The following is a 57,671-nucleotide window of genomic DNA, read 5'->3' on the forward strand; positions in this document are numbered from 1 at the left end:
CTGCCATAAAAATATCTATATATATATCAACTACTTATTTTTTGTTTTTGGGTGGGTTTGTTTATTTTAAAATAAAAAAAGATCTTCACATTTACTTCATAATTTTTTTATTCAAAAAAATCAATAAGATGTTAATTATTATTTTTCTCACATCAGTCAGCAACACCTATTGATTGAAAAACAGTGGAGATGTATATTCTAAGTCTAATTTTTAAGTCAGTAATATTGAGGATTCAAATGAAATACTTGACCAGCTTAACAGTTTTTGCGGTGCAAACTCACATTGAGTCAGCAGAATTAAAAAAATCAAAAACCTACAAATAAAATTATGGTGATGGTTTTCAAGTTGGTTTTTTGCCAGTGTTATACACTTAGTCATTTTAAGGATGAGTCGTAATAAGTAAGCAGCTCAAAACACGTTATCGACAACATATATCACTTCTTTGTGGGAAAAATATAATGACATCTTGGGTTTTATGTTTTTTAGCCATTACTGGTTTATCCAGTTGTCATGATGACAATTCGCAGGAGAAAATTGTGCCTACTCAGGTCGGTACCGTGACATTAAAAGCCCAGCAGTTTATATACACCAGTGACCTTACTGGGCGCACTACAGCAACGATGATTTCGAGCGTAATACCTCAGGTGGGCGGAATTATTCAACGCCGTCTGTTTAAAGAAGGTGATGACATTAAAGCTGGGCAACCGTTGTACCAGATTGATGCTTCAAGTTATAAAGCCGCCTATGATCAGGCGGCGGCAACACTGCTAAGTGCTAGAGCGCTAGCCAAAGCCGACTGTCAGAAAGCCAAAAGATATTCTATTCTTATAAAGGAAAAGGGTGTTTCAAAACAGGATGCAGAAGACGCGGATGCTACCTGTAGAGAAGACAGAGCCAGTGTGGCTGAAAAAGCAGCGGCGCTGGAGTCTGACAAAATTAACCTCGACTGGACACGGGTAACGGCGCCAATTTCCGGGCGCATAGGTATATCAACGGTTACCCCGGGTGCCCTGGTTACAGCAGATCAAACAACTGCATTAACTACAATTACTGTTCTCGATAGCATGTACGTTGATCTTACGCGATCCAGCGTTGATCTTCTTCTGCTGCGTAAAAAAGCGCTTTCTAATAATGATAGTACTCTTGATGTTTCTCTGACACTTGAAGACGGATCGGTTTATGCTGAGAAAGGGAAGCTTGAATTAACTGAAGTATCTGTAGATGAATCAACGGGTTCTGTCACTCTACGGGCTTTATTCCCGAATCCTCAACATATTCTCCTCCCAGGCATGTTTGTACATGCTCGCGTCAATGAAGGCATTATTGAGAATGCTATTCTGGTACCACAGCAGGCTGTCGTGCGTGATCCGAAAGGTAATGCAACAGTTATGGTTGTCGATGCAACTAATAAAGTTGCAGTGCGTAATGTAGTGGCAACAATCACTTCAGGGGAAAATTATCTAATAAGTAGTGGGTTAAGTACAGATGAACGCATCATTGTTGAAGGTACAACTAAGGTTAAAGCAGGTGAGGTTGTTGTACCTGTAGAATCCAAGGTTGAAGTAACCGAGCCAGCGAAGACAGAAGGAGCAGCCTAATGTTTTCAGGCTTCTTTGTACATCGACCAATTTTTGCTTGGGTGATTGCTCTGCTTATAATGATGGCAGGAGCTATTGCGATTAAACTGACCGCGGTTGCGCAATATCCTGAAGTCTCCCCTCCTTCGGTGAGAATTAAAGCCACCTATACAGGGGCATCAGCACAAACTATCGAGAACAGTGTGACTCAGGTTATTGAGCAACAGCTCACTGGCCTTGATAATCTACTCTATTTCACTTCGACCAGTAGTTCCTCCGGAACAGCACAGATCACAGTAAGCTTTAAACTGGGGACTAATCCTGATACCGCTCAGGTTCAGGTTCAGGATAAACTCCAGCAGGCTGAGTCACGACTGCCAACCGAAGTGCAGGAAGCAGGCATTACGGTGACCAAGTCGCAGTCCGACTTCCTGATGATTGCGGCCCTTTATGATAAGACGGATAGAGCATCCAGTGGTGATATTGCCGACTGGCTAGTCAGTAATATTCAGGATCCACTGGCACGTATTTCTGGTGTTGGAAGCCTTAACATCTTTGGAAATGAGTACGCAATGCGTATATGGCTGAATCCAACAAAATTGGCGGCTTACGGTTTGATGCCATCTGATGTGGAGTCAGCAATTACTTCACAGAACGTCCAGCTTTCTGCAGGTAGCGTGGGTACAGCACCGACAACTTCCACACAGCAAATAGCTGCAACAGTTCAGGCTGAATCCCGTCTTCAGACTCCCGAGCAATTCCGTAATATCATCGTAAAAAGTGAGGCTGATGGTTCTGCTGTACGCATTAGAGATGTGGCTCGCGTTGAAATGGGCAGCCAAGATTACATCTCCACATCACGGCTCAATGGGCATCCGGCCGCAGGTCTTGCTGTCCAATTGGCCGCAGGAGCCAACGCGATGGATACCGCAAAAGCGGTGAAAGACATGATTGAAAAATATCGTGCCAGCATGCCCTCAGGCTATGAGATTGCATACCCTAAAGACACTACTGAATTCATTAAATTGTCAATTCAGGATGTAGTAGTAACGTTGCTCATTGCTATTCTCCTGGTTATTGGGGTCATGTACCTTTTTCTGCAAAACGTTCGCGCAACCCTGATCCCTGCGTTGTCTGTACCGGTTGTTCTGCTGGGTACATTTGGCCTGATTTCATTGTTTGGCTACACAATCAATACGCTAACACTTTTTGCTATGGTTCTAGCCATTGGCCTATTAGTTGATGATGCGATTGTGGTGGTCGAAAATGTTGAGCGAATAATGAGGAATGAGAAGCTAAATCCCCGTGAAGCCACAGAAAAATCAATGGGAGAGATTTCAAGCGCACTTATTGCTATTGCCGTCGTGCTTTCCGCAGTATTTCTTCCAATGGCCTTCTTTGGCGGGTCTACAGGCGTCATCTATCGTCAATTCTCTATAACCCTGATTTCTGCGATGGGATTGTCGGTAGTCGTAGCGCTTACCCTGACACCCGCATTGTGTGGGACATTACTCCGCCAGAGTACCCCACATAATAAAGGCTTCTTCGGTCGATTCAACCGGACCTATTCTGTAACAGAAAAGCATTATAAGCGTGGGGTTGCTAAAGGTTTTAAACACCCTGCAATCATGATGTGTGGATATGCAGTACTGGCTATAGTTATGGGATTTCTAATGGTGCATCTGCCAACCAGTTTTCTGCCTAATGAGGATCAGGGGCAGGTTATGGTTCAGTTCACCTTACCCCCGGGTGCAAGTGTTAACCGCACTAACAAGGTAAATACCGAAGTTAGTAACTGGTTCCTGAAAAATGAAAAACAAAATACTGATGCAGTCTTTTCCGTAACTGGTTTTAACTTCAGTGGCAATGGCGATAACGTTGGTATGGCTTTCATAGCGCTTAAAGACTGGAATAGCCGGCCAGGGGACGCCAACACTGCACAGTCTATTGTGAAGCGGGCCAACAAAGAGCTATCAAAAGTCACGGATGCCCAAGTGGTAGCTATGATACCGCCTGCTGTTTCAGGTATGGGCCAAAGTAATGGTTTTACGTTTGAACTGATGTCCGAAGGTAGCACTAGCCATGCTGACCTTCTCAAAATGAGAGAGCAACTTATTAATGAAGCGAATGAAAGCGATGAATTACAGTCAGTACGTGCAGCAGACCTGCCGGAAACCCCTCAGTTAAAAGTTGATATAGATAATACCAAAGCGGCCGCGCTGGGTCTGGACATGAGTGATGTTACTGCAACGCTGAGTAGCGCCTGGGGAGGAGAATACGTAGATGACTTTATGGATCGTGGCCGTGTAAAAGAAGTATATATTGAAGGCGACATTCCCTTCCGTTCACAACCAAACGACCTTAATAAATGGTTCGTGCGAGGCACAAACAGCAGCGGCGATAGCGTAATGACTCCATTTTCTGCGTTTGCCACGACTCACTGGATATATGGTCCACAAACGTTGACCCGCTATAATGGAGTGACGGCGTTTGAGATTGATGGCGAGAATACAGACGGTTACAGCTCAGGCGCTGCAATGAGCAAGATGGCAGACCTCGCATCAAAACTTCCATCCGGCGCAACTTTTGCTTGGAGTGGCCTTTCACTGCAAGAGCAGTTAGCTAGTGGTCAAACCGGCACTCTGTATGCCATCTCTATAATGGTTGTATTTTTATGTCTAGCAGCCCTCTATGAGAGCTGGTCTGTACCATTTTCAGTGATAATGGTAATTCCTTTAGGCATTTTTGGCGCATCAACCGCTACATATCTACGAGGCTTGAATAACGACATCTATTTTCAGGTTGCCCTGCTAACTACCATTGGGCTGGCTTCCAAAAACGCAATTCTTATAATTGAGTTTGCTGAAGCATCAGTAAAAAGAGGAATGTCATTATCTGCTGCGGCTCTTTCGGCTGCGAAGATTCGCCTTCGTCCCATATTAATGACGTCTTTCGCCTTTATAGCTGGCATCATGCCATTGGCATTTTCTACGGGAGCGGGCGCAAACAGCCGTATAGCGATTGGTACCGGCATTGTTGGCGGTACGTTATCAGCTACTATATTGGCTATTTTCTTTGTTCCGTTTTTCTTTGTACTGGTGAAGCATTTTTTCACTCGAAATCGTGTAGATCAGGAGTAGTTAATGCTGCATCGTAGAAAATCCCTGTTTTTTAAAACTGCTATGCTGACAATTTTTATGACAGGTTGTGTTTCACTGGATCCACATTATCAACGTCCTCCGGCTCCTATTCCCAAAACATGGCCCGGGCAGGATGAGGACGCAACTGCTGAATCAGTATTAACGGACTGGAAGCATGTACTCTTAGACCCGCGCTTGAAAGTAGTTATTGAGCGAGCTCTGATTAGTAATCGTAATTTACAGGAGTCAATTGCGGATATAGAGGCAGCACGGGCTCTTTATGGAGAAGAACGAGCCGCTCTGTTTCCCACTTTGAATGCCGGATTAAGTTATACACGCAGCCATACCGCTTCAGAGGGTGTAACCACTTCGTCTGAAGCAGATAATTCAGTAAGCAGTTTCGAGCTTGATCTGTTTGGCCGGAACCGGAGTCTGGCTCGAGCGGCTAAAGAAACCTGGTTAGCAAGTGAGGCTACTTCACAAAACACACGTATTACGCTAGTAGCTGAAACTGCGACTGCCTGGATAACAGTGGCAGCAGATAAGAGCAATCTAAAACTTAGTCGAGATACTATGGACAGTGCGTCTGAAACTCTAGGCATTACTCAGATACAACAGAGAGAGGGGAGCGCATCGGAAGGAGATGTGAGTTCTGCTATGACAACTTACCAGCAAGCTCGCGCAAGTGTAGCAGCCTATCAAACGTTAGTAACTCAGGATTCAAATGCGCTAAATCTTCTTGTAGGTGAAACAGTACCGCAAAATCTGTTGCCCGGCAGGATTGAAACCCTTTCGCCCCATGCTATAACCTTAGTACCTGCCGGGCTGTCTTCTGATGTTTTATTACGTCGTCCGGATGTTATTGAGGCAGAACATAGTCTGAAAAGTGTAAATGCTGATATTGGTGCGGCCCGAGCTAACTTCTTCCCCACTATATCACTAACAGCAAGTGCAGGTATGGGCAGCAGTTCATTGTCAAATCTATTCAGCCACGGAGGCAATGTCTGGTCATTTGCACCGAGCCTGACATTACCTCTTTTTACCGGGGGCAGTAATATGGCACAGCTGCAGTATGCCAATGCGGAGAAAAAAGGTCTAATAGCCGCTTATGAAAAGGCAATACAAACTGCATTTGAGGATGTGGCTGATGCACTGGCCCGCCGAGATACAATCAATGATCAAATGAATGCTCAGGAACTTGCTGTTATTTCTGCCCAGCACAGTTTCGATATATCTCGCCGCAGCTTTGAAGTAGGAACTGGAGATTACCTGACGGAATTAACTGCCCAGCGGACGCTGTGGTCGACCCAGATTGAATTAGTCTCCTTGCAGCAAACTGACTTTGAAAATCGGATAACGCTTTGGGAGTCCTTAGGGGGGGGATAAGATAGTAAATTAATTAACGCTCAATTTTGGAACTCATTAATCAGAATGATATAAAGGACATAATGCCATAAGAAAACCTGACTTATATCCTGAGTACAGGAGGATTCTGTGGCCATAATACAATTTTTTAAGGAGGAATCGAGCGGCCAGAGCAACGATAAAAGCTATTGTATTAACTAATTTTTCGGGAGTTTTGGCATTGTATGAAACTGATTTGTTATGTCGAAAATTAAACGGTGGCACAGTAATCAGGACTTACTTGATCCGAAGGCGGGGCCCCAAGTGACGAAAGGGTATTTCAGGAAACTCAGCTTTCCGTAAAGAACTCTGAATGTGATAATCAGTGAAGCCATCTTACCATTACAGAATTTCGCAAAGTAAATATTAAGCATGGTGTATTTACCTGTGGTAACAATATCAGTAAGTAGCAAGACGAGTGATTATCATCAAGAGCATTATGCCATAATTCATCATTATCTTTTGATATTTACACGGCAGATAAAACAGCGCGATGCGATAGATGTAACTGAAATTTTCGACAATTAAGCTCTGAATGCTCCTATAGGAGCCAGCTATCGCATGTTTATACTAACGTGGGTGGTAACATTTTATTAATGTGCTATCACTATTATTACACACAATTGTTCATATCTTAAATTGACAGGAGGGTCCTGTATAATTAAGGTTATTATGTATCTCATTTTTCTCAATCAACACTGATAGCCATTCCATAGTCTGTTCTTTTTCAGACGGAAGAGTTAAGGATGAAATTTATGAATTTTGAAAATACATATCCCCCCCCTATAGCAGACCTCAAAATTCTGTACACTTATAATCATTTTAATTCTATGCGTAAACCGCCTCAGCAAGAAGGAACAGGAGGTGTATCACCTTACAATGCTGAAAGATTTTGCGGTGGTGGATATTCATTCCATCCTGATTGGCACTTTAGAGAGGTGAGAGCAGCACGGGCTGTTAGGTCTTCGAGCTCAGGTGGTATGTCAGAAGTCTATTTTGAGACAGCCTTTATATGTAATGGTTGGAGGGAAATCACAGGTTCCAGGCTGGTTGAAGAAAAAAAGATTCTAGATTATAAGAACTTCACGCATGCGGGACTAAAGGAAAACGTTGATATACATGAAAAACTCAAGAAACTCAAAGACCCAATCGACCTTGCATTAATAAATTTCTTTTCGCAAAATATTGAAGCTCCTTTAGTTCTCCATGTTATTGAAATATTTAACCGTAATATTAAAGTTGATGGTTATGTGGTAAATGACAATGCCGAACACGATTTTATGGTTTATAAAAAAAAGTCACTGAACAGCTTCATATTCCTTACGCTTACTGTTGAACATTTTACTGCATTGGGGGTCAGAAATTAAATGAGCGCCATGATATCACGCCGAAAATTCCTGTTCACAGCAAGTGGATTAGCAACTGCCATGATACTTCCCGAGTCATCGCATTTTCGGGAAAAAACTGGAGCTGTTTTCAAAGCGGGGACTGGTCTTGCCTGGTTAAAATTCCCCACGTCAAGCTGGCCACTGGAGGGCTATACTGGGCAGCATGACCCGCTGGCAGTAAGGGTTCTGCTAATGGATGATGGCAGAATTCGAACTGGAACGGCAGTAGTTGATACCACTTCTATTTCACAAGATATGGTCACCATCATGAAAGGCATCCTCTTTGAGGTAGCTCAGGTCCATCCCCATAACTCTTTAATTTATGCCAGCCATACATTCTCTGCTCCGCATATTCTGCCCAGTGAACACTTGCCAAAAGACTTAAGCAAATCTAATCTTTCCATCATAATTCGCTCTTTTGAAGCCGCTATGCGAGAGGCAGCTACACGTGCCGCCAATACTCTTCAGCCAGCCACTATAGGTTTTAACTCGGGGATCAGCAGAATAAATGTAAATCGTGATATGCCTGGTAAGCAGGGTTGGTGGCTACAGGCTAACGATAGTGGCTATAGCGATTCCCAATTAAATGTAATCCGTATCAATAACATCAAAGGTGAAGCCCTAGCGATACTGATTAATTATGGAGTTCAGTCATCAATAACCGAAGACGTCAAGCTTAGCAACGGTAATAAATTGGTTTCTTCAGATTTAGCTGGCGCAGTTTCACGGAATGTAGAAGATCATTTTGATGGTAAAATAGTGGCTTTTTTTCTGATAGGTGCCGCTGGTGACCAGAGTCCTATTTTTCAGGGTAACCGATGTATCATCAAGGAAGATGGTACCCAACAGCGAATAGATATTCATGAACAAGCTTATACACTGCTAGCATTGTTATCAGACAGGCTGAGTGGTGATGTTGTGCGTATCTGCGATGCCATAGATGGATATTCTATGCCAGAAATCCATATTTATAGGTATAGCGTGAAAGTTCCGGCTCTTAATTTCACACCAGAAAATGCAGCAAAAGTTCCACTAAGTTATTTCAGCTATAAACCGGCTGGAGAAGCTGATGTCCCAGTTATGGTAATGAGAATTGGCAAAATTGCCTGGGTTGGACTGCAGCCTGAGTTAGCGGCCAGTATTGGAGAGTATATTCACCGTCACTCCCCTTTCGCACTTACGCTGATAACCACTATGCTGGACGGAGCGGCTAAATATATGCCGGATGCTATAAGCTATGATCGCTTTACTTATGAAGCAAGGAGTTCTCCATTTGCAAAGGGTGCTGCTGAGCAACTTGCTGTGGTGATAATAAGTAAATTAAAAAAAGTCAAATTCATTGGGAGTGATTAATTTAAGTCAATATTCAGATTAAAAAAAGTGATTTTATGCAACACATCAAATTAAACCGGAGGTGAAACATGTCTGATATTTCAAGAAGAAAATTTATGCTGAGCGGAACGGCTTTGGCCGGAGCGATTTCTGCAGGAGTCTTAAAATCCGGAAAATCATTCGCAGAAGATCAAAATGGTTTTATGGTCGCATCTTCTACTATGAACTCTGACATCAATAATATGGAATTCAAAACCCCTGGACTCCAGCGTATTTATGCCCTTAATGAAGTAACGGGAGGGGGAGAAAAAGTTTACGGCATCGCCATCGAATATGACGTTGAGATTAATCCCGACAGTCTGTTACCCGATACCTATACCGCCAGCGTCATCCCCGCCGCAGAAGGTTACTTTCCAGGAATGCCTCAGGCAGGTGACAAAAATGCCACAAGTGCCGCCGCTAAACCTCGTATTATTGAACATTCCTACACAAATAACGTTCCGGCATTGCAGATTGATCACTCAAGTATGACTGGCCGATATGTCATAGTCGAGTTTAATCATAATCCGGACCTGAGTGTGCCATCCACAGACAGTGATAAAGTTACTCTTGTCCAGAATAAAAGTATAGCGACACTCTCAGGTATAATTTATGCACCCAGCAAAAAAATCTGGACGAATACAAAATCCAACGGCTTAAATGTCGTAATACGCAATATCGATAAGTGGGAACAAAACCATTGGTGGTGGGATGACACGCGCTCAGCCTGGCTCGAGTACAGTATTTACCTTCCTAAATCTTTCCTTGAACCCGGAGGCGAGAATAAATCCTTTCCCCTTGTCTTGGCCATAACACATTCCGGCACCAGTTATGACGGAACCTGTGCTCAAACGCTTACTGAACAGTGTATCGCCAGTATTTGGGGGTTGCCTGAGGAACAGGAGCGACATGAATGTGTCGTCATTACGCCACGCTATGAGCGCACAACAATGAATGATTACTGGGAGCATACAAGTGATGTGGAAAATACTTATCGGCTAGTTGAATCGTTTCTGACAAACACCTGGAATTACGGTAATCCTAATCTTGATGATAGGCGTGATAAAATTCTCAAGATTGATCCTTCAAAAGTCTATTGTACTGGGTGGTCAATGGGCGCAATGACATCACTCTGGCTTATGGCAAAACATCCAAAAACTTTTGCGGCGGGCCTCATCATTGCCGGCCAGCAAAGGCCGACAGATGTAATAACACTTGCTGACCAAAACCTATTGATCATTACTGGAACGGAGGATGAGAAATCCACGCCATGGAATGAAAAATGTGTTCCTGTATGGCAAAAAGCTGGTGCCAGTGTAACTCGCCCCGACAAGTATCTTGACCCATCGCTGATATTTCCTGTAGTCAAACAGGAAAAGCTGACACAAGAGGTTAACGGCTATCTCAACAAGGGGGGTAACATTACTTTCCTGACTTTTGAAAACGTTGATCATATGGCATCAGCACGAAAGTTTTTCTATATCAATGCAGCGCGAGACTGGCTGTTCAGACAAGTGAGAGTATAATAAGACTTCCAGGCTTATTATTTTTTTAAAAAACAAGTATGCTGCATGATCAGGAATCGTGATCATGCCTTTAAGGGATATTGTTATACAAAATTTTCCTGTGGGGCGGCCATTCCGAAAATCATATTGTGTTTATATAAATACAATCCATTTTGATAGCTTCTACTAGGTTTGAGCCTTAGTGTGATTCAGATGATCGTGCAGCTTTTCTCTTAAAGGAAAATGATACATTATCATACTATTTTTTAGCCTTGGGTTTATTTATAATTCCAGATTGATCGCTCTTTAAAAAAACATTTCATTAGTGTCCAAACCCCATTTGAATTTCTCTGCGTTTTCTGATAAGAAATTAGTTTTTTGTGTAAGCGAGCCAGGTAGACATATCATGTTTTTTGTCTTTTTTTGGTTGTTTAATAAGTGAAGGTGACATGAATTTAATCTTCTTTTAATAATGATTAATTTTGTGACGTGTGATTTTTTCATTTGGCGGCATTTCAAAATTTGACACATATATAAAATTAATCAGAATATAAATATTTTTGGCATTAAAAATTTCCACTAAAATATTAGCTATCAATTATTATGCTAGTGTCTCCGGAAACGTCAACCTGCATTGCGGATTTTCATCATTCGGATAAAGAAGCAAACGGGATGGGGACACTTATGCGTATTGACTTAAATATTTTTATCTGCGGATGAACTATAAACCGGTTAAAACTATTTTCAAGTTGCCTTGTACCCTATTTAGCATGCAGACCAGGTGTGGCGCGTAGAGTGCCTGGTATGCCCTGCCCGCCACCGCTTTCCCGTATTACCCTTTACCGTCAGTAAGTTAACGGCATTTCTGGCAGCAATTGGCTCGTGGGCACCGCGCTTTTTAATTTGCATCGTCTAGGTTATTCTCCTTATACGGGAAAAAAGCCGGAAAACCGATCCGAAACGGATCCTCTCCGGATAGATTTATTCCCGTGGTTTTCGCTGGACCGACAGGGGAAAATAGGTGCCACCACGCCAGACAACGGAGATTGAAAGTTTGGGCATTTTACCCCGCTAACTGACGCAGATTTCACGCAGCGACTCCACTGGTCATTATCTGACCACTTCAGATGCTGCGCGCTACTTTGACTACGAAAGCGCCGTGGCGCTGCGCAACTTGGCCGCCGCCTACGGCACCGAAATGCCCCGCTACCTGCTCGCCCTTGAGGTGGCTGTGCTGCTGTCAAAAGTCCCCGACCTGAAAAAACGCCTCTTATCGATACTCTGTGGAACACCGGCGGACGGCTGAACAAAATCCTGCCGCTGACAGCGGTGGATTTTGTGCTGGACGATCCGCTGACCGGCGCCCCGCTTTCCTCCCCGTTCGTGGTGCTGCGCACGCTCAAGCAGCGGAAGCTGGAAAAGGCCGCACGTAGCCGCACCGCCGGCGCGGGCGACCGACGAAGGAAGAGCAACTGGCGGAGCGGGAAACCGAGGCTGAGATCCGGGACAACCCGCCGCGGGCGGTGCCGCTGACCGATCCGGGATTCGTTCAACGGCTCAGGGAGTGGTTTGCGACCGCGCAGCTGCCGGCAGGCAGCCGGCTCTGGGATATAAGGAGTGAAGACACGGCGCGCAGTTGGATAAGTCAGGCTGTGGCGGCGGGTGCGCGTGACGGTGTGACGTTTTCCGTCCGGCCGGTGACGCCGAAGACGTTCAGGGATTCTTTTGCGATGCACCTGGTGCAGCAGAAGGTCATTCAGACCCTGATGGGCCACAAGGACGCCAAGTCCACCGAATGGTACACGCGGGTGTTCGCGCTGGACGTCACCCGCCAGCTCGGGGTGCGGTTCTCCATGGATGCAGACGAGGCCCTTTACGGTCAGTTCTCAGCTCGCTGATCTCTCGTATATGGCAGGGGTTTATACCCCTGTTGATCGAAAGGAAAGTAATGTATCAGTTATAAAATGCGCTTAGCACCTTCCCGCCGCAGCGCCTCCGGGGTCCCATCCGGCCGCTCAGTGATGAGTTCACTATCAAACCTCTAGCGTGCTGATTCCTGATACCTTAATCTTTTTCATAAATTTAGAATCCACCATATGAACCTGTTGTAAATACACGCATTTTGTATATACATCAAAACTGAAATCAGCCAGCCCGAATGCGGCATCAGGGGGACAAATGGCGCGATAACAATATCCCGTTGCTTTCATGTAAATACGTTGTCCGGTCCGCTGTTCTGATTGTCCGCCAGGCCCCTGTTCAGTGCGTCTCCCTCTCCTGCACAAGGAGTAAAGTGGAAAACGCACTGCCTTGCAGCACGTTCGTGAAAGAGCCCGGTACCTGCTCAGGGTTCGTTTCCCTGCTTTCTGATAGGCTCGCAACACTCACCGGTATGGCCATTACCGGTACGACATGACAGGACATATCCGGTTACTGAGCAGCCCCCGTGTGATCTCTGAACCTGCTAAAGTTCACTGCGATCTCCTGGTACGTGAGTGTCAGAATTTTTTCCACTGTGCCGATATGCCCCGGCGTTATGACCAGATCAGAGCATTGGCCATATTACGGTTTCCTGAGGGACAGATAAAAGATTGTGCTTACTACTTTAAGACTCTGTCCGGGCCAGCATACAGCTTCGTCATCCGGTTAATCATTCCCTTCGATGCGCTGCATCTGGGCCCGCGCCTCGGGTTAATTGAGGTTTGGAGTATCCGAAATGGGTGTCGTTTACATGCTTCTTCTGCAGAAAACTTATATCAGGTTTCAGAAGAACAGGCATGTGTGCTGACGGGTAAAGATTACCGTTCGAGCGCATGATGTGCGCTGGCGGGTTATCGGGTGCAAGACAACATTAATCGGTGCTACCGGGTACCCAAAGGTTCAGGCCATATCAGGATGTGTCGTGAAGGTGTAAAACGGCATTTCACCCCTCCAGAATGTGTGCTGGCGGGCATAAGCAGTTCAAAAATGTGTGCTGGCGGAAAGCAGTAACCTGAAAATGTGTGCTGCCGGGATACAACTTGCATCTATCCTCACAGCGCACATTTTCATAGAGCATATACAGCAGGTTGAACGCATGGGGCATGACCACAAACGGCATCACGGCATTCAGCCCGCCAGCACACATGCCGCTGAAACTGACACCCCGTCAGCACACATTTTATAGATCCTGCGGCTTGAGCTTGGGGTTTCTCTTATGAATTATAAGGTAATTTTCGCGTTCTTTTCTCACCAGCGAAAACTCCAGATAGCCAATTTTCTGCAGCTGATCAAGGGCTTTCTTGATCGTACGGTTCTGCTCACTTATCGAGCTTGCCAGAGAAAGACGCTCACGAAGGCGTGAAAATCCTACGGGAACAGGGTTGGCAGGCAGGCTTTCTATAAAAGTATAGATAGCCTGAGCCGCTTCTTTCTTGGGAAGCGCTTTAATGGCATGTTGCTGCAGGAGTACGCGATAATCCAGCTGAAAAAGCTCCCACAGTTTTTCATCAGCCTCCAGCTGAACGATATCTTTGTCAGCATCAAAATAGCCGGTCTTGAGCAGACCCGTCTGATAGCTGCCGCGAACATCAGCGCCGCGCTTGAACGAAACTGATTTATTGCGAAGCTTTCCGAGCGATTCATGGATAGAGTTACGCAGGCGGGCATCAATGCGTTTAGAGGCGAACCCGCAGCCTTTAGCAAATTCAGTAAATTTTAGCTCGATTTTATTCGAGTTCAGACCGTACTTGCTGAAGGCATAGATGACGCCGATCCACACCTTAAAATCACAGTCCATATCGAGGCGCGGCCCGGAAATATTGATATTGTCGTACCCTTCGGCTTTAGCTATTTCCAGCTGAGAGAACAGCTCAGATGCATCCACAACATTATTTTCGCCCTGCGTTTTTGTCGGCTTTGGTACAAAGACGCCAAGCCGCATCAGTGCAACGGGCTGAACAGTATTATTGGAATTAACAGTGAGTTGTTTTTCTTTAGTAATCATATCACTGTATAGCGCATCAGCTATAAATGACTTATCCGTCATGGAGTTATCTCACTTTGTAGCCATCAATTCAGAATGTGGATTAAAAGGATCACCGTCCCGCCAGCACACACAATACATCCCGCCAGAACACATTACCATCCCGCCAGCACACATAATTTTCCCACCAGCACACATTAAACTCCCGTCAGCACACATCCGGATCAGCGTTTAAGCCAGACACAGCAAGGTCTGCGGGTTGGCGGGATCTTTCTGGTACTATAAGGATCTGTATGGATACTTAATTGGATCTATTCAGTGGATTTGTGGATAACTCTGGATGTACGCGGTTGCAGGCGCTCTGATACAGCTAACGCGCCTCCGGCTTGTTCAACGGCTCAGGGATCCACAAAAAAGCGGCTCTTTGAGCCGTTACAGGTAAACCCCGCCTGCATATAAACCTTATTGCATTCCGGAGTCACAGATGGCATTTCAGAACCCTGCACAGAACTTTGCAGAGCAGCGCCTCAATTTGGGTGATCTGGTCACATTATCTCCGCATTCAGTGTTCCTCGTATGAAGTGACAGCAGTTATCCTGAAGCGGGCATTCTGCAGGGCTCGATTCTGGCCATTGATCGTGCACTTACCCCTCAGCATCACCATATCATCGTCGCTGAAGTGGAGGGAGAGCTGGTGCTTCGCAGACTTCTCATAAAACCCGTACCGGCCCTGCAGGAGCTAAAAGGTGATGAGACCATCAGCTTGCTCGATGAAGGTCAGGATTTGCCCGTCTGGGGCGTTGTAGCTTATGCGCTGACGGATATCGCAGGGCTGGGTTTTAATCCCCTTCTCAGTGACTGACCAGAGCTCTCCGGAGATAAGCTGTCGCGTATAGACTGTAACGGATTGGGTTAAACAGGAGAAAAAGATGTTTGCGCTGGCCGATGCCAATAACTTTTATGCGTCCTGTTAAACGGTGTTCAGACCGGATCTACGCGGCAAACCCATTTGTGTCGTATCTAACAATGACGGCTGTGTGATTGCACGCTCTACGGAACCGGAGAAGCAGCAACATGAAGCAGAGATAGCAGGCTCTTTAAGCCGGCTATAAAACCGAATACACATAATATGGTAAAATGGCAACTTCATGTAAGCCGATAAGGATAAAAGCAACGTGGCGCGCGCAATAAAAGGGCTGTTTACTTTCAGGGATTTAGGGCTTCCTGACCTGCGTGAGCTGGGAAGTGAATTCAGGTTAGATCCGACTCCGGAAATTGAAGCTGGGGACAGTGTTGAAGCCGCAGTCACCCTTCTCGAAATGCACATGGGTTTCACTGAACCGGAAATGCTAATTGTCCCTAAAGAGACAATCATTGGTACGCTAAATATTCTCAGAGACAAGCTGGAACATATCGTTGAAAAGCGGCTTGATGCACGCGAACGCTACGTACTGCTCGCGCTGGATACGCTGGCGAATCCATATGAAGTGTGGGAAACCATGTATGACGATGAGCAGGTACGCTTTCTTTTTATCGGCGCATACCGGCAGAAACAGCAGATGCTTGTTGTGGTCGCACCCTGGGAAGGAAAAGTGCTCTGGAATTTTATGCACACTGACGTGAAAAGCCTCAATAAACATCGCCAGGGTACTTTGCTCTATAAAAGGCATTAAAAAAGCCGCCATTTTTCAATGGCGGCCTATATGGAATCAGGGCCTGTTTGTTTTACACCTTCAGGCGGGAGGTGAGAGGTTTCACCCTGGCACAGAATTCAGGGATTCTATGGGGTCCTTCCACCAACTATTGCACCCTGATGCAGTTGGCTTCTCGCTCTGTACCCAGATTAGTCAAATTTGACGAATACGTCAACCTAATACGCTATGAACAAGCCTTAGTGTAGCCGACACGCCTAGCTTCTTTGTTTTCCTGCTGGATTCGGTAAAACACCTGTTTTGCCGCATTGCCTGCTGCAGCGCTGAATACTATCTGTTGTGACTCTCTCAGCTGAGAGAGTCACAACAGATATAGTGGTTTTGTATGACCGGTCAGGAACATACAATTCCCTCACCCTGTCAGGACTACGCGGAGCAGGAGCTCGATCTTAATGAATATCTGATAGCCCACCGGGCAAGCACCTTTTTTCTGCGTGCACAGGGCAACAGCATGCAGGACGTCGGCCTCTATGACGGCGCCTGCTTATCGTGGAGCACTCCCTCAGGCCGGAGCTCAACGACGTGGTTGTCCAGATCCGCGATCTGGTCTCTTTTCTCACACTGATAAGTAAAGCATGTTCAGACATGCAGGCAGATTGAGTTCTGAAAGCATCCCATCACCACGAAGGTCGCGCGGCAGCGGTTGTTCTGTCACCAGCTCAATCTCAGCCTGCAGCATGAAGGTCTCTTTGCCTGACAACAGAAGGGCTTTACCATCAATCTCAGCATCAAAAGCGGGAAAGAAGCGCACAAATCAGGCATAAAGACCAGCACGCCCAAGCTTATCATAGGTTCAGCAGGCAATCTGAAAGCAAGTGCGATAACTTCACAGCCCCTCACGCACACAGCAAGCAGAATGAAAACGATAAGTAGTGAATTCAGTTCAAAGAACCTGTCCGTCAGCTTCATATCAATACCCCCTTAATTGCATTATTTCTTATATTTTGAAAGGGTGTGCTTATTTTTTTAATTTACTATCAGTGGGATGACAATAATAAAACTTAATACCGGCTAACATAATGCAGTTTAATCTGGTCTGCATTAACACTTGCCAGAGACCCGTTTTCTTGCATTCACAGGCATCCTGAGATCCCCCTGATGAGGATTTTGCGGGGCATTATTAGGAATAAGGCTGTGCATAAAACCGTCATAAAGAAGGGGGCGAAACATTAAAAACACCATCTTATAGCCGCTGGGTCCAATACCTTAGTAAAATACTCAGGTGTCCGGACCGCTCATTTCTGGATGTGAGTTCAGTAACAGGCCTGTTAACCCTGATAAATCTCTTTTTAAAGATGGAACTATTTTATACCGAAAACACTCTAACACCCTGTTAAGAATTCAGTTTTTAAGGGCCATCTAAAAGTATAAAACAGGATGTTTTTGACAGTGAATGCAGCAGTCGGGAATTGTGCTCAGAAAATCAGGCAGATAGCCGGCGTTTATCAGTCTGGCGGAAACCTGATGGACGCAAAGCGCAGTGTCGACCTCGCCCTCAGTGAGCTGGGGTACCTGAACCGGACACAGCCTGGATTGCAAATCATCAACTGGGAACAGCTGCGTTTATCGCTGCAGGCCTACCTTAACTGCTGCAGTGATATCCGCTGGTTAGCCGTCATCAAATACGCCAGAGCAAAAGCAGGTTCACGCAGGGCTGGTGCAGTTCACAATCTGAAAAAAAAGGTTGTCCGATCCTGAACGGGTGCCGCGCACGCTTACCGCCCGGCGCTGTGCCCTCCTCATTTACTTTATACTCTGCGGCCAGAGCAGACCTGAACCTGAAAGGCCCGGTCTGAAGACCTGGCCGCATTATCAGTCTTCAGTTAACAGACCTTTATTTTGCGGCTACCAGCAGACTCTGTCCTGGTCCCTTTAACCGGCGCTGCGGGGCTTATGCCTCCCGGATTGCCCATTAAAGCGCTCTTATGAAAAGGGCTGCTGACTGCGCAACTTCTCCAGGATGCCCCCGCTTTTTTCAGCGCCGGACGTTTCTGCTACAGTAGACTCACTTCATTACCGGCATAAGGGACGGCTCTATGAAGCGACACGATATAAATACCACGCTGTTCAGCAGCGCAGGATTTGATCCGACGTCCGGCGTACTGGAGCTGGAGTACCGCAACGGCAGCTGCCGCCGCTGGCTGGCCGTACCCGCACGGGTGTATCAGGCATTCTGCGCCGCCGCTGATCCGGACGCATTTTTTCGCAGCAGCATCGACGGACGCTACCTGTCGGTACGTGGCCAGAGCGGCCCGCTGTAAAACAGAATAAGGAAGCGGATGAGACCGGGTAACACATCAGTGGGTCATCTGGCTTGGTGCGGCCTGATTGCCCTGCATATGGCGCGACAGGACGGCCAGGCGGGCACACCCGCTCAGGAAACACTGTTTCTGACGCGGTGGCTCGCCGTCGCTGAAAAACAGCGACGCTTCAGTAAAGAGCTGGCTCCGGAAATCCGATGGCTGCTCCGTGAGGGGCGCGAAAAGGGAATACGTGCTGACCTGCCCGGTAAACTGGAATACCTCTGGCTGACGGGCAGCGACGCGCTGCTGACGCAGAACGACCTGTTCCGCCTGCAGCACGCCCTGCAGGCGCTGCAGATGGCCGGCTGGGTTTACAGGCTGCTCGATGAAGGCCAGTGGCAGGGCCGGAAAGCGCTGCGGCTGAACCCGTCCGTGTCGGGACTGTATCTGCATAAGGACTCCCTGCACGCCGGATTTAACCCGGCCGGTCTTCAGACGGCGCCTCTGCCTGCCCGTATCACTGGCGACCTGAGCGCCCTGGATTCCCTGCTGCAGCGTTCGGGCTGGCGGCGGGAGCCGGCTGGCAGTGACCCGCTGCTTTATTATCTCATGACACAGACTGTCCAGCATGAGGACATCATACGCAGGCTGACTCCGTAAATTTTCCGGCCCCTTATAGCTGTGTTTACTTTCCGCAAGCGGTCCTGTCATCATTATGCAGATACAGGTCCCCGCGACATAACTCCCCGGCTCCCTGCCCGTATCTGGCATCCCGGCAGACGGATATTTCCCCCTCAGGAGTCAGCCAGCATGCATGCCGGCTGCGTACACAGCTGTAACACTGCGCGTGCCTGGCGGGTGGTACCGGTTTCGGACCAGATAAAAATTAAGTGTTATGCCATCGTGCGTGTTTTCCCTGCGCTGCCAGTGCATGTCGTTTATTCAATGGCAGTATGCATGAACTATAATCACCCATGGTACCCGGTTTATAACGGGTATTTTTTTACTGGCGTGTCAACTGATAACAACTCATACGCGGGAAAATACGATGGATGACGCAGATTTAGCACATGAAGTTCAGGAGGCGCTGATTGCTTCGGCCCTGTCTGCCCGGAAGCCCGGACTGACGAGTCCTGACGGCAGATGTATCTGGTGCAGGGATGAAGCGGCCGTGGCCGGTACGGCCTTCTGTTCTGCCGGGTGCGGAGAAGACTACTTCAGAAACGAGCATCAGATGAAACAGCGTTATAACCCGTCTAAAAATCCGTCAGATAATCCCGGTAATAAATGATACAGGGCCGTGCTATCCAGACGGCCTTTTCATAGCTTCGTATTTCCTTTCAGCCTGCCCGATACCTTTACCGTCAGCAGGCATACGCCCCCGGTGCATTCTGAATCTTCAGGGATAGCCGCGATAACCTCCCGGCATCGCACGGGGCTGTGTTATCTGCCGGCCTGTGTATCCGGCGGGCAGGTGTATTTCACCGTCCTGAATCGTTATATTGTTATCTCCCGCACAGCATATGCCACGACTTAACTTTATTAAAAACCGGACCTGTTTTTTTTATGCAGGCTGCCAGAGAGGACAGCCAAAAAGGCAGGAAGGGATGGGTCATCATTTCTCATACACCCGGTGAACGGCGAACCAGAGATGTCCGGACTCAGGCACTATGCAATTTTACTTAACGAGGTCTTCGACAGCGGCCCTTCGTTGTCCCTGACTGCGATGGCTGCAAAGCTGAAGAGGCAAGTATTTAGCGCAGGATTTCGTGGTATACAGTCACGCTTCTGATGTTATCCACAAAAATGGTGGATAAGTTATGTACAAATCACTGCAGGCGGCATCAGACCTGACGTCGGGTGTGTGCCGGACGGGGAATGAGACCCGCAGCCGGTAGTGACTGCAAAAAATAAATCCCCCTGTGCGGCTGCAGCCTGTACTGGCACCTGCTGCATGCGAAAACGATTACAGCCTTTTTAGCCGGCATGCGTGCTATCCGTCGCGTCAGCGACGGATAATCAGTGCACCGCGCACCGCGCCGGTCATGCTGCTGTATTTCATCTGTCGCGTCTGAGAGGCTGAGCAGCAGTTACCCGGTTAACGGCAGGCTTCTGCCAGCGCGGGGCTCTCCCGGGTCAAAGGCAGTGTGCCTTCTGGTAAAACGTAATTATGTCAGTCAGGGGCGTTTCGGTTACAGCTCAGTCAGGAAGCCGGCAGAGATATTCAGGACCACGCTCTGACGTACCCATCACCTCAAATCCGCGGCGTTTAAGCATTCTGTTCATCTGAGATGATGCCGGATATCCGGGCGCTATTCAGGTCATTAAAAACAGCTTATCAGCAATATAAATACCGCGTAAACAGCGTGCCAGTGGCGGTGAAAGGCCAGGCTTATGGCCGTATATTAATGAGGGCTTCTCTCAGGCGCCGCCTGTCGGGCGAATAACGCACCTGCCATTCCGGAGTCATTTCCTGAACACTGCCTGTCCTGTATTCCCACAGGGAGCAGGAGAGCTGCGCAATCTCAAAAAGACGTTACCTTTCAGGCAGTCTTTTGTCACACAGGCCCTGACTGAGACCGTTCAGCAGATCAATGGCCTCTGCCGTATGGCGTTCGTAATCAGTGTAAATATTTTCGCCGTAAAGAGGCAAAAGCGGATGGGAGTCGGGCACCATGATTTCCCTTTTTTCATAACAATCATGCTGAAGATAGCAGAGTAGCGCTCAGGCATGGGTACCCGTTCCGCAGGGAAGATAACCCGTCCACGCCTGAGGGGCCGCACAACTCAGTCTGCCGTTTCTTGTAAGTGAGTAAACTAAAGTGGCACGCTTGTGCCCGCTATCCATGCCGGAAATTACACAGATGACAGGTTTACTTTCTCCCGCAGTAAGGGATATCTGCCGGTGTACGTCGCAGACGCTGTGAACATCTTTCCACTCTTCGCGAGTGCGCCAGGGGGAATAACCGGCTACGGACATCGATTACCAAAAAAGATTACGTCACCTGACGCCTGTCAGGCATCAGCCAGTGCGTCTGCGGTTATCCAATCCTCAACCCCTGTATATATTCAGGCGCCTCCACAGCAGGCGGAGCCGGTTACAGCCCCCGCTGGTCTCCTGCCCGGCTCAGGGCAAAGACATTTTCTATCAGATAAATCATGCATTTTTCTCAATGCCCTTTTTCAGAAATGCTTGTCAGAGCGGCTCTCTTTTTCTGAAGGGAACGGAATGGGGGTGCGTGTCAGACCCTTTATTCCCGGGGGGATGCGCGCATTTCAGCATTGCCGGGTGTATTTTCAGAGCGACGCTGTAGGCAGGGCTGGCACTGAGGAGTAAAATCCCCCTTTTTAACCGGAGCGGACGCTATGAAAAACGTGGTACTGAGCATGCTGGCTAAAATTTCACATATTGATGCCGGCATGAAACAGCTGACAGCGCGCGTTGAGGCACAGTCGCTGCTGATCAGCGCGCTTGTTCTGGCGGTAAGCCGGGAGGGCGGCGTAACGGAGATGATCGAAAGCGCTAACAAAGCCATCAATACCGTGATTGACTCCGCAGAGGCCGACGAACTGCTTAAATCCGATGCGGCCATTCTGTTAAGCGAGCTGCAGGCCCTGCTGAGCATTTCCGCGGCGGTCGATGGTGCGGATGAAGAAATCAATCATGAAGCGCTTGATAAATTGACCGGCGTGACGTCTCTGGAGGAGCGATAACGTTCAGTGCGGCCGTCTCCGGACGTTAAGCCTGCCTGCGGAGCCGGTACAGAGGCGTCCTGTCTTTTTTCTGAAGAGCGCGGGCATACCCGCCTTTCTTTTACCGGCTCCGGCACACCTCTGCGTGACGTGCTGCGCTGGCCGGGAAAACTCAGGCTGTTCACATGAACGTCACTGCGCCGCGCTTAAAATACAAGAAAACCCGCCATCTTGACGGGTGAACCAGTAAAAAAGTTCAGAATAACTCGTCGTGCCCCACTCATCAGAAACAGGCACACTGTCATTCTGATACAAAAAAGCGGATACGCAAGCGAACCGGCAGGGCGGGGCATGAGGCACCATTAATGAACCGGTTGCGGACCTCATCAGACAGCGCTATTGCAGGCAAAAAAAACCCGCCAGCGGCGGGGAAATTCGTTACCGGAAATATCCCGATACCAGTATGACTTCAGAAAAATAATTAAGTTCATCATAAGGTTAGTAACGCATCCTGATAGTCAGGGTCAGTAACCGGTTAGGCGGGCCCTGTACCAGGCAGTCACACGCCGGCCTCCCGCATTGTTCCCCTCCCGCCCGGCAGAACCCGCCTGAGCAGGCATCGCCGCCTTTCCGCAGATGCCGGATGCCATGTGGCTGCCTGCCGGGCAGCGCACAAATTTCCGGTTGAACATACCGTGGCAGAGGCTACCATTGATGACAGAGTTCTCCGGCAGATACCGGCACGGCCGGCTTCTGCCCTGACTGAAACCAGGAATGCGGTGCAACGTAATGTACAGAACAGAAGATGAAAAACGGGCCGACACGAAGCTCGGTGAGGCAGTGCTTTTTTTACTCAGAGAGGGGGCGACGGTTAATGAGGCAACGCTGCTTCTCCGGCTGCAGCAGATGCTGATGACGGAAAAGGATGCCGGCTGCAGAAGGGCAACCTTTTTCGCCATCCGGGAGGCTGAAGCAGCATTCATCAGGCAGAAACAGAACAGTGCCGCCGGCCGCATCCTGAACCGGTCAGATGACCCGGAACAGGCTGTCGCAGCTGTCCCGGGCGCAGCGTTCAGGCACTGATTCACCGGTCATCCGGCTGTGTGTCAGCCGGTGGCCCGCTGAGTCCGCATCATCCTTCCGTGTCACCGGCGACAAGGCGGATAGCCCGGCCGTAAAGCTTTTTACGGCCGTCCACTGACCGTGCCTCTTCCTGCTTCAGGAGAGCCAGTATCTCCTGCACGCTCACTTTTTTTCCTGACTTCAGCAGGACTGAGACGGCATGTCCTACTACTGACTGAATGCTTTCGATATTATCCTGACTGTCGCTACCCAATTCAGACTCCTGACGCATATGTATCCTGCTGTATATCACCGGGAACGACGTCATTCAGCAACCCGGCGTGGTTATGATGCCTCCCGCACACGGCGGGAAGCGGTATTATGCCCGGGCGCGCACCAGCCTTTCCCGCAGCGCGGCGACCCGCTCAGTCAGCTCAGTCAGCTCATCACAGGCCGTATCCATCACCGACACCATATCCGCCGGCACGCCGGCGGCCGCTATCTTCAGCTGACGGCCCTGCTCCGTCAGGAAGACCAGCACGCGCCGTTCATCCTGCTGCGTGTCGCGCTGCCGGCAGATAACACCGGTCTGCTCCAGCCGTTTCAGGAGCTGGCTGAGCGTGCCGGAGTCCAGCCGGACGCGCGCGCCGAGCCCGGAGACCGTCAGGCCATCCTTTTCCCACAGCACCAGCAGCACCAGGTACTGCGGATAGGTCAGCCCCAGCGGCTTCAGCCGGGGCTGATAGAGTTTCGTCATGGCAAGGGACGCCGAGTAAAGCGCAAAGCACAGAAACTGATCAATGGTTTCAGGTGCCGCTTCGGCAGGAACCGCATTACGGTTTACTGGTGTTTTATCTTTCATATCATCGCATCTTCCGGGCGGGACCGCTTTTTTTCCTGCAGTGCGGACTGCAGCGGTCCTGCGCCCCGTTAAGGGCGCACAGTATTGAGTCAGATTAAATTGATGTCAATGTGAACCGGCCGGTTCAGCGTGCGGCGGCTGTGCAGCGCAGAAAATTATTCATCACCATAATCATCCGGCCCACCGCCATCAGGTCGGCGGTCAGCAGCAGGTCCGTGCGGACCAGCCGGTCCATCAGAACCCGGTCGTTCATCTGCTCCTGAATCCTCGCGTACAGGGCCGTCAGGTGCACCCAGTTGTTGGCAAAGGTGTCCACGCTCAGGTATTCCCCCTCGCTGAGCTGCCGTAACAGCGTGTCCACATCGGCTTTAAGAGAAGTAATACGGTCCGTGCCGGCGAAAACAGCCTCACTGTGGTACGTCATACGCGGAAGGTCTCCACCATGCCGCGCAGGGCGCGGGCCTGCTCGGACAGCGACTGCGATGCCGAAGAGGACTCCTCCACCAGGGCAGCGTTATTCTGCGTCACCCCGTCCATCTGACTGACGGCGATGCTGACCTGGGAGATGCCCTGCATCTGCTCGCCGGAGGAAAGTGAAAGGCTGTCCATGGCGTCTGCCAGTTCACCCACCATGCCGACTATTCTCAGGATACTCTCTCCTGTACCGGCAGCCGCAGCCACGCCGCCTTCCACCTGGGACACGGCCTGTTCAATCAGCAGCTTGATGTCACGGGCGGCGCTGGCGCTGCGCTGGGCGAGTGACCTGACCTCCCCCGCCACGACGGCAAACCCCCGACCCTCTTCCCCGGCGCGTGCGGCTTCCACGGCCGCATTGAGCGCCAGAATGTTGGTCTGAAACGCAATGCCCTCAATGACCGAGGTGATATCCCGGACCCGGACCGCACTCAGCGAAATCTCATTCATGGTCTCCGACATGCGCTGCACGTCTGCCTCACCGGCGCGGGCCAGTGTGGCCGTCTCGCGCGCTGTGCCCGCGGTCTGATGTGCGCCGGCCGCGTTGCTTTTTACCGTGGCGGTCAGCTGCTCCATGCTGGCTGCAGTTTCCTGCAGGGCGGCGGCCTGCTGCTCGGTGCGCGAGGAGAGCTCGGTATTCCCCTGCGAAATCTCGTCGGCGGCCAGCGCCACCGAGGCGGACGCGTCCTTAATCTGCGACACCAGTCCGCGCAGGTTTGCCTGCATGCCGTCCAGCGAGGCAAGCAGGCTGGCGGTGTCGCCGCGGCGCAGCGTGACCGGCGAGGTCAGGTCGCCGGCGGCGATGGCGGCTGCCAGCGCGCGGGCCTCGGCGGGTTCACCGCCCAGCTGGCGCATCAGCATGCGGACGAGCAGATAACAGGTTGCCACCGACAGCAGAACGGACAGCAGGGCCAGGCCCGACAGGATAACGGCCGTCCGGGAGGTGCGGGCGCTGTTTTCAGACACCGTATCGCGGCTCAGCTGCATCTCAATGTCCGTCAGATCGTCCAGGGCGTTCAGCAGGATCCTCTGCGCCGGGCGGGCGGTGCTCATCAGAAAGGCGGTCGCCTCCTGCTGATGGTTATCCAGCCCCAGCTTTCCGGCCGTCATCAGCGTGGAAAGCGCGGCCCCCTCCGTTGACAGCGTCCGCTCCAGCGCGGCCTTCCCCTGCGCGGAAACGTTGACGGACATGCTTTGTGCCAGCAGCTCACGCTTCTGAATATAAATATCGCGCTGGGCAGTCAGGCGCTGCCACTCCGGCTGCATCTGCGCCGGGTCGGACAGCAGGGCCAGGTTGCGCACGGCAATCGCCATGTCACGCACGCCGTTCCGCATGTCCACCACCAGTGCAAAGCGCTTCATCTTCACGTCGACGGTGTCGTTCATCCCCTCCCGGGCCTGCCACAGGGCGTGAACGGCAATGCCCGTGCACAGGATAAAAAGCAGAATAAGCAGGCCAAAGCCTGCGCTGAGGCGCGTTGAAATCTTCATCAGTTCTCCGGGAAATATTTGTTTGATGAAAGAATATCGGCAGAAAGCGCGGATCCAGCAGGGCTGATCTCAACTGAATTGAACACAATACATTGTGCGGCAGAAGATTTGCTGCCGCACAGGACGATAAGAGGCTGCAGCCAGTGACAGACACCACGGGATGGTCTGGCTGTTCAGACAGAGCAGCAGCATTGCTTCAGATCCTTCCGGCGGGCGGTGCCAGTATTGCCGTAGTGGACGGTCCGGGCGGTTTCCGGCGTTAAGCCTTCGGGGATGGCATCGTGCATGCTGACAAGTCATTCATATCAGCGAGCATTTTCTGTTACAGGTACGTTTTCCTGCATAAAAAAACCGCCATGAAGGCGGTTCAAAGAGGAACTTACTGACCGTTGATTTTATTATAATCCGGTGGAGCCACCGGCAGACCTTAATGAAGGGTAAAAAAGATGAGCACAATAACAAGCGTAAGCGGTAAAAAACTGATTTTTTGCGATCCGAACCGGATTTTTTACCATACCTTTTAACCCCGAACCCTGCCATGCCTGCATTGTACTGATAAAAAAGCTTCATTTCCGGGCAACGCATTGCGCGGTCTGGATGTTCCGTAAAATGGACAGAATGGCGTCTGCCGTGCATGGCTGAATCAGATGCAGTCGGCCTGAGCCGTTAACTCTTTTCGCTTACCGTGCAGCGCGGGGAGGATCCTCTTTATCTGTCTGATACCGACCCGCTCTCATAAAATCAAACGGCCGGTACGATAAAAATGTCCGCAGTTCTTCACGGGCCGATCGCTGATTTATACCGCAATAAGCCGGCATCACTTTATTAATTATTTTTCATGATATTAATCCGCGAATTTTACGTCACAGCAGAACATTCTCAGGTTAAATTGCATTAAGCAGAAGGATTTGCGTCAGGCCGGTGCATCTGTACCGGCACCGCGTAATTCTTCCGCCGGACACATAAATGTCGCGCTGTTCTGCCTTTTGGCCGGCGCCGTCTGCGTTACACTCTGATGACAACTCAATCCGGGCCCATCACGCCATGCTGCTGAAAAAATTCCGCCTTCGCTCGCTGCTCATCTCGTTATCCGTGGGCGGGGTGATCATGACCGCCTGCCTGCTGCTCGGGTCGCTGCTGATTTTTCAGAAGACCAACATCGAGGACAGCCTGCTTGAGAGCAACATTGCCTACGCGCGTAAGCTTGCCGACACAACCGATCGTTATCTCGGCACGGCACAGCGTGAACTTGCCTGGAGTGCCGCGCAGATCAAGGGCCTGACCGATCCGGCGCAGCTCCGTGCCGAGACTGACCGCCTCCGGCTTCAGTCCGGCTTTTTCAATACGGTGGTGGTGGTTAACCGCGACGCCGTTATCGCCGCCACCTCGCCGGAAAGCCTGAGCCTGGTGGGCGTGAAGCTGCATTCAGACGCGAGCCGCCAGGCTATCTCTACGCAGAAGCCGTTTATTTCGGCACCCTTTACCTCGGCCTCCGGTAATTACGTCGTTTTTATCTCGCAGCCGCTGTTTACGGCTGACGGCCATTATCTGGGCTACATTGGCGGCACCATTTACCTTAAAAAGCAGAGCATACTGAGCGACATCCTGAGCCTGCATTTTTACACCCGCGGCTTCAGTGTCAGCATCGTCAGCAATGACGGCCTCATCATCTTCAGCCACGATCGGGCCCGGGTGGGAACAAAAATGTTGCTGGACTCCGCGCTGAAGAAGCGGCTGGCCTCGACGGACAGCGGCCGGTTCAGCACGGAATCGCACGGCCAGCAGGTCCTGACGGGCTACGCCAGCCTGCACAAAACGGACTGGAACATTTTTATTGCCGGGACCTCTGAAACGGTCCGGGATATTCTGGTGCGCACCGCAGAAAACGCGGTGTGGTTCCTGATGGGAATTATTGTCCTGACGGTAGCCGTGGTGACCCTGCTGGCCGGATGTATCGCCTCTCCCCTGGAGAGGCTGGCCGGCATGGTGCGAAATGAGGGCAGTGACGCGTCGCTGGCCCCGGTACAGGCCTGGTATTATGAAGCCGACCGCCTGAAGCAGGCCGTGCAAGAGTACCGCCATGTTATGGCAGGCCGGATGGCAACGCTCAGCGACGAGGCCATGACCGATCCGCTGACCGGGCTCAGCAACCGCCGTGGTTTTACCCTGCAGGCAGACAGGAGCACCGGTGACGCCGGGCAGTGCGTGATTGCGATAGATATCGACCACTTTAAAAAAATTAACGACTGGTACGGGCACGATGCAGGTGATGCGGTACTGGTGAGTCTGGCCGGGCTGCTGAAGGAGGCCTGCCGGACCGGGGACGTGGTCAGCCGCTTCGGCGGCGAGGAGTTTATTCTCCTGCTGCCGCAGACGTCATTAGAGGATGCGGCCCGGATGGCGGAGCGCATCCGCGCACTTGTCAGCACCACGACATTCCCGTTCGTTGGGGCCATGACCGTATCGGCCGGGGTCGCCGCGCTGGCAGACAGCGGCGGGAACCGGGATGGAATGCTGCGGCGGGCGGACGAAGCGCTGTATGAGGCTAAGGGTGCAGGACGCGACGCGGTGATTGTTGCAGAGCCGGAGGGGTTCAGACGCCACATGACGCCTGTCTGATGGCGGGCGCGGTCAGCACTGGCCGCGCAGCCTCCAGGACAGCCACTCGTCAAGTTCCGCCTCCGGCAGGGGGCGGGAATAGAAAAATCCCTGCGCCTGGTCGCAGCCGTACTCCGTGAGCGCACTGACCGTGGCCGCATCCTCAACGCCTTCAGCCAGCACCGTATAGTCCAGGTCCTTCAGCATGGCAATGATGCTGCGCGCGATGATGCGAGAGGCGGGGTCGGAGGATATTTCGCTGATGAGTGAGCGGTCCAGCTTGATGACGTCCAGCGGCATGCGCCGCAGGTAGCTGATGTTGCTGTAGCCTGTGCCGAAGTCGTCGAGCGAGATCCCGAATCCGCGCAGCTTCAGCATCTCCAGTCCGCGCATCGCCGCCGGGTTTTCAATAATACGCTCGGTTTCCAGGCACTCAATGCCCAGCAGCGAAGGGGGGAGTCTGGCTTTGATCATTTTCACCTCAAGCGCATCGGCAAAATCCTCGCGTGCAAAATCCCGGCTGCTGACGTTCACCGTTACGGGAAGCTGAATACCGCTGTTGCGCAGACGCGTCAGGCGGCCGATGGCGTGGTCCGTGACCCAGGCCGTCAGTTCGCTGAGCAGCGAGGTCTGCTCTGCCAGTGGCATAAACAGGGCGGGAGAGAGCTCGCCCCGCACCGGATGGCGCCAGCGGACCAGCGCCTCCAGTCCCACGGGGCGGCCACTGTGAAAACAGATTTTAGGCTGATAGGCGAGCCACAGCCCTGAGTTTTCCCGCAGCGCGGCGGCCAGGTCGTTAATCAGCGTAAAGTCCCGGGTATGGCGCGCGTCGCAGTCCAGGCTGAAGCGCATGGCGGGCACGCCCCGTCCGATGGCCTCGTGCAGCGCGCTGACCGCGCGGCGCAGCGCTTCCTGTGCCGTGATGCTGCCCGTGACAAAGGTGATTTCACCGGCGTAGGTGCTGAGCGCCACGGCAATGCCGTCGCCGAGATCGGCGCTTATCCCCTCCATACGTCCCGCGATCCAGTCCGCGCTCATATGGCTGTCTTCACGCGTCAGGATGGCAAATCGTCCGGTGGCAACGGTATAGAGCAGCTCGCCGGGCGCCGGGCGCAGTCGCAGCGGCAGCAGCGTGGCCACGTCTTTCAGAAGACTTTCTACCGGCCCCATGCCCATAGAGCGGGCGAGTTCGTAGGCGCGCGGCATGTCGATACAGTCAATCAGCACCAGGCGGCGGGAGGAGGGATCGCCGGATGCGGCCAGATACTGCAGGTCGCGGATGAGGCGCTGACGGTTGGGCAGGCCGGTGACCGGGTCGGCAAACCCGGCGGAGTGCCAGGCCTCCAGAAATGACATCACCAGCGCGGCCAGCAGCTTCAGGGTGGTGAGCTGATCGGCACTGAACGGGTGCGGCGCGGTGTCGGTGACGCACAGCGTGCCGAGCACGATCCCCTGGCGGTTTTTCAACGGCACGCCGGCATAAAAGCGGATGTAGGGCGCACCGGTGATGAGCGGATGCGTCATGAAGCGGGCGTCCAGCCAGGTGTCGGGCACCACCACCGCGCTGTCGCTGTCCACGGCGTGGCGGCAGAGCGAGTTCTCGCGTGAGGACTGTGTGAGGGCAAAGTTATGGGCGGCCTGCACGTGCTGATGCTCGTCATCAAGCACGGAGATAAAGCTGCCGGGGATGCCGAGAGCCTGGCTCGCCAGACGCACAAACCTGCGCAGCACGTCATCGCGGCTTTCATCGGGCGTGCGCAGTGCTTTCAGCGCCCGCGCGCGGCGATCTTCGTCGCCGGTAAGATTCATTACCATGTGTTCCTCCGCCCCGGCCTGATTCCGGTGCGAAATAAAAAAGAAAAAATGTACAGTACCGGAATGATATCAAAGGTAATTGCTGCGAAAGGAAACATCAGTAACAACTTTCTTATGGCGCTCATAATAGGCACAACCTGGTCCGATGTCAGCTTTATTTTCTTCAGAGAATTATTTCCTGCAGGACGATTCTTTTATTTCATCGCCGGACTGTGTGCTTTTCTTATCACTCCTGCCAGACTCTCATTCAATAAATGCAGTACGTAAATTAACAACGCACGCAATTAAAATAAACGATAACGACACTTATTATTTCATAAAAATAACAGCACCAGGGAAAGCCTTATGCAGCTACTCAGGCACTTAACCATTCGTCGCGTCGTGATCTGGATAATGATCCTCTCACTGGCCGTGGTGGCACTGGCCGGCAGCTACGGTGCGATGACGCTGCGCGAGATGTACCGTCATGCCGACCGCGCCGACGCACTGATGCAGCAGCTGACGTTTCTGACCCGCGCGGGCCTCGTTATGCAGGACGGGACCGTGGCCGATAAGGCCGCCCTGCTGACCGCCGTCCCGTCTGTTATGGCGTGGGGCGGCTATCGCGCGGCGCTGTCATCACCTGAGCGCTATCCGGCCGCGGCCCGCGAGCGGCTTGAGAACCTGACGCTGCAACTGGCGGCCGACAACGCGCCTGTTCTGGCTGCCGTCACCGGCTTGAAGTTATCCTCATCACGGCGCAGCTGGCATTCTGCGACCGCTATCTGCTGGTACATCTCGTACGCCCGGTGGCAAAAATCCGCACGCACCTGAAGACCATTGCGGACGGTGATCTCACGTGCGAGCCGGAAGACCAGGGCCGTAACTGCGTCGGGCTGCTCGTACCCCTGGTCAGGGATATGCAGAACAGTCTGCTGGATGCGGTATCGGCCATCCGCGACAATGCTGTTACCCTGCACCGCCAGGCCGCCGGGAACGCTGACCTGTCCGACCGGACCGCCACCCAGGTGCTGCACTGGAGCAGACCGCGGCCAGCATGGAAGAGATTACCGCCACCGTCAGCCATAACGCACAACACGCCCGCGAGGCACGGGAGGCACGGGAGCTGGCGGGACGCAGCGGGGCGCGGATCTGGTGCAAACAGTGGCTGACGCCATGAGCGGCATAGCAGAAGGCTCAGAGAAAACTCGTCAGTTTACCACGACCATTAATGGCATTGCCTTCCAGACCAATATCCTGGCGCTGAACGCCGCCGTCGAAGCTGCACGCGCCGGTGAGCAGGGCCGCGGCTTTGCCGTTGTGGCCGCCGAAGTGCGCTCGTTGGCGCAGCGCAGCCGCGTCGAAAGAGATTGAAGGACTGATTGCCGACACCGTGTCACGCGTCAGCGACGGGCGTCTGGCTGCCGGCAGTGCCAGTGCCACCATGGACGAGGTGCTGCGCGGCGTCGGCGGGGTCAATGAACTGATCGGCCAGATAGCCCTGGCCCCGGCAGAGCAAAGAGATCACGCAGCAGAACGCCACGCTGGTACAGCAGGTCACCGCCACCGCGGGGAGCCTGAACGGGCAGACAACCCGCTGTCACCCGCTTTATGCTGCCGTCTCTGGCAGATGGCTTCCGCATGGCCGCGCCACAGGTTCGCCCGCATCAGATGAATCCTCCGGCGGCCGCGTCACCTGAAGGCAACTGGGTGGCATTCGTTAATTAGCGCGGCAGCTGATTTTTCTGAAGCCTCGCTCGGGCGCGACCGGTTTGCGGGCCTGCTTACCTTACACCCCGGGTGGTCCCGGGGTGTGTCAGCTCAGGATTCCGGAACCTGGTCTGCCACGGTTCCCGGATATAAGTCCGGCTGAGGTCAGCAGGCCCACGCTACTGAATATAATCGTGGTTATTCATCAGGTTATTCTTTATTCATTTTCAGGTCACTGCCACATCATAAACAGGGTCCCGGAATACTCCGGCGAATATTCAGAAAGAAAGGGCCGGAATAACCTCCGGATAAGCGTTTCGTCAAAAAAGGAAAATCACCGGGGACAGAGAATAACGCTGTCGTGGAGAGTAAATAATGCGACGCGACGGGATGATTTATTTATACCGGCCAGCAGTTTATCAGTGAAGGAAGAGAGGCGCGTACACTGCATTGATGAATGAAAGTTAAGATAATATAATGATAAGACTGTCATCCGTCGCGTCCGTCGCGTTATGTTCCATCCTGCCGGCGCATTCCGGCCCGCTTCTCTTAAGGAATATTCTCTGGGAAATCAGCACTTATACAGCCCGGTAGTGGTCCGTCCCGACGTCCGGGAGCTCCGGCTTGCCGCCGGTCTTTCGCAGGAAGCCGCCGCGGAGCGGTTTGAGCTCAGCCTGCGCGTCTGGCAGATGAAGGAGGCAGCGAAAAACCCCGCCCCACTGAGCCAGGGAGAGTACGAGCTGCTGCTGCTGCTTGCCGGGCGTCATCCATTCTATACCCTTGTTCAGAAACCCAAAAAGTAGCCGGTTCTTTCCTGCCGCCCCTGAAGTGCAGACTCAGCATACCGAAAAAAGGATGGAGGCATGTGCTGAAAATAGTTTGGTGCTGTACGGCGTGCGTACTCTGCGACTGAAGAAGCCCACTGAGCGGGCTGCAGCATTTTTGTGCGTTGCATACCTGCAGAGACGATCCGCTTCCGGGAATGACCCTGACGTGACCGTTTCGTGATGCCGCCATAGCAGGGGAACTTCTGTTTCCGGCCTCAGGGGCGGCGGGAGCTGTTCACGGCCCTCTCGTCCCTCAGCGGGCAGCAGAGATTTCTGCGGCCGCGTCTGATTGAATGTGTCCCCTTTTTACTGTGTTATGCCGGCCATAGCTCATTTCAACTGAGGGGACAGACTCTGAAAAGCCCGATATCAGACCATGAGGCCGCCCGCCTCGCGGCGCTGGCACCGTATCAGCAGCCGGGCGCGCTTCCGGAAAACGCACTCGACCGTCTTACTACCCTCGCCGCCCGCCTTTTCCGGGTCCCCACGGCATTTGTTTCGCTGATTGACGGCCAGCGGCAGTTTTTCCCGTCCCGCTACGGGCTGAATATCACCGGTACTGCACGGCACGCGGCTTTCTGCGATCATACGCTGGCGCAGGAGGAAATCCTGTGTGTGTCCGATACTTTTGACGATCCGCGCTTTCGCAACAGCCCGCTGGTACACGGATATCCCCACATCCGCTTTTACGCAGGGATCCCGCTGACCACCCCGGACGGCCACCGCATCGGGACCGTGTGCCTGTCAGACACGCAGCCCCGCCCGCCGCTGACGGATGCTGACCGTCAGCACCTGGCTGACATCGCCGCGCTGGTGATGGACCGGATGGAGGTCCACCGGATCGGACAGTTGCGCCACGTCAGCCAGCAGCGGCTCGAGTCTATCTCAGCCACCTCTCCGGACGCCATTATCTGCACCGACCTGCGCCGGGGTATCATTTTCTGGAACCCGGCCGCCACCGCGATGTTCGGTTACAGCGCCCGGGAGATGACGGGCCAGTATGTGGCCGGGCTTATCCCCGAGCGCTGCCAGGCCGATTACCGCAACGAGCTTGACCGTCTCACCGGCGAAGAGGCGGTGATGTCACAGCCCCGTACGTTACAGATATGGGGGCTCAGGCGTGACGGCAGCGAGTTTCCGGCAGACGTGTCGTTCTCGGGCTGGCAGGAGGATGGCGAACGTCTGGCAGGAATGATCATTCGCGACGTCACGGCCCGGTATGAGAGCGAGGCCCGCCTCTGTGAACTCGCCTCCCTCGATATGCTGACGCGGCTGGCCAGCCGCGGTGCGTTTATGCAGCAACTGGGTCAGCTGACGGAGGCTGGTGTGCCTTACACCCTGCTGATGACAGATCTGGATGGTTTCAAGGAGGTGAATGATACACTCGGGCACGCCGCCGGCGACGCACTGCTGTGCCATGTGGCAGAGCAGATCCGTCAGGTTTGCACGGACGCGATCACCGCCGCGCGGCTTGGCGGGGACGAATTTATTATTCTGCTGCCGGGCGGAAGTACCGGTGCCGGCCTGACGGCTGAGCAGCTGATTGCCGCCGTGCAGACGCCTTTCAGCTATCATGGTTCCCCGGTGCTGGTCGGTGCCAGCACCGGCGTTGCCGCCTACCCGGAGCACGGTGAGGACGCGTCGTCCGTGATGTCGGCGGCGGACCTGGCGCTCTATCGGGCCAAGGCCTCGGGCAAGGGCTGCAGCGTCATGTTCAGGCCAGAATTTCTGGATGCGGAGCAGCGGCGGCGGCGTTTTGAGCGAGAGCTGGAAGCTGCGGTGCGTCAGCAGCAGTTCATCCTGTACTACCAGCCGCGCTATGACGCCGGCAACGGGCGCCTGCTCGGCTGCGAGGCGCTGGTGCGCTGGCAGCATCCTTCGCGTGGCCTTCTGCTGCCCTCAGAGTTTATGGATATGCTGGTAAAGAGCCCGCTGTCAGTCACGCTCGGCGACTGGATCATCCGCACTGCGCTGTTGCAGGCCCGCCAGTGGCAGATCCTCTGCCCGCAGCTGCGCATCAGCATTAATCTTTTTCCGCGTCAGCTGGCCGGCAATGGCCTGGAAAGCGTGCTTGACGAGTCGGCAGGAGGAGACGCCGCCTTTGTGGACCTCGAAGTGGACGAGCCGTTGCTGACGGGACTCATCCAGGACTCACCAGCACAGTTTGCGGCTATCCGGCACACGGGAGCCGCGTTTATTATTGATCACTACGGACGGACGCTGGGTGCCATCAGGCTGCTGCAGCACGGCTTCGTCAGCGGCTTCAAGATTGACAAGTCACTGACCCTGGAGCTGGGTACCAGCAGCCGTGTCCGGGTGATGTTCCATGCTATCGCGACACTGGGGAAAAGCCTCGGGCTTAGCGTGGCGGCAGAGGGGATAGAAAACACGGCACAGCGGATGTTTGTAACATCCGCCCGGTGCGACATTATGCAGGGGAACGCACTGTGCAGGCCCCTCACGGCGGCAGCATTTGAAGCACTGCTCATTGCAGAAGACGACAGTATGACGCTCAGGGACATCTGATGACGCCGCTCAGCCTGTGCGCTGTTTAACTTAATGATGAGCAGCACCACCCGGATGCCGGATCTCCCTTATTATTTTGTCTGAGTATCCTTTTTACCCTTTTACGTTGCCTGCAGGCCGGGCACTGCGTTGGGCGGACGTATGGCCAGTGCGTGGCAGAGAGTTGCAGGTGATTCAGTTCAGGAAGTGTCGGCGAAGTCAGCAACATAAAAAATGGCTTTCGTGAGAAAGTCATAAGCACGATCACTCGCCGTATCGTTTCTATATACTCTGAACAGGCGCGCATTATTTATCGCCTTACTGTGATGATTTATCTGGTCAGAGAGACAGTTTGCAGAAAACATTTAAGGATGAGACAGACAATTATTACCGGCTATCTGAGAAAACTGATCTGGAAATGAGGTTGTGAGCGTCAGAAGCATCAATTCTGAACGCCACTGCCATGATCAGAATTCGAACATGATCAGAATTCGAAACGAAAATGTTGCATTCCACATAAATGGAGATATGTCCGAGAGAATGATGGCCATTCTGGGAGAAATAGCTCTGGGACAGGAAATCTATTCGATAGACGAAAGTTTTCTTGATGTCAGTGGCATCGCGGCTTACATGCCGCTTGCAGATTTTGGGCAACAAATGCGCAACAGGATTACAAAAGAGATCGGTCTGACGATCGGCGTAGTATTCGGTCCTTCCAAGACACTGGCCAAGCTGGCCAATTTTGCCGCCAAAAAATGGACCCGAACGAATAGCATTGTGGATCTCTCAAGCTAGGAACGACAGCGAAAACTGCTGTGACCTGCTCCCCGTTGATTAATACACCGCGATGTTAGTAATGTCTTCATAAGCCACATGAGGACATCCCCATGAAGAAGCGTTTTTCCGACGAAATGATCATCAGTATTCTTCGCGAGGCTGAAGCCGGTGTTTCTGCCCGTGAACTATGCCGTAAGCACGCCATTTCTGACGCCACCTTTTATACCTGGCGCAAGAAGTATGGCGGTATGGAGGTGCCCGAGGTTAAGCACCTGAAGTTGCTTGAGGAAGAGAACGCCCGCCTCAAGAAGCTGCTTGCAGAAGCCATGCTGGATAAGGAGGCGCTTCAGGTGGCCCTTGGCCGAAAGTTCTGACGACAGACCAGAAGCGGGAAACCGTGGAAGTCATGTGTAAGGCCGCAGGTCTGTCGCAACGTCGAGCCTGCAGGCTGGCAGGTTTGCCCCTGTCGACTTGCCGTCTCTACGCATCACTGAGCTGGCACTTGAACGTCGCCAGTTTGGTTACCGGCGCATCTGGCAGTTATTGCGTCGGGAGGGATTTCACGTCAACCACAAGCGGGTTTACCGCATCTATCACCTTAACGGTCTGAGCGTAAAACGCAGGCGACGCCGTAAGGGTCTGGCGACTGAGCGGCTTCCGCTGCTCCGCCCGGATGCGCCGAACCTGACATGGTCGATGGATTTCGTCATGGGTGCGCTGGCTACTGGTCGCAGGATTAAGTGTCTGACCTGCGTGGATGATTTCACGAAGGAGTGCCTGACGATCACCGCTGCTTTTGGTATTTCAGGCATTCAGGTCGTGCGTATTCTGGACGGCATAGCGCTGTTTCGTGGCTATCCGGCAACGATAAGAACCGATCAGGGCCCGGAGTTTACCTACCGTGCGCTCGATCAATGGGCCTTTGAACATGGTGTTGAGTTGCGCTTAATCCAGCCGGGCAAGCCAACGCAGAACGGATTTATTGAGAGTTTCAATGGACGTTTCCGGGATGAATGCCTGAATGAGCACTGGTTCAGCGATATTCTACATGCCCGGAAAATCATTAATGACTGGCGGCAGGACTATAACGAGTCCAGACCGCATTCATCGCTGAATTACCAGACGCCGTCTGAATTTGCAGCATGCTGGCGAAACGGGAAACAAGAAGAAAAACCAACCGACATTACTAACTGAAGGTTGTATCTAATACTGGGGGCAGGTCAGCAGGTCAACTGCATGCTGCTCACGTCTTTTTCTCCTGATTCAGAAGATCCGAAAAAGACGAGAACCGGATCTTTCCTCCCCGGTGGCGGTTTTCTGCGCAGGTCACTATATGTAGTGGTTCCGTCAGCCGCTCAGGCTACCAGATGTAGGGTTATGGCTGTGGAGGACCTCTGACAAAGCGGGCTTTGCCCCGCCCCGACGCCGTGCTACCCTTCCGGTTACTGCCATATCGGGAAAAAGTCGGATCATGCCGGTAAGGGCATGCGGTAATTGCGGAAGGAAACAGTTTCAGTTGTTAATAAAGCGGAATTTCCATCAATGCATCCTGATTGACTCATAATGAATACACTGATAAATAATTGCCTTTATTTTGACGCGCGCTGTCCTTTTCGTTCAGCCTGTTGTCATTGCCTGCAAAAAGAAGAAAGGTTGAGTCATGGCGAAAATTCAGGCCCGTAATGTGGACGACGCGCTTTATGAGTGCATCGAGCAGTCAGCAATGAAAAACGAACGATCGCTGGAAGGCGAAATACGGACTGCCCTGCGGGAGTATTATCAGCCTGTGGTCAGTGAAGGACCTATGATGTCAGAACGGGAACGCTGGCAGCGCGAAACGGGCAAGCGACTCAGGTGGCTGTTTGACCGGCTGATGGCGGACAATTATTTTCGGGATTATGCCGGAGGAAGGACGCTGGATACCTTAGACCTGGTCCGGCTCGGCAGACAGCTTAATACATCCCCCGGGCTCCTGATGGATATCATGGACGGGCTGCAGGAGCTTACGTTTGAGCTTGCGGACGCGATGGCTGAAAAATTTGGCTCCTCCGCTGAATGGTTGCTGGGAGAAAGCGGGCAACCCTTTCCGTTTGTTGACATTGGCTCTGTGGGGTATCGGGAGTTTTTCTTTCCTGCCGAAAGTAAAAGCGATTACACGTTTGAGTTTCTGAGAATAGCCGGCGGTATGCACGATGGCACCCTGCTCATATTACGTCAGGATGTGCAGACAAAACGGATCACGCCCGGCGTCATCAATGATTTTCATCTGAGCAGCGGTATGGGGAGCGGCGGATACGGGAATATGAAAAGATTCCTCCTGCTTCTCAAAACAGAAGGTGCCCGGCGGTCCATCAATACTTTTGACTGGACGCCCGAGCACCCGAATTTTGGATTCTCGACTGTCATAGGCCAGCATCATCACGTTTATTTTCAGGACTCGCCTCACCGTTCATCTGCCCGCTGGCTGCAGCAGGTTTTTAACGGTGAAGATCCGGGCGACTGGTTCAGCACCGGATGGTCGTCCGTTCTCAGGGAAATCGGTGAGACGCCCTTCGGCGATGACAGCAAAGTGGCAGGCGGGGTGGTTTCAGAGTGAATTCAGCCGTAATAAGGGATTTGATGTGCGGGTTACTTTGTTCTGGACTGATACCAGCGGCTGGAGCGGCAACGAATGAGGAAATGAGCCGTCTTGATGAGGCCTATCCGCCCGGGAGTGTGGTGATCTGCCGCCAGGATCTGCCAGGAGACGGTATGGTGCGCCTGCCGACCCGGCTGGAGATCCGGGAAACTGTTATCAGCCGGAAGGCTGACCTGACCACAGGACGGGGTGTCGCCACCTGGATAACGCATGGCAGCACCGCACCCGGTCTGACGCTCACGTATATGTTCAAGCAAAGGAAAAACGGGTCGGGTTATTATTCACGAATCGATCCTGCCAGTATGGCCGTCTCAATGCCCGCTGTCGGGCCGGAAGGGGAAAAAACCGTTCTTGAGGGTTTTCGCCGGCGTCTGCCTGCAGGTGAAGAATTTGCTCCCTTCAGCCAGACAGAAATTACGGATTTCCCTTCCTATGTGGTCCGGAAACCTGACGAGCCGCCGAGTTACTGCTATAAAGAAAAGCAGGAATGACCATGACACCACTCTCCCTTTATCCGCAGGCATCTGTCTCACAGTTGCCGGTTGCCATAGACTATCCGGCCGCGCTGGCGCTGCGCCAGATGGCCGCGCAGCATGATGAATACCCGCAGTACCTGCTGGCTCCGGAGGTGAGCGCCCTTCTCCACTACGTGCCGGATCTGCACCGCAAGATGCTGTTCACCACGCTCTGGAACACCGGCGCGCGCATTAACGAGGCGCTGGCGCTGACCCGGGGGGATTTCAGTCTGGCACTGCCCTACCCTTACGTGCAGCTGGCCACGCTGAAGCAGCGCGGTGAAAAGGCGGCACGCGGCCCCGGCAGGGCGCCGTCAGGTGTGGTCCCTCACCGGCTGGTTCCGCTTTCCGATCCGCAGTATGTGGCCCAGCTGGAGATGATGGTCGCCACGCTGAAAATTCCGCTTGAGCGCCGCAACCCGGAGACAGGCCGGACCGAGAAGGTCAGGCTCTGGACGATAACCGACAGGACGGTGCGTACCTGGCTGAACGAGGCCGTCGACGTTGCTGAAGGTGATGGTGTTACGTTCTCAGTGCCGGTGACGCCGCATACTTTCCGACACAGCTACGCCATGCACATGCTCTATGCGGGGATACCGCTGAAGGCATTGCAGAGCCTGATGGGGCACAAAAGCATGAAGTCCACAGAGGTCTACACGAAGGTGTTTGCGCTGGATGTAGCGGCCCGGCACCGGGTGCAGTTTCATATGGCCGGCACGGATGCGGTGGCCATGCTTAAAAAAATATGATGCTATCAACTGCAGGTAAGCGGCGGTTTCCCAGTGATAGATGTACCGGCTTGAGGCTTAGGTATAGTTCGTGCATAAAATAACAACTTAAATGCGTATGTATGTGTATATGCTTGTGTATATACACATTCGACTTTTCCGGATTTAGAGTGCTAAGCCAGTTCAGCTCTACTTAACTTCTCACGCATACTATGCGGCGAATGCCTTTTTAAAACTGAGGTTATTTAGATGGCAAACCTCTAAAAGCATCCTCCCAGTAAGGGTCTCTCTCCGGGTCATTCACTATCTTACTCATCCAGGTTTCAGATCGATTCCATCTTTCAGCCACTTCCTTTAACGTCCAGTTTCTTTCTCTAAGCAAATTTTTGATATCAGATACGTTTAGCTTGGCTCCCACCCAGTTACGCAAAAGATTCTCATCAACCGTAAAATCGAGACCTTGATACTTTTCTTCAAGCGATTTTTGAGTTGTTGAAAACCAGGTGGGTTCGCCATTACCCTCAAATTTGATGATGGTATAGCGGTGGCCTTGATTAAGGCTAATTTCAGGGTGGTAATACTCAATCCAGACCGAATTATTATTTATGTAGTCAAATACCCATGCATCAAATTCACGACTTTTGCGCTGCGCAGATTTAAAGAGATCACTGAAATTTTTTTTGTTCGATACCTTAAACGCACCGTCTTGCATCAGTGCATTTATCGCCGAGATACGTACGCTCTCTGCTGCGTTTGTGATGGAAGTATTATGGTAGTTCAGCAGTTGAGCGCAGGTGAAAACAATCTTGCCCTGAGCAATCTGCACTCGCAGATAACAGTAGCCGTGATCGTTCCAGAAAGCCTGAAAGCGCAAAGGGTGATAAATTTTGTCAAATCCTTCGGTTAGAGTGAATCTGATTCTCATCTTCTTTCCTCGTCGTTAAGTTGTAATAATGTGAACTATGCAATATCTTTAGTCAACTTAAGCGGCTAAAAAATAATTTTTTTGTTATATGGTTGTATATATCTTTGTATATACATTTTTTTTCTTCATTTATTAGTTTATATACATAGCTGCATATACTTATGTATATACATTGACAGTGGTTTGACAATCTGTATTATGTCTATACTTTTGTATATACATGGTGGTGTGGAATGAAGAAGCCTTACATAATTTCTTTTGCAAACAGTAAAGGTGGCGTGGCTAAAACAACGAGTTGCATTGCTGTCGGTTGCGCACTGGCTGCCGCAGGCTACAGAACTTTACTGGTTGATCTGGACCATCAGGGTAATCTGAGTGATGACGTTGGTCGTGGTGATGAAGACTTCACAATCACCGATCTGTTTGAAGACCCTAAGTTCGATACCAATAAACTCGTTTATACCGCCCTCGATGGGGAAACCGTCATTCCTAACCTGGAGGTTATCCCCGCCGATATAACCCTTGCTGTTGAGGCGCGCAGCGCCGAACGTTTTCGTCACCGGCTTAATATTCTGGATGAAGGTCTGGCAAGGCTCAAAACCGTTTACGACTTTATCCTGATTGACCTGCGGCCAGCCATCGATCTCAGTATCGAAAACGCGCTGCTGATAACAGATAAAATTGTTGTGCCGGTAGACATGGATCGCAGAGCGGTAAAGGGCATTGATGACCTTTTTCAGGTTGTCCGTGAAGTAAGGCGTAATGACGATTTTGTATATACACTTGTAAAGACAAAAGTTAACGAATCTCACTCTAAAATGAAAAAAGCCATTGATGGGTACATCAGTGAAGCGGGCTATAAAGTTGCGAATACTGAAATACGCCAGAGTGAGCTATTCAAACAGGCTACTGAGGTGCATCGTCCTGTTATGATGTTCGCCAGAAATGAACGTCCTTACCGGGATTACAAAGCCTTCACGCAGGAGTTGCTGCAGCAGATTGAGGAGGCCGAAGGTGGCAAGAAGTGATCGTATAACGAAAGGGGTTACGCGCGTTACTGAACGTAGAAATATCACCACCGGTAAGCAGATGAACCTTCGCCTTACTGGTCTGGATGACGATGCGCTATCCATTCTTGTTGAAAGAATACAGGAAAGGCTGCCTAACAAAAACATCACGCGGTCGCGTGTAGTCCGGGCCGCCTGCTATATAGAAGATGATAAGTTGATCGATAAGCTGGCTCAGCTTCTCGTTGAAAATACCTGATTTGTATATACATAATACAACCCTAATGTATATACTTGTGAGTATGCATTTGTATATACATAATTAAAGAGTAATGTCTATACATTTGTATAGGCATTATTGTATTGATGGGTTATGGAGAAGCTAATGATTCTTAGGTGTTTGTATATATACTTGTATATACACTAACGCGTTGTAAGCAGCCCTGCAGCTGAATGTCAGATTAATTTTGCGACCGGTAATTCTTTCCAGTTCGTCGTCCATGCTTTACTCAGCATCTCCCGCTTCATCTTCCAGTCAGGGTCGATGCCTTTACCCGCAAAGCCAATACTGTAGCGGCCTGATCGGTTCATTGAATCCATCAGGCTCATCAGAGCGTCGCTGCCGGCACGCGGCGCTTCGGCGTCAAACAGGTTCAGCTGTGCTACACCGTTCGGCCGCAGCTCGCTCAGCATGATGCCGGCCTTCGCATAGCGATAGCCCGGGCGCCAGATCGTGTCCAGGGATTTCACCGCCGCCTCGATGATATTGCGCGTGTCCTGCGTACCAACACGCAGTTTTACGAAGGCTGTGTTGCCGTAACCAGGCTGCCCGGTATCGAAAGGGGAGGTGCGGATAAAAACGGAGATGTGGTGGCAGTACTGCTTACCCGCCCCATGCGAACAGAAGAATCAGCGACAGGAAAGCAAACAGTGAGCGCCATGCGACCATAGCCCATGTGTTCATATCGATCATTCTCACGAAAAATCCCGCTGAGCTCCACAGGATGGCCGAAAAGCACACCATAATCAGTCCCAGAGTGTGCCTGCTGACGGTCTTAATAAGTGGCATTTTTTATCCCTGCCTGTGTTAGTCTTATAAAAAAGTAGAACGGTCTAATTATTATGACGAAAAGTGATACGCGCAAACGTCTTTTGAACGCTGGTATACGGGTTTTCATGAGGGAGGGTTATGAAGGCGGGGGGATCACAACGATTCTGAACGAGGCAGGGATGCCTAAAGGGTCTTTTTATAATCTCTTTCCGAGTAAAGAAGAATTTGCCTGTGCCACGCTTGACGCTTATATCGAGACTTTTGATCAACTCCGGACAGATACGCTGCTGGACAGTACCCTGATTCCTCGCCTGCGTCTGATTAACTGGCTTAACGGGCACAGGGAATATATTGAGCGAGAACCTGAAGCAGCAGGCTGCCTGGCGGGTATTATTGGACAGACAAGTTCGGTAAACAGTGAAAAAATCCGGCACAAACTGCTGACGTTTTTTACCTGCTGGGAGCGCGATCTGATCAAGGTATTTAATGACGCTCAGCATGCTCAGACTCTTTCGCCAGCGATGTCACCGGAAAGCGCGGCACAGCTGCTCATTCATAGTTACGAAGGAGTCATGATACGTATACGCATAGAAGGGAGCACGAATCCTTATGACTTTATGACGCAGACTTTACCGGACATTCTTTTTGCAGAATCCGCCTCTGGTTCTGATTTTACACCATGTTAAAAAGATTATTTAATCCAAAGCAACAGAGTCCGCTTGTCGCTTTCAGCCGACTATTTTCCCGTGCCAGAATGCCTTGCAACAGAAGCTGAAGTGGCAAATCACACGTTACTTAACGTGTGATGGATTTATTGCTTAAACGACGTATTGGCGAAAGATATCTGTTCTGACCGCCCTTCATTCACCTGCGTGCATAGCCATGCGACCGCTCCGAAACCATCAGGGGCTTTTTTTCACTATATGGATAATGAGTGTCGGAAACGGGTCTTTCGCGTCAGAATGGTGCTGAGAGGCTCTCAGGGGGGGCGGCCAGGCACTGTTATATTAAACATGTGATGCCTGGCAGGTAAGTAGAAAAAAATACCGGCTGCCCTTATGTCCGGACGGTGTGTGCCGATAATCATAGTGTGCCTCACGAAGGGAGACATAAACTGATTATTTTCGTATCTGATTTGCTTCTGGCTCCTCCTGTCCCGGAGGAGCCATTTTTTTGCCGTCTACGGCGTATACCTGCTTGCGAAACTGTATTTTTCTTCCATGCTGAAGGGGTGTCGCTTCCCTGCTGGAGCCGGCACGTTTGCCGTAACCTGTGAACGAGAGTTGATTGTTCAGCCCGCTAAAGATGGCGGGTTTTTTACGGGCAGAACCCCGGCGAGTCAGGCCCTGGCTCAGCCGTGCCGGCAGAGGTGATCCGGTATGAGAACGCGTTTTCCCCGCTTACGCTTGTTGTCGTGGCGATCTTTTCTATGATTAAGACCGGCCGGCGGCTCCGGCTGACCGCGATAAAAGCAAGAGTCACAGTATTCCTCTTTGTACCGCCTTCTGGGCGGTTTTTTTTGCCCTGAAAACGGGCGCGCCGCTGCCGGCGTCCGCTATCTGATGCCTGAAGCGCAGGGGCGTGGTCGTGATACAGAAGGTGCGTTCCGGGGCAGCCATCCGGGACAAACATCCCGGATGGCTGAAAAAAATCCCGAAACCTGGCCAGCGGAGCCGGGAAGGAAAGTAAGGCAGTGAAATTCGCGATAAGAAAATCCGCCGCATACTGTATCACGCTTTTTCCAGCGAAGCGCAGAGGTTCATCAGGCCTGCTGCCGGTTCCGGGATTCGTGCCCGGGTTAATGTGTCCAAAATGATGAAAATATTTTTACCGGCGGGTTAAGGCCAGCCTTATACCCAATGCAATGAATGTCGCACCCACAATTCTATCAAGTAAATTTTGTAGCTTTCGATTACCTGCAACGGCTCCTGCCGTGCTGCCGGCAAATATGGCAAATGTCACATCGGTCAGAAAAGCTATAAACGCATATGTTAGTCCCAGTAACAGAAATGATGCCGCATGTTGGTCGCCTTCCGGCGTGACAAACTGAGGGAAAAATGAAATAAAGAAAAGGAGCACTTTGGGATTAGTTAAAGTAGTGATAAATCCCCTGGACAGCAGCCTGTAGGCATTTACCCTCCTGGTGTTTCGGGGTACAGCATCTCCCCGGTCCTTTTTCCTGATGAATGTTGCTAACAACATTTTTCCACCCAGGAAAATCAGGTAGCTCGCTCCAATGTATTTAATCGCGGTAAACATAACAGGAGAGGCGGTGATGAGGGCAGTCAGCCCCAAAGTGCCTGCAATCGCATGTGTGCAACTTCCTAACGCCACGCCAGATGCTGAGACAATACCGGCGCGACGGCCGTTAGCAACGCTTTGCCCAATCACGTAAGCCATATCAGGTCCGGGAGTTACAGAAAGCAAAAAAACTGAAAAGGCAAAGAGTCCAAAATTGGTAATATCCAGCATGAATACCTCAGATGTCTTTGAAATTTAATGGTAATCAAAACGTATAACACTTAATTTTCCTGCTCAAGAACTTTGTTAGCCTCTCCCTGCTGGTATAATTAATATTCTGTTTTCGGCATCCACGAACTGACTCTCAGTTGAGATGCTGCTTAACACCCGGGGTCCGCTTCTCGTTCATAGCGACCTCAGCCCCATGCCAGTCCGCTTTGTGCCGCCAGAAGCAAACGTTTTACTTACCTCATTGCATCGATATTACTTATTTAAAATAACGTTCCCTGCTTTTCTGCCGATATATATGCTGAAAGTTTTTATTATTTTCATATTTCATACAGTATCAGTCACTTACGATGGCAGGAACAACAGATGACGATTACACAGCGATTGTTGCTTACCTTTTCACTCCTCTCTGCCGCGCTGGTCGCGATGGTTATCATTGCCGTCGTTGTAGCGGGCGGATTTCAGTCCCGCTTTCAGTATGTGCAGGAAAATACCGTTCCGTCGCTTCTGGATCTGGGAAAACTGGTTGATAGCAGTAACTCCCTTATTATCTGGCTCTACCGTCACCAGAGCGCAACAGACCCCCGGCGCCAGGCTGAGGTCGAAAAAAGAATTGATGAAACTATTAACAATATCAAATCAATGAACCAGTATTACCTGAGCAACAACATTTCTGACGAGGAAGATCGGCAGCTAACTGAGGGGGCATTCTCTGCCATTAAACGCATTGAATCCTCGCTTCCGGTGTTTCTTGCCGGCTCACGCGCGCAGAATGATGCTGTTGCGCTGGGCGCGCTTCAGAGTAATGAAGGTATTGGCGAATCGGCGCGCCAGCTGATTGCAGGTTACAAGAAACAGCTGCAGCTTAATGTGAACATCAGTAAAGCCCTGAGAAAAGAAAACGACCAGAGTTACCAGGTGACACTCTGGAGCCTGATGGGTGGCTCAGCGCTGGCTATAACTATTCTGGCATTCTTTGCGCTGAAAACTGTTTTCGCTATCCGTAGTCAGCTCAACGGTATGCGTAAAACCATGGAAACTGCCAGCGAGCGGCTTGACCTGACCCTCAGGGTGGACGAGTCACGCCGGGATGAAATCGGCATGACCGCGAAGGCATTCAATCATCTGATTGAAAATGTCTCAGCCTCGCTTTCAAAAGTAGAGGCATCCGCACAGTCGGTCAGCTCTGCCTCGGCGCAGATATCTGCCGGTAACGAGGATCTCTCATCCCGGACGGAGGAGCAGGCTGCCTCACTGGAGCAAACGGCTGCCAGCATGTCTGAGTTAAGTGAGACCGTTCGTCAGACCGCAGAAAATACGCGTCTTGCCAGTCAGTTAGCAAAGAATGCTCATGAAATCTCAGAAGACAGTGCTGGTCGTGTCCGCACACTGCTATCAACAATGAGCGATATCAGGGGAAGCTCATCGAGAATCACCGATATCATTGCACTGATCGAAGGGATTGCTTTTCAGACCAATATTCTGGCTCTGAACGCCGCAGTAGAGGCTGCACGTGCCGGAGAGCAGGGCCGTGGCTTTGCCGTCGTGGCCGGCGAAGTCCGCAATCTTGCGCAGCGCTCATCGTCTTCAGCCCGTGAAATCAAGGAGCTTATCGAGTCGTCAATGGGCTTTGTTCAGGCCGGCTCCGAACAGGCAGAAGGTGTGGGAGAGAATATTTCCAGAATGAACGATGCCGTTCGTCAGGTCACTGATCTGGTCGATGAGATATCCGTGGCGGCCAGTGAGCAGTCTCAGGGAATTGGCCAGGTTCATCAAGCCGTCGACCAGATGGACGATGTAACCCAGCAAAACGCAGCGCTGGTTGAAGAGGCTTCCGCAGCCTCACGTTCGCTAATGGAGCAGGCGGCGTCACTCAACCAGCTGGTCAATACTTTTACGCTGGTTACCGCTTCAGGTCAGGCAAACACTGAGCGCGCTGAAGTAGTTCGTCCTGTGCGGACGGCAGCCGTATTACGTTCCGCTCCTGCCGTTGCGGCTGCGGGGGATGACAACTGGCAAAGCTTCTGAGCAGAAGTTACGTTTCTTAGACTCAGGCGCGGGCCTGAGTCTTCCGTCAGCGCTTTAGCTCCTCTGTATCAGAAATGTGATGCCTTTCAGTCTGGTAAAAAGATACCGGCTGCGCTTATGTGCCTGCCGGAGATGTTGATATTTATAATGTGCCTCACCGGGGATGCGCAAACTTATCCTGCTGTTATCTGCACTTCTGGCTCCCGCTGCGGGAGCCATTTTTTTGTCGGGTAAAACCAGTACAGAATCTTAAATATGCTTTTCAGGCTTATCGCTAAAATGGGGGCCACCACAGAACTCCGTGCATGTCTGGACAGTCTGATGGGAATTGAAAACTCAAAACACGCCGTCTGATTCAGTGCAGTTTCTTTATCAGTTGCCGCATCAGCTCAAGACAATCTGAACGGACTTCATCATCACTGGCATTCTCACCAGGCTGATACAGAGCCTGGATAAGCTTCTCAGGCGTGACAGCCTTTCCTGCCGAAAGCCGTCCGGTTGCGACATGCTCTATCAGGGCACGGATCTCATCTGAAATATCCTGTGCATTATTTTTCAAACCACACTCTTAATGTATATACATCCGGTTTATCATTTCTCAGTGTGGCCGTCCGGTCAGTGAGTTCCGCCACGAATATTTTCTGACTGCAGGATACCGGTAAGGATGATTTCAGTCTGGTCGAATAGCCGTCAGTGCCCTGAGGCAACTGTTCATATATCAGAAACGATCACTGTATGATGTTCATTATCAGCTGATAACCGTGGACCGGCATGCCGTCAGTAATACAGGCACCCTGACTGCTGTTCGCATGTCAGGGAAAGGACACCGACGGCCTCAATACAGAATTTCAGGATAATTACAGGTGCGTCATTCTTCAGGGTGACTACAGTCTGTGATGAGGTTATCAACAATCGTGCTAATGGAGGATGAAACGTGTTAACTCAGGACGACGGGAAAGGCCACGTTATTATTGACGAAGCAGCACTGCACCTGGCGCTGGCTGAAAAGGAGGTAAAGGTTATCTCTCATCGCTGGACTGTGTCACATGGCTACAAATGTATCCCGTGATGAAAAGCTTAGCAATATCTCAGCCTGATATCCCTGTACCGCAGAATACGCTCCGCTGATTAAACAGTCCTGCACTGCGGAAAGCGGGACTTTACACAGAGGCGCTGATCCGCGTTTATAAACCACAATGCTCCTGCCAGCTCTGGTTATGGTGCGGCTGTCAGACCGACAGCCCTGTTTCTGCCATGTGCAACCGGTCAGCATTTTTTTACCAGACCTTTCCGATAAGATGTCTGTTCAGGGTTTTTGCGGACATTTACGACATTATTTTAGTGCTTATAGCGCGCGGTTAAGAGCTGGCAGAAATATTCGCGTCATCAGTTCTGAAGCAGGTACAAAAAAGCCCGGCGACCGGGCAATGACTCAACCGCTCCTGTCTGAGCAGGCTACGGGGTGGGTTTAGTCAGGGTAGGTGAACATCAGAGACTGAGCCAGGCGGCAGGTGAAAAATATCTGCTCCGGAGGCTGGCAGCAGGGAGTAGAGCTCCTGGCCCTGACGGGCCATGGGGCTGCCATTGATACCACTACCGCTGCGGGTAAACTGGTTTTTGGTATTTTTGCGGCACTGGCTGAATTTGAGCGGGAACTGATATCGGAACGCAGCCGTGCCAGGCTGGCTTCAGTAAGAGCGAGGGGACGTAAAGGCGGCAGGCCATTCAGGATGACAACAGCCAAACTTCATCTTGCAATGGCGGCTTTCTGCCTGTGGTATCATACGACGGTTATTTTTCAGAGCCAGGGCTGATGAAGAAAAAAAGCACCACACCCACGCCTCACGATGCCACGTTCCGGCAGTTTCTGACGCAACCGGATGTTGCCCGGGACTTCATGGAAATCCACCTACCCGCAGAACTGCGCGCACTCTGCGACCTCAGTACGCTGAAGCTGGAATCCGGCTCGTTCGTTGAGGATGATTTGCGCCAGTATTTCAGCGACGTGCTCTACAGCCTGAAAACCACCGCCGGTGAGGGTTACGTTCACGTGCTTATCGAGCATCAGTCCTCGCCCGACAGACACATGGCCTTTCGCCTGCTCCGTTATGCCGTGGCCGCCATGCAGAGGCACCTTGAGGCGGGGCATAAAAAGTTGCCTCTGGTAATACCGGTGCTGTTCTATACGGGTAAACGCAGCCCGTATCCGTACTCCACCCGGTGGCTGGATGAGTTTGACGACCCGGAACTGGCAGGCAGACTCTACAGCAGCGCTTTCCCGCTGGCTGACGTTACCGTCATTCCTGATGATGAAATAGCCAGCCATCGCAGCATGGCCGCCCTGACCCTGCTGCAGAAACATATTCATCAGCGGGACCTGGCAGAACTGACTGACCGGCTGGCGCCCATTCTGCTAGCCGACTATCTGTCTTCATCACAGGTGATATCGCTGGTACACTATATTGTACAGGCAGGCGAAACAGCCGACGCCGAAGGTTTTGTACGCGAACTGGCACAGCGTGTGCCGCAACACGGAGACGCACTTATGACCATCGCACAGCAGCTCGAACAGAAGGGCATTGAAAAAGGTATTCAGCTCGGTGAACAGCGAGGAATTGAGAAGGGACGTAATGAAGGCAAGCTGGCAGGCAAGCTGGAAGTTGCCCGTACCATGCTACAGAACGGCATTGACCGCAACACCGTCATGAAAATGACCGGCCTGACCGAAGACGACCTGGCGCAGATCCGCCACTGAGTTATTCAGCGGCCTCTGCGGCCGCGCTGCTGAGTCGCCACGTGCAGCCTCCCAGAGTGTCATTCCCCCATCGTTCAGTCACGCACAGGTCACCCTGCACTTTCAGAAACATCACGGGCTTCGGCACGAGCTCGTCGGGAATAAGGCCGCCATAGTGCCTTATCAGCAGCTTCCCCCGGCGTACCCGGAACAGCCCGGGCGCCCGCGGTGAAAGGCCCGGATGCAGTTGTCCGGGTGCGCCCTGAGCACCTGCAGTATCGCTTCACGCTCTATCTTTCACTCCTTTGCGTCAGATATGCGCGAAAACAGCGGACGGATTATCCTTGCCGGTATCCCAGGCACACAACTGTTTAATGCTCTGACCGCATACATCGTCAGCACGTCTGCCAATGCTGAACAGTCGCGCAGCGTTATGTTCTGGCTACTGGGCAGCCTGAGCGGTGTTCGCTGGCCAGACGCTATGCTGGCTCATGTGGTAACAACGGCGGGCTTACTGATTATCCTCTGCTATGCGCGCTCGCTGGATACGCTGACCTTTGGAGAAGAGGTTTCCGCCACGCTGGGGACGCGTATTCTGACCGTCCGTATTGTTCTGTTACTCACCACTGCGCTGATATCAGATATTCATTAAGATCTAGCTCCTGCTCCGCGTAGTCCTGACAGGGTGAGGGAAACCCGCATGGCACGCGTTCCAGGAAAAGGGGCCTGAAGCTGGGCGGCGGATTATCTGCCGGGTGCAGCAACTCAAAGGCGTTGAACATAGCAAAATCCCTGTTAAAGCTCTGTATGTATTTACAGTAGTATTAACTGGCTTGACGGGCAGTGCAAGACAGTGAAAAACGTCTGAGCGCAGGATTAAAAGACAGTCATTGATTTATATAGGTTTATAGCAAAACGCCTGCTCAAAAATTAATCACTCGGGTGCAGGCTTAGGCTGGCAGGGCCTGCAGCTGATTATCCACAGCTTTATGCGCCGCCTGTGCAGGAAAGATGTGGATAAGGGTCCCCTTCGGCTCCCCGGCGTTGCCGGGTCGTCAAGCCTCACTGCGCTAACCGGCAGAGCCGGTAAGCTCCGCCGGACCGCGAAGCGTTCCGGGCCTGACGGCTGGAGTCTGATGACTTAAGGCAAACCGGGCTGGCGCTCCTCTAAAAAAGCCGCTGAGGGTTTTTCAAACGATACCGCAGGTGTAGGATTATGCCCGTTTTCAGGGAGCTTTCGCATAAGGACTATGTTTTGAAATCTGCACATCCTCCGTATTTATTTCATTTCTTCCTCCGGTATCGCCCTCACGTGCTGAGGACAGACTCCTGACGGCCAAATCTGGCCACCCCACAGCTTAAAAACAACGGCAGGACCACAGCCTGACATGCAGCCAGCCCGCGGGCTGGCGCGAACCGCGCCGGCATAAGCCCGCCGCCGCTCTGAGGCGCAACGCCGTTTCGCTGCCGCTCAGCCGCCGTTGCCGGTGCATCGTGCTGTACTTTTCCGCCGGGCTTCACCGGTTTAAGTCCTTTCGCCGGGGCTGAGACAAGCACAGGTGCCGTGGTCGTCCAGGGTGAAGTGAACGCCGTGAAAATTTATTTCCGGCAACTGCGTTAGACCAGAAATAAATTTCCCCGTCGCCCCGGACGCCTGCCGTCACCCGCGCTGGTTTACGCCCTCGCGGCGAAGGATCTCAAACGGGTGAAGTGAATACCGGAGGTAAAAACCAGCCGATTTCCACAAAACGTCAACACCGCGGCTCCCGAAACTCAACGGGTGACGTGGGTTAAAAACCAACTGCATGAGGAGAACGAACATGGCTTCACGGGGCGTCAACAAAGTCATCCTGGTCGGCAATCTGGGACAGGACCCGGAGGTGCGCTACATGCCGAACGGCGGCGCGGTCGCAAACATCACGCTGGCCACGTCAGAAGCCTGGCGTGATAAGCAGACTGGCGAGAACAAAGAGGTCACGGAGTGGCACCGCGTGGTGCTGTTCGGAAAACTCGCGGAGGTAGCGGGGGAGTATCTCCGCAAGGGCTCACAGGTCTACATCGAGGGCCAGCTGCGCACGCGTAAATGGCAGGGGGCGGACGGACAGGACAGGTACACCACCGAAGTCGTCGTGAACGTTGGCGGCACCATGCAGATGCTGGGCTGACGCGGCGGCATCAGCGCTGGCGGGGACGGCAGAAAAAAAGGATAAGGCATGCCCTCCGGTGCTCACGTTACTGAGCATGCCTTGCAGTATAGGGTGGCCCGCTTCTGTGGCGTCAGAACGAACCTCACTGGCGATGATGCACCAGGCTGAAGCGCAGGAAAGACTTATCTGCGAGGCTGAAACGGCGTTGGCCAGCCAGACTGTTCGCACATACCGGCAATGGTACTCGCACTGGCGTCATCGTGGTGTACGGGTAAACGACCTGCTGGATATGACGTGGGTGTGGCACCAGCGTGCCCGAACAGACTGAGCGGAGAGAGTATTCTGGAAATTAATTGTATGTGCCTGACCGGTCATGCAAAACCACTATTTCTGTTGTGCCTCTCAGCTGAGAGAGTCACAACAGATAGTATTCAGCGCTGCAGCAGGCAATGCGGCAAAACAGGTGTTTTACCGAATCTTGCAGGAAAACAAAGAAGCTACGCGTGTCGGCTGGACTAAGGCTTGTTCATAGCGTATTAGGTTGACGTATTCGTCAAATTTGACTAATCTGGGTGCAGAGCGAGAAGCCAACTGCATCAGGGTGCAATAGTTGGTGGAAGGACCCCATAGAATCCCTGAATTCTGTGCCAGGGTGAAACCTCTCACCTCCCGCCTGAAGGTGTAAAACAAACAGGCCCTGATTCCATATAGGCCGCCATTGAAAAATGGCGGCTTTTTTAATGCCTTTTATAGAGCAAAGTACCCTGGCGATGTTTATTGAGGCTTTTCGCGTCAGTGTGCATAAAATTCCAGAGCACTTTTCCTTCCCAGGGTGCGACCACAACAAGCATCTGCTGTTTCTGCCGGTATGCGCCGATAAAAAGAAAGCGTACCTGCTCATCGTCATACATGGTTTCCCACACTTCATATGGATTCGCCAGCGTATCCAGCGCGAGCAGTACGTAGCGTTCGCGTGCATCAAGCCGCTTTTCAACGATATGTTCCAGCTTGTCTCTGAGAATATTTAGCGTACCAATGATTGTCTCTTTAGGGACAATTAGCATTTCCGGTTCAGTGAAACCCATGTGCATTTCGAGAAGGGTGACTGCGGCTCCAAGACTGTCCCCAGCTTCAATTTCCGGAGTCGGATCTAACCTGAATTCACTTTCCAGTTCACGCAGGTCAGGAAGCCCTAAATCCCTGAAAGTAACCAACCCTTTTATTGCACGCGCCACGTTGCTTTTATCCTTATCAGCTTACATGAAGTTGCCATTTTACCATGTTATGCGATATTCGGTTTTATAGGCGGCTTAAAGAGCCTGCTATCCCTGCTTTATGTTGCTGCTTCTCCGGTTTCCTTTTCATGAAGGTCAAAGGCATGAACAGCCTGATGGCCTCCTCCGACTCCCCGGCATTGCCGGGTCGTCATCCTTACTGCGCTAACCGGCGGGGCCGGTAAGCTCCGCCGAATCCCTCCGGGTTTAGGGCCTGACGGCTGGGGTCTGATGGCAACGGCCGGGTTAGACTCATCAGTTTGCTCACAGTCCGCTATGAGCGAAAAGCAGACGTTTGACTCACCCCCACAGCGCTTAATATGACATCCCGGTAACAAGATCAGGCAGCGTCTGCTGCAGATGATCCCTGATGAAAACCCAAAGTCCATTGAACTCCCGCTAAATAAAAACGCCCGTTATTTGTAAATTATTTTGATGATTTACAGTTAATGCCGATAACCACTATGAGCGGGATCGGTAAAGTCTTAAGCAGAGAATTTTAATGTTTTAAAATAATAGGGTTATAAAAAATGAATCATCTGAAACTCAACAATTATTTCATGAATTTTAAGGTGGGAACCAAACTCGGTATGGGTTTTTTGGTGGTAATTGGTGCCCTTATCATTACGGCACTGGTTGCATCTGGCTGTCTTGACACCATTCAGGATAACTCGGCAAGACGAAGTCTGACTATCGAGATGAACAGCACATTCGGTACGGCCCGCCTTAATCGCACTCTGTATCAGTACACTAATGAGCAGCAGTATGCTGATAAAAATGCCGAGGCGCTTAAACAGCTGAGAAACCAGTACAATAAGTTGGCGCAATTTAACTGGGATTCAGGGGGAAAAACGTTTCTTGATGGTATTGAAGAAGCCATGAACGGTTATGGAACGCAAAGAAACATTTTAGTTAATTATATGCAGCGCATGATGGGAATGGCTGCCTCTTTGCAGCAACTTCCGTATCTTAGTCTTGCAAAAAGCATGGATTATCTTGCTGAAGGAGGAACGCTGGCTTCTGATACGTCTTCTTTACTGGAGCGGTTGTCGTCTCAGCTTAAAGAAGTCAATTTGCAGCTTTTGACTTTTATCAAAGTACCGGAAGATAACAGCAGAGCAGCGCTGAACATCGCCCTTGGCGATGCCAGAAAAACGGCGGTTATGCTTGAAGAGGCTAAAAACCCTGCGTTGTCTGAAGTCACCACATCAGCCTTTAACCTTATTGATAAGGTCTCTTCTTCAGTCTCTCCCTTTGAAACGCTCTGGTCTGCGCATCATGTGGCGGCAAAAACGCTGGTAGGCAGAGGTGAGGATTTTGACGCTACCCTGGCAAGAATGTTTGATTATCAAAAGAAAATATCTTCTGATTTTATTAAAATGGCGCAGATTAAAATTGCCTTTCTGTCGTTACTGGCCGTGATAATAAGCATTTTATTTGCCTGGCGCATAACCCTGAGTATTAAGCGGCCGTTGTCGCAAGCACTCTTTATGGCACGCAGGATCTCAGAGGGCGACCTGACTCCGACTACCTTAAGCTATCGCAAAGATGAGCTGGGGTTGTTAATGCAGGCTTTTGATAATATGCGGATTAAGCTTGAAGAAATAATCAACAACGTCCGTAACGGCGTATCGAACGTAAACAGCGCAGCCACAGAAATAGCGATGGGAAATGAAGATTTATCGTCGCGTACAGAACAGCAGGCTGCCGCAGTTGTTCAGACAGCGGCCAGTATTGAGCAACTTACATCAACGGTAAAACTTAACAGCGAGAATGCGATTTGTGCCAGCAAGCTTGCCGGGGAAGCGTCATCGCAGGCCACCCAGGGAGGTCAGGTTGTCAGCGGGGTGGTTAATACTATGGAACAAATCAGGAAAAGCTCCTCACGCATTTCTGAAATAACCCAGGTAATAAATGGCATCGCTTTTCAGACAAACATTCTGGCTCTGAATGCCGCCGTTGAAGCAGCCAGGGCAGGCGAAGATGGAAGAGGTTTTGCTGTCGTCGCGGGGGAAGTAAGAAATCTGGCACAGCGCAGTGCAACAGCTGCAAAGGAAATAGAAGGGCTTATTCTTGAGTCTGTCGGCCAGGTTAATACCGGCGCTGCACAGGTTGAAAATGCAGGTAAAACAATGCAGTCCATTATTGATGCTGTGGCTCAGGTGAATGAGGTTATGAAAGAAATAGCTACCGCTTCAGATGAGCAAAACCGCGGGATCAGTCAGGTCAGTCAGGCGATGACTGAAATGGACAGCACCACTCAACAAAATGCCGCACTGGTAGAGCAGTCAGCCGCAGCGGCCGGATCTCTTCAGGAAGAGGCCGGCCGTCTGGAGCAGGCGGTGGCTTTCTTCAAAACAGAATCTGTTCTGGTGTCATCTGTGCCAACGGCTACCATAAGAAAACAGCAAAAACCGGTTACAGCTACCTCGCATTCTTCAGCGGAAAACTGGCAGTCATTTTGAAGTTACCGGGGCTTAAATATGCTTAAGATGAAATCATAGCAGGCTGCGGCAGCGGCCTCACTTGTTAGTTAAATGCGATGCAGGAATGATTCGTTAGCTCAACAGTCAGGCATCTGCTTCAACTTCATTGCTCACGTTGATGCTGGTAACGGGGATATTGGTAATGTTCACTGTTAGTCACAAGCAGCCAAAGCAGAAAAGCCGGGTGAGGGGGCGAGATGCGAGAAGCTGAAATTGAACCATCGATTAAGGCAAACGATCGCGTGGCGTTGAGACCAGTATAATAATACGAAAAGCAGTTGCAGACGCCGCCTGATGACCTGCTCCGTTAGCAAAAACAGGTTTAAATTAACGACTTCCACTCCTGGCACAGAGCGGACATTGAAATCCATGCCGCAGGGTCCACTTTGAGCAAATAGAACGCGTTACGTTTCACCTGTTTTAAACATAACATCCCGTCGGTCATTGTGCTTATGACCCGGCGGCCTGCCTCATCCGGACAGTATATTGCCGGTAAAACCTGCATGTATCAGAGGCCAGTCAAATGGGCTGATTTTGCTTTCTGTGTGGCCCCGGACGGCCAAATAGAAAGCCCTGCAGCAGTCCGCAACCGGATGCTCTGAGCCATTCCGCCTGCTCTTCTTTCTCAACGCCTTCAGCCACCACCTCCAGCCCAAGTTCAAGACACAGCGTCAGGACGGCACCGACAATTGCTGTGGCGCTAGCATCTGAATGCAGATCGCTGATAAAGGAGCGGTCAATTTTGATTTTACTGAACAGACGGGTCCGCAGGTAGCTCAGAGATGAAAAGCCGGTACCAAAGTCGTCAAGGACGATATGAACTCCCATATCCTTCAACTCATGAATGACGCGATAGCTGTCTTCTGGATTTTCAAAGAGGGCTGACTCCGTAATTTCCAGCTCAAGCCGTTGTGGCTCAAGACCGCTGTGCTGCAGAGCATGCCGGACGATGTCGGCAAGCCGAGGCTCACGAAACTGGTAGGGAGAGAGGTTTACTGCTATATGTTCGTTATCAGGCCAGCCGGCAACTTCTGCGCATGCCCGCCTAAGGGCAAAAGCACCAATCTCATGGATAAGCCCGGTCTGCTCTGCCAGGGGAATAAATACGGACGGCGGTACGCTTCCCCTGACGGGATGGTGCCAGCGCATCAATGCTTCATATGATACCGCTAAACCCGAGCGGCTGTTAACAACGGGCTGGTAAAAAAGCTGTAATTCACCGTTCGCTAACGCACTGCGCAGGTCATTTTCCAGGCTGAAGCGCTCTGCCGCTGCACTGGCAAGTCGGGAGGAGAAAATCGCGTAGCCGTTGCGCCCGGCAGCTTTCGCCTCATACAGCGCAACGTCGGCGGCGGCAAGCATGTCTTCTGCCTGCCGCGCATCGCCACTGTAAAGACTGATACCGATACTGCATCCGGACATGACTTTCCGTCCATCAATTGTGAATGGCTCCGATAGCACGTCCGTAAACCGGCGGGCTGTTTCGCCCGCCGCTTCCGTAGTGATCATATCGGGTAGAAGAATGACGAACTCATCACCACCCGTTCGTGCCAGCAAATCTTGAGTGCGCA

Annotated in this window: 44 protein-coding genes and 7 pseudogenes (1 of these 51 running past the window's edge); 38 read left to right on the forward strand and 13 right to left on the reverse strand. The window is 51.6% G+C overall.

All coding sequences use genetic code 11. The annotated features are described in order from the left end of the window. Positions 1-459: 459 nt before the first annotated feature. The 8 genes from AFL22_RS06365 to AFL22_RS24395 all read left to right on the forward strand — a co-directional run bounded on the left by AFL22_RS06365 (position 460) and on the right by AFL22_RS24395 (position 12,284). Complete coding sequence (locus AFL22_RS06365) at positions 460-1,599, forward strand: efflux RND transporter periplasmic adaptor subunit (protein WP_052270984.1); 1,140 nt, start codon at positions 460-462, stop codon at positions 1,597-1,599. Continuing rightward, complete coding sequence (locus tag AFL22_RS06370) at positions 1,599-4,718, forward strand: efflux RND transporter permease subunit (protein ID WP_052270985.1); 3,120 nt, start codon at positions 1,599-1,601, stop codon at positions 4,716-4,718. The genes AFL22_RS06365 and AFL22_RS06370 overlap by 1 nt, the downstream gene beginning before the upstream one ends. A gap of 42 nt (positions 4,719-4,760) precedes the next feature. Next, complete coding sequence (locus AFL22_RS06375) at positions 4,761-6,104, forward strand: efflux transporter outer membrane subunit (protein ID WP_052271082.1); 1,344 nt, start codon at positions 4,761-4,763, stop codon at positions 6,102-6,104. A 773-nt stretch (positions 6,105-6,877) separates the two neighbouring features. Further along, positions 6,878-7,489, forward strand: coding sequence for a hypothetical protein (locus AFL22_RS23945; protein WP_156311580.1), 612 nt, complete (start codon positions 6,878-6,880; stop codon positions 7,487-7,489). Continuing rightward, a complete protein-coding gene (locus AFL22_RS06385; protein WP_052270987.1) occupies positions 7,490-8,863 on the forward strand; it encodes a hypothetical protein in 1,374 nt (457 codons plus the stop codon). Positions 8,864-8,931: 68 nt separating this feature from the next. Then, a complete protein-coding gene (locus tag AFL22_RS06390) occupies positions 8,932-10,407 on the forward strand; it encodes a prolyl oligopeptidase family serine peptidase (protein ID WP_052270988.1) in 1,476 nt (491 codons plus the stop codon). A gap of 1,138 nt (positions 10,408-11,545) precedes the next feature. Next, positions 11,546-11,692 carry a hypothetical protein gene (locus tag AFL22_RS24390; RefSeq protein ID WP_241773160.1) on the forward strand — a complete coding sequence of 49 codons (147 nt, stop codon included), beginning with the start codon at positions 11,546-11,548 and terminating at the stop codon, positions 11,690-11,692. A gap of 217 nt (positions 11,693-11,909) precedes the next feature. Continuing rightward, entirely contained in the window at positions 11,910-12,284 is a 375-nt protein-coding gene (locus AFL22_RS24395; RefSeq protein ID WP_241773161.1) for a tyrosine-type recombinase/integrase, read from the forward strand. 1,262 nt (positions 12,285-13,546) lie between these two features. Here AFL22_RS24395 and AFL22_RS06400 read toward each other — a convergent pair. After that, on the reverse strand, positions 13,547-14,413 hold the full coding sequence (locus AFL22_RS06400) for a RepB family plasmid replication initiator protein (RefSeq protein ID WP_052270989.1): 867 nt from the start codon (positions 14,411-14,413) through the stop codon (positions 13,547-13,549). A gap of 866 nt (positions 14,414-15,279) precedes the next feature. On the opposite strand from AFL22_RS06400, the pseudogene AFL22_RS23175 reads away from it, so the two are divergent. The 8 genes and pseudogenes from AFL22_RS23175 to AFL22_RS06450 form a co-directional block, all read left to right on the forward strand. Then, positions 15,280-15,414 (forward strand): annotated as a pseudogene (locus tag AFL22_RS23175) (DNA polymerase V subunit UmuC); the annotation flags it as partial. A 111-nt stretch (positions 15,415-15,525) separates the two neighbouring features. Then, the gene (locus AFL22_RS06410) at positions 15,526-16,023 is read left to right on the forward strand and encodes a PBECR2 nuclease fold domain-containing protein (RefSeq protein ID WP_052270990.1); all 498 of its coding nucleotides are present in this window, start codon (positions 15,526-15,528) and stop codon (positions 16,021-16,023) included. Positions 16,024-16,411: 388 nt separating this feature from the next. Continuing rightward, a pseudogene (locus AFL22_RS24400) lies at positions 16,412-16,590 on the forward strand (S24 family peptidase); the annotation flags it as partial. 1,508 nt (positions 16,591-18,098) lie between these two features. Then, on the forward strand, positions 18,099-18,323 hold the full coding sequence (locus tag AFL22_RS06425; RefSeq protein WP_031594193.1) for a KTSC domain-containing protein: 225 nt from the start codon (positions 18,099-18,101) through the stop codon (positions 18,321-18,323). Between the two features lie 39 nt (positions 18,324-18,362). Further along, entirely contained in the window at positions 18,363-18,965 is a 603-nt protein-coding gene (locus tag AFL22_RS06430; RefSeq protein ID WP_241773162.1) for a DUF2913 family protein, read from the forward strand. 388 nt (positions 18,966-19,353) lie between these two features. Beyond that, entirely contained in the window at positions 19,354-19,596 is a 243-nt protein-coding gene (locus tag AFL22_RS06440) for a hypothetical protein (protein WP_052270995.1), read from the forward strand. Between the two features lie 2,075 nt (positions 19,597-21,671). Beyond that, positions 21,672-22,019 (forward strand): anti-adapter protein IraP, encoded by a 348-nt coding sequence (iraP, locus tag AFL22_RS06445; protein WP_052270996.1) that lies wholly within the window; start codon positions 21,672-21,674, stop codon positions 22,017-22,019. 768 nt (positions 22,020-22,787) lie between these two features. After that, positions 22,788-23,081: a hypothetical protein gene (locus AFL22_RS06450; protein WP_052270997.1), complete on the forward strand. Its 294-nt coding sequence runs from the start codon at positions 22,788-22,790 to the stop codon at positions 23,079-23,081. Positions 23,082-23,130: 49 nt separating this feature from the next. Here the strand turns inward: AFL22_RS06450 and AFL22_RS06455 are convergent, their stop codons facing one another. The 4 genes from AFL22_RS06455 to AFL22_RS06470 all read right to left on the reverse strand — a co-directional run bounded on the left by AFL22_RS06455 (position 23,131) and on the right by AFL22_RS06470 (position 25,887). Beyond that, positions 23,131-23,352 (reverse strand): hypothetical protein, encoded by a 222-nt coding sequence (locus AFL22_RS06455; protein WP_052270998.1) that lies wholly within the window; start codon positions 23,350-23,352, stop codon positions 23,131-23,133. An 87-nt stretch (positions 23,353-23,439) separates the two neighbouring features. Then, a complete protein-coding gene (locus AFL22_RS06460; RefSeq protein ID WP_052270999.1) occupies positions 23,440-23,922 on the reverse strand; it encodes a MarR family transcriptional regulator in 483 nt (160 codons plus the stop codon). 124 nt (positions 23,923-24,046) lie between these two features. After that, on the reverse strand, positions 24,047-24,346 hold the full coding sequence (locus AFL22_RS06465) for a hypothetical protein (protein WP_052271000.1): 300 nt from the start codon (positions 24,344-24,346) through the stop codon (positions 24,047-24,049). Beyond that, positions 24,343-25,887 carry a methyl-accepting chemotaxis protein gene (locus AFL22_RS06470; protein ID WP_052271001.1) on the reverse strand — a complete coding sequence of 515 codons (1,545 nt, stop codon included), beginning with the start codon at positions 25,885-25,887 and terminating at the stop codon, positions 24,343-24,345. Before AFL22_RS06470 ends, AFL22_RS06465 begins: the two co-directional genes overlap by 4 nt. A 1,044-nt stretch (positions 25,888-26,931) precedes the next feature. On the opposite strand from AFL22_RS06470, the gene AFL22_RS06475 reads away from it, so the two are divergent. After that, positions 26,932-28,506 (forward strand): sensor domain-containing diguanylate cyclase, encoded by a 1,575-nt coding sequence (locus AFL22_RS06475; RefSeq protein WP_052271084.1) that lies wholly within the window; start codon positions 26,932-26,934, stop codon positions 28,504-28,506. A gap of 12 nt (positions 28,507-28,518) precedes the next feature. Here AFL22_RS06475 and AFL22_RS06480 read toward each other — a convergent pair whose 3' ends face one another. Then, complete coding sequence (locus AFL22_RS06480) at positions 28,519-30,300, reverse strand: sensor domain-containing phosphodiesterase (protein WP_052271002.1); 1,782 nt, start codon at positions 30,298-30,300, stop codon at positions 28,519-28,521. 345 nt (positions 30,301-30,645) lie between these two features. On the opposite strand from AFL22_RS06480, the gene AFL22_RS23950 reads away from it, so the two are divergent. The 10 genes and pseudogenes from AFL22_RS23950 (at position 30,646) to AFL22_RS06525 (ending at position 40,000) form a co-directional block, all read left to right on the forward strand. Then, entirely contained in the window at positions 30,646-31,113 is a 468-nt protein-coding gene (locus AFL22_RS23950; RefSeq protein WP_197276781.1) for a hypothetical protein, read from the forward strand. A 223-nt stretch (positions 31,114-31,336) separates the two neighbouring features. Further along, the gene (locus tag AFL22_RS24635; RefSeq protein WP_257026687.1) at positions 31,337-31,459 is read left to right on the forward strand and encodes a hypothetical protein; all 123 of its coding nucleotides are present in this window, start codon (positions 31,337-31,339) and stop codon (positions 31,457-31,459) included. Continuing rightward, complete coding sequence (locus AFL22_RS24230; protein ID WP_277814004.1) at positions 31,444-31,653, forward strand: methyl-accepting chemotaxis protein; 210 nt, start codon at positions 31,444-31,446, stop codon at positions 31,651-31,653. Before AFL22_RS24635 ends, AFL22_RS24230 begins: the two co-directional genes overlap by 16 nt. An 899-nt stretch (positions 31,654-32,552) precedes the next feature. Next, positions 32,553-32,792, forward strand: a complete 240-nt coding sequence (locus AFL22_RS24405; RefSeq protein ID WP_052271087.1) for a hypothetical protein — start codon at positions 32,553-32,555, stop codon at positions 32,790-32,792. A 423-nt stretch (positions 32,793-33,215) separates the two neighbouring features. Continuing rightward, positions 33,216-35,342, forward strand: a complete 2,127-nt coding sequence (locus AFL22_RS06495; RefSeq protein ID WP_082239137.1) for an EAL domain-containing protein — start codon at positions 33,216-33,218, stop codon at positions 35,340-35,342. Positions 35,343-35,801: 459 nt separating this feature from the next. Continuing rightward, positions 35,802-36,116 (forward strand): hypothetical protein, encoded by a 315-nt coding sequence (locus AFL22_RS06500; RefSeq protein WP_052271004.1) that lies wholly within the window; start codon positions 35,802-35,804, stop codon positions 36,114-36,116. Between the two features lie 92 nt (positions 36,117-36,208). Next, positions 36,209-37,292: pseudogene (locus tag AFL22_RS06510) on the forward strand (IS3 family transposase). Positions 37,293-37,758: 466 nt separating this feature from the next. Beyond that, positions 37,759-38,694 carry a hypothetical protein gene (locus tag AFL22_RS06515; RefSeq protein ID WP_052271006.1) on the forward strand — a complete coding sequence of 312 codons (936 nt, stop codon included), beginning with the start codon at positions 37,759-37,761 and terminating at the stop codon, positions 38,692-38,694. A gap of 83 nt (positions 38,695-38,777) precedes the next feature. Beyond that, positions 38,778-39,227 carry a hypothetical protein gene (locus tag AFL22_RS06520; RefSeq protein ID WP_052271007.1) on the forward strand — a complete coding sequence of 150 codons (450 nt, stop codon included), beginning with the start codon at positions 38,778-38,780 and terminating at the stop codon, positions 39,225-39,227. After that, entirely contained in the window at positions 39,224-40,000 is a 777-nt protein-coding gene (locus tag AFL22_RS06525) for a site-specific integrase (protein WP_052271008.1), read from the forward strand. Before AFL22_RS06520 ends, AFL22_RS06525 begins: the two co-directional genes overlap by 4 nt. 220 nt (positions 40,001-40,220) lie before the next feature. On the opposite strand, the gene AFL22_RS06530 is transcribed toward AFL22_RS06525, so the two are convergent. Beyond that, positions 40,221-40,904: a hypothetical protein gene (locus AFL22_RS06530; RefSeq protein WP_052271009.1), complete on the reverse strand. Its 684-nt coding sequence runs from the start codon at positions 40,902-40,904 to the stop codon at positions 40,221-40,223. A gap of 233 nt (positions 40,905-41,137) precedes the next feature. Here AFL22_RS06530 and AFL22_RS06535 point away from each other — a divergent pair, with 233 nt between their 5' ends. Together AFL22_RS06535 and AFL22_RS06540 are read left to right on the forward strand one after the other, a co-directional pair. Beyond that, positions 41,138-41,932 carry a ParA family protein gene (locus tag AFL22_RS06535; protein ID WP_052271010.1) on the forward strand — a complete coding sequence of 265 codons (795 nt, stop codon included), beginning with the start codon at positions 41,138-41,140 and terminating at the stop codon, positions 41,930-41,932. After that, the gene (locus AFL22_RS06540; protein WP_052271011.1) at positions 41,919-42,170 is read left to right on the forward strand and encodes a hypothetical protein; all 252 of its coding nucleotides are present in this window, start codon (positions 41,919-41,921) and stop codon (positions 42,168-42,170) included. Before AFL22_RS06535 ends, AFL22_RS06540 begins: the two co-directional genes overlap by 14 nt. Positions 42,171-42,367: 197 nt before the next feature. Here AFL22_RS06540 and AFL22_RS06545 read toward each other — a convergent pair whose 3' ends face one another. Beyond that, positions 42,368-42,778: a DUF4113 domain-containing protein gene (locus AFL22_RS06545; protein ID WP_082239141.1), complete on the reverse strand. Its 411-nt coding sequence runs from the start codon at positions 42,776-42,778 to the stop codon at positions 42,368-42,370. Positions 42,779-43,033: 255 nt separating this feature from the next. Here AFL22_RS06545 and AFL22_RS06555 point away from each other — a divergent pair, with 255 nt between their 5' ends. After that, positions 43,034-43,648, forward strand: coding sequence for a TetR/AcrR family transcriptional regulator (locus AFL22_RS06555; RefSeq protein ID WP_031594214.1), 615 nt, complete (start codon positions 43,034-43,036; stop codon positions 43,646-43,648). 1,141 nt (positions 43,649-44,789) lie between these two features. Here AFL22_RS06555 and AFL22_RS06565 read toward each other — a convergent pair. Further along, positions 44,790-45,434, reverse strand: a complete 645-nt coding sequence (locus AFL22_RS06565) for a LysE family translocator (RefSeq protein WP_031594210.1) — start codon at positions 45,432-45,434, stop codon at positions 44,790-44,792. 363 nt (positions 45,435-45,797) lie between these two features. Between AFL22_RS06565 and AFL22_RS06570 the strand changes: the two genes are divergently transcribed. Next, positions 45,798-47,459, forward strand: a complete 1,662-nt coding sequence (locus tag AFL22_RS06570) for a methyl-accepting chemotaxis protein (protein ID WP_052271014.1) — start codon at positions 45,798-45,800, stop codon at positions 47,457-47,459. Between the two features lie 355 nt (positions 47,460-47,814). On the opposite strand, the gene AFL22_RS06575 is transcribed toward AFL22_RS06570, so the two are convergent. Beyond that, positions 47,815-48,018, reverse strand: coding sequence for a hypothetical protein (locus tag AFL22_RS06575; RefSeq protein ID WP_031594208.1), 204 nt, complete (start codon positions 48,016-48,018; stop codon positions 47,815-47,817). A 982-nt stretch (positions 48,019-49,000) separates the two neighbouring features. Here AFL22_RS06575 and AFL22_RS06580 point away from each other — a divergent pair. The 3 genes and pseudogenes from AFL22_RS06580 to AFL22_RS06590 all read left to right on the forward strand — a co-directional run. Beyond that, positions 49,001-49,225, forward strand: a pseudogene (locus AFL22_RS06580) (recombinase family protein); the annotation flags it as partial. 47 nt (positions 49,226-49,272) lie between these two features. Continuing rightward, complete coding sequence (locus tag AFL22_RS06585) at positions 49,273-50,214, forward strand: Rpn family recombination-promoting nuclease/putative transposase (protein WP_052271016.1); 942 nt, start codon at positions 49,273-49,275, stop codon at positions 50,212-50,214. Between the two features lie 295 nt (positions 50,215-50,509). Then, a complete protein-coding gene (locus AFL22_RS06590; protein ID WP_235188768.1) occupies positions 50,510-50,845 on the forward strand; it encodes an iron chelate uptake ABC transporter family permease subunit in 336 nt (111 codons plus the stop codon). Here the strand turns inward: AFL22_RS06590 and AFL22_RS24410 are convergent. Then, positions 50,829-50,975 (reverse strand): annotated as a pseudogene (locus AFL22_RS24410) (peptidase); the annotation flags it as partial. The gene AFL22_RS06590 and the pseudogene AFL22_RS24410 sit on opposite strands and share 17 nt — an antisense overlap. Before the next feature lie 872 nt (positions 50,976-51,847). On the opposite strand from AFL22_RS24410, the pseudogene AFL22_RS24415 reads away from it, so the two are divergent. The 3 genes and pseudogenes from AFL22_RS24415 (at position 51,848) to AFL22_RS23960 (ending at position 52,668) form a co-directional block, all read left to right on the forward strand. After that, positions 51,848-51,987: pseudogene (locus AFL22_RS24415) on the forward strand (single-stranded DNA-binding protein). A gap of 26 nt (positions 51,988-52,013) precedes the next feature. After that, positions 52,014-52,355, forward strand: a pseudogene (gene ssb1, locus AFL22_RS06600) (single-stranded DNA-binding protein SSB1); the annotation flags it as partial. 109 nt (positions 52,356-52,464) lie between these two features. Beyond that, on the forward strand, positions 52,465-52,668 hold the full coding sequence (locus AFL22_RS23960) for a hypothetical protein (RefSeq protein ID WP_152551408.1): 204 nt from the start codon (positions 52,465-52,467) through the stop codon (positions 52,666-52,668). 409 nt (positions 52,669-53,077) lie between these two features. Here the strand turns inward: AFL22_RS23960 and AFL22_RS06605 are convergent, their stop codons facing one another. Further along, positions 53,078-53,575 (reverse strand): PBECR2 nuclease fold domain-containing protein, encoded by a 498-nt coding sequence (locus tag AFL22_RS06605; RefSeq protein WP_031594202.1) that lies wholly within the window; start codon positions 53,573-53,575, stop codon positions 53,078-53,080. A gap of 569 nt (positions 53,576-54,144) precedes the next feature. Here AFL22_RS06605 and AFL22_RS06610 point away from each other — a divergent pair. Next, the gene (locus tag AFL22_RS06610; RefSeq protein WP_072123816.1) at positions 54,145-56,079 is read left to right on the forward strand and encodes a methyl-accepting chemotaxis protein; all 1,935 of its coding nucleotides are present in this window, start codon (positions 54,145-54,147) and stop codon (positions 56,077-56,079) included. Between the two features lie 540 nt (positions 56,080-56,619). Here the strand turns inward: AFL22_RS06610 and AFL22_RS06620 are convergent. Continuing rightward, positions 56,620-57,671, reverse strand: partial view of an EAL domain-containing protein gene (locus tag AFL22_RS06620; RefSeq protein ID WP_241773163.1) — the 3' portion only. 898 nt of this gene lie beyond the right edge of the window; the window shows 1,052 of its 1,950 coding nt (coding positions 899-1,950); its start codon lies beyond the right edge, outside the window — the gene reads right to left on this strand; the stop codon is at positions 56,620-56,622.

Source organism: Pantoea sp. CFSAN033090 (genome assembly GCF_001264395.1).
GTDB classification, from domain to species: domain Bacteria; phylum Pseudomonadota; class Gammaproteobacteria; order Enterobacterales; family Enterobacteriaceae; genus Pantoea; species Pantoea agglomerans.

Bases quoted from the DNA above. Each gene is read 5' to 3' on its own strand.
- AFL22_RS06425 (WP_031594193.1), top strand. From the start codon at position 18,099: ATGAAGCGACACGATATAAATACCACGCTGTTCAGCAGCGCAGGATTT.
- AFL22_RS06590 (WP_235188768.1), top strand. From the start codon at position 50,510: ATGCGCGAAAACAGCGGACGGATTATCCTTGCCGGTATCCCAGGCACA.
- AFL22_RS24635 (WP_257026687.1), top strand. From the start codon at position 31,337: ATGGAAGAGATTACCGCCACCGTCAGCCATAACGCACAACACGCCCGC.
- AFL22_RS06390 (WP_052270988.1), top strand. From the start codon at position 8,932: ATGTCTGATATTTCAAGAAGAAAATTTATGCTGAGCGGAACGGCTTTG.
- AFL22_RS06585 (WP_052271016.1), top strand. From the start codon at position 49,273: ATGAAGAAAAAAAGCACCACACCCACGCCTCACGATGCCACGTTCCGG.
- AFL22_RS06460 (WP_052270999.1), bottom strand. From the start codon at position 23,922: ATGAAAGATAAAACACCAGTAAACCGTAATGCGGTTCCTGCCGAAGCG.
- AFL22_RS06570 (WP_052271014.1), top strand. From the start codon at position 45,798: ATGACGATTACACAGCGATTGTTGCTTACCTTTTCACTCCTCTCTGCC.
- AFL22_RS06525 (WP_052271008.1), top strand. From the start codon at position 39,224: ATGACCATGACACCACTCTCCCTTTATCCGCAGGCATCTGTCTCACAG.
- AFL22_RS06520 (WP_052271007.1), top strand. From the start codon at position 38,778: ATGAGCCGTCTTGATGAGGCCTATCCGCCCGGGAGTGTGGTGATCTGC.
- AFL22_RS06475 (WP_052271084.1), top strand. From the start codon at position 26,932: ATGCTGCTGAAAAAATTCCGCCTTCGCTCGCTGCTCATCTCGTTATCC.
- iraP (WP_052270996.1), top strand. From the start codon at position 21,672: ATGAAAAACGTGGTACTGAGCATGCTGGCTAAAATTTCACATATTGAT.
- AFL22_RS06440 (WP_052270995.1), top strand. From the start codon at position 19,354: ATGGATGACGCAGATTTAGCACATGAAGTTCAGGAGGCGCTGATTGCT.
- AFL22_RS06470 (WP_052271001.1), bottom strand. From the start codon at position 25,887: ATGAAGATTTCAACGCGCCTCAGCGCAGGCTTTGGCCTGCTTATTCTG.
- AFL22_RS06385 (WP_052270987.1), top strand. From the start codon at position 7,490: ATGAGCGCCATGATATCACGCCGAAAATTCCTGTTCACAGCAAGTGGA.
- AFL22_RS06535 (WP_052271010.1), top strand. From the start codon at position 41,138: ATGAAGAAGCCTTACATAATTTCTTTTGCAAACAGTAAAGGTGGCGTG.
- AFL22_RS23945 (WP_156311580.1), top strand. From the start codon at position 6,878: ATGAATTTTGAAAATACATATCCCCCCCCTATAGCAGACCTCAAAATT.
- AFL22_RS06375 (WP_052271082.1), top strand. From the start codon at position 4,761: ATGCTGACAATTTTTATGACAGGTTGTGTTTCACTGGATCCACATTAT.
- AFL22_RS23950 (WP_197276781.1), top strand. From the start codon at position 30,646: ATGCAGCTACTCAGGCACTTAACCATTCGTCGCGTCGTGATCTGGATA.
- AFL22_RS06610 (WP_072123816.1), top strand. From the start codon at position 54,145: ATGAATCATCTGAAACTCAACAATTATTTCATGAATTTTAAGGTGGGA.
- AFL22_RS06480 (WP_052271002.1), bottom strand. From the start codon at position 30,300: ATGGTAATGAATCTTACCGGCGACGAAGATCGCCGCGCGCGGGCGCTG.
- AFL22_RS06555 (WP_031594214.1), top strand. From the start codon at position 43,034: ATGACGAAAAGTGATACGCGCAAACGTCTTTTGAACGCTGGTATACGG.
- AFL22_RS06530 (WP_052271009.1), bottom strand. From the start codon at position 40,904: ATGAGAATCAGATTCACTCTAACCGAAGGATTTGACAAAATTTATCAC.
- AFL22_RS06370 (WP_052270985.1), top strand. From the start codon at position 1,599: ATGTTTTCAGGCTTCTTTGTACATCGACCAATTTTTGCTTGGGTGATT.
- AFL22_RS06365 (WP_052270984.1), top strand. From the start codon at position 460: ATGACATCTTGGGTTTTATGTTTTTTAGCCATTACTGGTTTATCCAGT.
- AFL22_RS06450 (WP_052270997.1), top strand. From the start codon at position 22,788: ATGTACAGAACAGAAGATGAAAAACGGGCCGACACGAAGCTCGGTGAG.
- AFL22_RS06500 (WP_052271004.1), top strand. From the start codon at position 35,802: ATGATCAGAATTCGAAACGAAAATGTTGCATTCCACATAAATGGAGAT.
- AFL22_RS06515 (WP_052271006.1), top strand. From the start codon at position 37,759: ATGGCGAAAATTCAGGCCCGTAATGTGGACGACGCGCTTTATGAGTGC.
- AFL22_RS06400 (WP_052270989.1), bottom strand. From the start codon at position 14,413: ATGACGGATAAGTCATTTATAGCTGATGCGCTATACAGTGATATGATT.
- AFL22_RS06455 (WP_052270998.1), bottom strand. From the start codon at position 23,352: ATGCGTCAGGAGTCTGAATTGGGTAGCGACAGTCAGGATAATATCGAA.
- AFL22_RS06565 (WP_031594210.1), bottom strand. From the start codon at position 45,434: ATGCTGGATATTACCAATTTTGGACTCTTTGCCTTTTCAGTTTTTTTG.
- AFL22_RS06465 (WP_052271000.1), bottom strand. From the start codon at position 24,346: ATGACGTACCACAGTGAGGCTGTTTTCGCCGGCACGGACCGTATTACT.